This is a genomic window from Alteromonas sp. 4NH20-0104, assembly GCF_057547795.1.
Genome location: NZ_BAAJLP010000018.1, coordinates 57,672 through 115,342, shown reverse-complemented (window position 1 = coordinate 115,342; position 57,671 = coordinate 57,672). Strand labels below are relative to the sequence as shown.

The following is a 57,671-nucleotide window of genomic DNA, read 5'->3' as shown; positions in this document are numbered from 1 at the left end:
GCCCTATGATCTCAATACATCTATTAGTGAATTTATCCGCTCTGCGCCCTATTTTGATGTACTAAGTTTTCAATGGGCGAATAGAGTGTTTGACCATGAGCCTTTTTCCTCAGCAATTAGTGAGCAGGTTAGTGTGCAGCCAGCGCGGCAGTTAAAATCCGTCTATAAGTCGTTCATTACTCCCGGTCTGCTCAACCCACATAATATATTGGATAATGCTCTCGTCAGGCTGGAATCCTCTTTGAGACCCTTCGTCCCCTCCAATCGTTTCCATTCGCTGGCGGCAGAAGAAAAGTTAGCGCCTAACGCATTTATTATGCACAGAAAATATCGCAGTCAGTTAGAGTATATTGTCAGTTTGGACAGAGGTGTAGTCGGGCGTGGCAAGAGCCAGATATCTCAGTTTAAGAGTAATCGCGCTGGCTTCGAGAATAAGAAAACGTTTGAGTATATTGAGTTTCCTTCACAAGCCCTGGCTAGCTACCAGAAGTCAGTAGCAGACAGGCTACGGCCATTGGAAACTGAAGGTATACTGCTCCGCGCCAGAGATGGCGTGATGCAGCGTTTCTTTGATGTGCTGAATAATATCCGCAGTGCGCCATCCAGTGAATCAGTTGTAATAAACAAAATATTGCGCAATGTCACCCTTGATGAAGTGACCGAGGCCGTTGAAGAGTATCAGCAGCGCACCCATAGCAGACAGGCCTGAAGCTGCTATCAAAAAGCCAGATAATTGCCGGTATTAACCGGCAACTGATACCAATTCCTACAGTGGTGTTGCTCTGAACCAACCGGTCACTGATAGTCTCGGCGTTAACGAAAATGGCGTGATGTAAGTAACACTATGAATGTGTTCCACATCGAAAATACTTAAGCTGTTGAAACCAGGCGCCCAGGCATCTCTTGGTGTACCGTTTTTTTCGTAAAACTGTAATAGCCCGCCCCAGTCAGGATGCCAGTTTGGCGAGAAGCTCAACACATAAGCAAGCCGGCGTTGCTCGGTGCTGTGGGTATCCATATGACGAGTTAAGAACTGGCCCGGCGTGTAACGGGTAGCCTGGGCACTGGCGGCAACAATATCCTGATGGCCACTCATTTTACGCGCCCAATCCAACACGTCTTCGCTGTTTAACCACTGATGCAGTGCTGCCAGGTTAGGAATGGACTCACGCTGATTAGACAGCTGATACCTGCCATAAATAAAACCGACCCCCTTAGCCGCATTTTGCATAGTTTCAGTATGAATACTTTGTTTTTGATCTGCGGGTAATTGCTTCCACTCGTTATCAGCCAGTGTTGTTGGCCGGCCATTGCGGAGCAGCGCCAGGCTGTAAGGCGTTTCTTTGCTAAGACTAGTGTAGATCTGCTCAGCCTGAACCATGGGAATTAAACTTTGTACTCTTACGCGCTTATCGTGCTGGTATTCTGCATTTATTGCTGCAACGTTGATGTCGGGATGAAAAGTAATCTGCAAGGTGCTTCCTGTAATTGGTAATTATCGCTATCAGCCAGGATCTCAGCTTCAATTTTTACTAACTGGCTGGTTAAAACTATATAAAAATCTGTCTGAGCTGCCAAGTTATCTCACAATATCGTCATTTATCCTAAAGTCTAATTTCCGAACTGCAATTTCCGGGTAATCAGAATATAGTGCCGGTGGGTAGCTGTGATCTTAATAATAAAACACAGCTTCTACACGCGCTTGTTGCCTTAGCCGTGTATATAACAGGGATTCTTTCGGAGTTTTTTCAATGACAAAAAACAATAATTCGCTAATTCGGCGCAAGCCATTAGCGTTAATAATTGGTGCGTTATTAGCACCTCAAATGGCTTTTGCACAAGAAGCCGATTTAACGACAGCAGACGAAGCAGAAGAAGTAACAGAAAAAATTACCGTTACCGGTTCTCGTATCCGCTCAGGTGGATTCGATGAAGCGCGACCGGTCGACATCATTGATGCTGATATGGCAATCGATCAGGGGGTAACCTCTATCGGTTCATTACTGCAAGCATCTACGGTTGCCGCGGGTTCGCCCCAGGTAACTGCTGCATCATCCATTGCGTTTAACACCAATGGTGGTGCTGGCTCACAAACACTTTCATTACGTGGCCTTGGTGCTAACCGCACATTGGTATTATTAAACGGTCGTCGTGCCGGACCTGCGGGTACCCGTGGTGGTGTAAGTTCTTTCGACTTTAACACACTGCCTATTTCTACCATTCAGCGTGTTGAAATCCTTAAAGATGGTGCATCGTCAGTTTACGGTTCAGACGCTGTAGCTGGTGTTGTAAATATCATCACTAAAAAAGATACTGGCGGTCAGTTTGACGTCTTTGCATCACAGCCCACAGAGAGCGGTGGTGAGCAATATCGTATCAGCGGTACTTATGGCAAGGCGCTCGATAAAGGCTTCTTTAGTCTGACAGCCGATTATCAGTTAGACCGCGAATTAGCCAAAGGCGATCGCGACTACTTTAACTGTGGCGAGCGCTACGTTTTTGATCCAGCTACCGGACAGCGAGCCGACAATATCGATCCTCGTACCGGCAAGTACCACTGTAATGATTTGTTATGGGGCCACGTTTGGCTTTATGACTACCAGGATGGCGGCGCTACCGACAACGTGCCTAGTGGTGCCAAAGCCCAGTACGACTACGATGGTGATCTTGGTCAGTATATCCCTGGATTCAATCCAATCCCGGGTAACCCAAACAACATGAGAACGCCTCCAGGATGGTTCCCGGTAAACTACGACGATGCATCTGATGCCGTGTCTAACGCCGACCACCCGTTCCAGGATACCTCTTCACTTATTCCTGAAACAGAAAAAATTACCCTGTTTGGTCAGGCTGAGTATGAACTGAATGACCACACTCAACTGTATGCCGAAGCATTATTAAATCGTCGTACTACCGAGTCTAATGGTTATCGTCAGTACTGGAGCTACATTTACAATGAAAACTTCTTTGCCGGCAATCCACTAAGCGAAGGCTGGAGAGGTTCTCAGTGGTTAAGCCCTACGGCGATTACCGATCACGCAGACGACAAGATTACCGTTGAATATCAGCGCTATGTTGCCGGTATTACTGGTGATATTGCCGGTACCGATTGGTACTACGATGTCAGCTATCAATACAGTAACAGTGATGGCGACTACGGCGGCGACATCATTTATGATGACGCGATCAGCGATCAGAACTTCCTGTCTGGCTCTTGTGCCGGTACTACCACATCAGTTCGTGGCGTGGATTGTGTTGATATTCCATGGTTGGATCCGCAACTGCTGGCAGGTAATATCTCTCAGCAAGTCCGCGACTTTATGTTTGGTTACGAAGTGGGTAACACCAAGTATACCCAACAAACCTTTGAAGGTTTTGTATCCGGTCCGGTATTTGAATTACCGGCAGGTGAAGTCGGTGCAGTATTCGGTGCGAGCTTCCAGAAAGACCGCATTAAGGATACACCGGGAGAAGCAACCCTGGCACAAAATACCTGGGGCTCTTCAGCGGCTGGCATTACCTCTGGTAGTGACGAGACCAAAGCGGTCTTTACCGAGCTGAATATTCCGGTTATCAGTGATGTATTCCTGGCTCAGTTTATCGACTTGGAGTTATCAGCCCGTTATACCGATGTGAAATCGTCAGGCGACGATACCACGTTCAAAATTGGTGTTAACTGGCAGATTGATGATCAGTTCCGTATTCGTGCGTCACGGGGTACGTCTTTCCGTTCACCTGCGTTGTTTGAACTGTATCTGGCCGATCAAACCGGCTTCCTTGGGCAGCGCTCAGTCGATCCTTGTGTTAACTGGGGTAATAACCTGACCGACGGCAGTATTTCACAGGCTCTTGCCGATAACTGTGCGGCAGATGGCATTCCTTCCGACTTTACCGGTGGCGCGATCTCGGCAACCACGGTAACTGGCGGTGGCTTTGGTGTACTTGAACCTGAAACGTCCGTGGCTAAAACCCTGGGTTTGGTGTGGACGCCAGAATTTGCTGACTTAAGCGTGTCGATCGATTACTTTGACTTCTTAATTGAAGGGGAAGTTACTCAAATCGGTGCGGCCAACATCGTTAGCCGCTGTTATAACTCAGACTTCTTCCCAACCGATCCTATCTGTAGTCAGTTCGATCGTGATCCGGTAGATAACCGCATCACCGAAATCCGCGATAGCTTTATCAACGTTGCTGAACAAAGCAACCGTGGTTATGACATCGCGTTAAACTACAACGTGGATGTGGGTTACGGTGAAGTGACCTTTGATATGCAGCACACCTTCCAGAAAGAAGCCAGACAAGGCTTGTTCGAAGATACTGTTATCGACACCAACGGTGAGTTTGGTGATCCTAAACACGTAGCTAACTATAACTTGCGCTTCGACCGTAACAACTGGTCAGTAAACTGGCGGGTTAACTACATTGGCGCCGTGTCGAATGTCGACAGCTACTTCCAGCGCTCGGGCGACTACACTGCCACGGTTCGTGGTGATGAGGTTGACGTAGTACTGGCTTCAGACAGTGTTATGTATCACGCTTTCTCATTCACTTATGACTTTGCAGAAGATGGCCTGAAAACCACTCTGGGTGTGTCTAATGCATTCGATAAGAAGCCACCTCGGGTGACTACATTGAATCTGGGTGAGCTAAACACCGAAGGTAATTCTGCGTTCTACAGTCAGTATGACTGGTACGGACGCCGTATCTTCCTGAACGCTACATACCAGTTCTAAGCATTACTTAACGCAGAAAGCCGGCTGACAGTGTTAGCCGGCTTTCTTTTATGTTATGTATAACCGCATAGTTCGCTACAAAAGATAATAATGAATCCTCGAATTTACGCGAAAAGCGATAACCTCAATGAATTAAATGCCGATTACGAACAAACCCCATTGCAACAAGGGGTGTTTTTAAATTCGGTGCCTAAATGTGGCACTCATCTGTTACGCAATATATTCCGTATGTTTGTGCCGGTTGAGCAGCAATACCACAACGATTTTATTCAATTTCCTACGTTGCCAAAAAACATGGCGGCGTTTGATCCGGCCAGCCCAAAGTTAAGCTGGGGGCACCTGCTATTTTCCGATCAGTCTGCGTTGGCGCTCAGTACGGTTAAACAGGTATTAATTGTCCGCGACCCCTACGACTGGGTACTGGCCCGCGCCCGGTTCTTTTTGTCGGATACCTTTCAGGCGCAGCTGGATCACCTCAAATCGGGCAAGCTGAATATTGAGGAAATACTCAATATGATGATTTTTGGTATTCATCAGCGGGTGCCGGACTTAAAAGATATCTTTACCCACAACGGTGTAGCCTGGCTGGGTACCGGGATAAAACTGGTGCGCTATGAAGACTTGATCAGCCACCTCAACGATCTGAACAGTAAACGGGCACAAGCCTACTTTACCGATTTACTGTCGGTGCTGGGCATTAACGAGTTGCCTGATGACTGGCAACAACGTGTGGCAACCGGCGCCGACCGCAAACAAAGCGGCACCGCCAGAGAAAACCTTAAAGAGGTCAGTTACGAGATCCCGGCAATATTGCCGCCGGCTCAGCGTCAGCTGGTTGACTTTGCCGCACCGGGTTTACGTCAGATTCTGGGGTATAACTAAGCAATGACTAAACGACTTGCGATAATCGGAGGCGGCTCGGCAGGCTGGATGGCTGCGGCCTACCTACACAGTATACTTAACGCCCGGGGCCAGCAGCAAAATGTCAGCATTGAGCTGGTCGAGTCGCCGGATATCCCGCGCATTTCAGTGGGCGAAGCAACGGTGCCATCCATCCGGCATTTGCTGAGTGTTATCGGTATCGACGAAATTGAGTTTATGCGTGCTACCGATGCTTCCTTCAAGCAGTCTATAAAATACGTAAACTGGGTGCACAATAACAACACCTTTTATCATCACCCTTTTACCAGTATGCGCGTCCAACCGGTCGACTTTGCGGGAATAAACTGGCTCAAAAGCGATCGTTCCATTCCCTTTATGGACACCTGCTCTACGCAGCCGCTAATTTGCGAGTGGGGGCTGGCCCCTAAAGTCATAAAGCCCGGCGTCAGTACCCCTCTGAAATATGCGTATCATATGAATGCGCAAAAATTTGCCGATTACCTGCGCGATATTTCGGTTGCCAGAGGAGTAACGCATACCCGGGCCAATATAGGTGAGGTAAAAACAGCTGCCAATGGTCACATTCAGTCGGTGGCACTGGATAATGGTCAGTCGGTGCAGGCGGATTTATACGTTGATTGCACCGGCTTTAAAGCCTTACTGATGGAAAAGACCCTGGCTGAGCCCTTTGTGTCGTTGTCACAATATCTCTTGTGCGACAGGGCAGTGACCATGCATGTCCCTTACGACACGCATTACCCGGGGATGGTGCGACCCTATACCACGGCTACAGCCGTGTCGAATGGCTGGATATGGGACATCCCTATGGCCAATCAGCGCTCAGTGGGCTATGTCCATGCCAGTCAGTTTATTTCTAAAGAAGCGGCCGAACGAGAGTTAAGGGCTTATCAGGGCCCCAATACTGAAAACCTGTCGCCACGCTTTGTCGATTTTAAAGTGGGTCATCGCAAACGGCACTGGGTAAACAATTGCATTGCCATTGGCTTAAGTGGTGGTTTTATTGAACCGCTGGAATCTACCGGGCTGTTTCTGGCTGATATGGGGGCGGTCATGCTGGCCGAACATTTCCCACACAGTGCCGACGATATGACCGTGTTAGCCGATCGCTACAATCGCCTGATGAGCAATCGCTACTATGAGATCCTCGATTTCATCAATATGCATTATTGCTTAACTCAGCGTACCGACACGGCTTTTTGGCAGGCTGTTCAACAACCTGAACACATTAATCCGCGTTTACAGGCCAAGCTGGATTACTGGAAACATAAACCGCCTTCGCCATCTGATTTTGAAGATCAGATGCTGCCAGGAATGGATCATGCTGCCCGTTTCAACGGCAGAGTTATTACTGATACGGCGGGACTATGGAATCACGAAAGTTACGAGTGCATTTTATACGGCATGCACTTCGCCGCTGACCATTACCGGCAAAAGTTTGGCAATACGGGTAAACCTGTCAGTATGAATCAGGAGATCCTGATGCGCCTGAAAGCGGCCCGCCAGGGCTTACCGCCTCACGCGATTTGGCTGGAACAAAGGGTGGGTAAAGCGATGTATCAAACGGCCAATACACCTCATGGTTGGGTGGCTTAAATCGCCGCCCAACAGTGAGTATATGTTATTTCTAATAGTGATAAGCCTTAAAATCAAACGCTTAAAGAATGGTTTTGCCAATTTTTCACAATATACATCCGCCTTGTTTTTGCCTTTAACCAAATTGCTACAACTCCCGTGATATCTACCACCTAGGTCTTATATATACTTTTGGTTAAGTCTATAAAGTGTCAGTTTTTGCGGCTGTCCTGCCGCACTTAAACGCACCTTTTTCACACTCTGGTGCGTTCTTTTCCTTTTCTGCTCAGTATGGAGCTTTCATGTTTTCTCATTCCAGAATTCTGTGCCCTGAATTACAACAAAAAATCATGACCGCCGAACAGGCTGCCGATTTTATCCAGGACGGTGATACCGTCGGTATGAGTGGTTTTACCGGAGCGGGTTACCCCAAAGCTCTGCCCGGAGCATTGGTGAATAAAGCTCAGATTCAACGCGATCTGAAAAAAACGTTCAAAATTAATTTATGGACCGGCGCCTCCACGGCCCCGGAGCTGGATGGTGTGCTGGCCGATGCCGAGGGAATTAATCTGCGCTTACCGTATCAGTCGGATCCCATTTGCCGTCAACAGATTAACAGCGGTCAGATGCACTATATCGATTTGCATCTGTCTGAAGTGTCTCAGTATGCCTGGTCTGGCTTTTTGGGCGATCTGAATGTGGCTGTTATCGAAGTCGCAGGCATTCACGAAGATGGCCGTATTATTCCGTCTTCATCGGTAGGAAATAACAAAACCTGGGTAGAGCAGGCCGATAAAATTATCCTGGAGGTGAATAGTCAGCAGAGCCTCAAGCTTGAAGGCATGCACGATATTTATTATGGCACGGCTTTACTGCCACATCGCAAACCCATTTTGCTTAATGAGCCTGCCGATCGCATTGGCAGCCAGTATCTGGATATTCCTAAAGACAAAATTGTCGCTGTGGTTGAAACTTCAGCGCCGGATCGCAACAGTCCGTTCTCGCCGCCTGATGCAGTATCAGAGCAAATTGCCGCCAATATTCTGGAGTTCTTTGAGCACGAGATTAACAAGGGCCGTTTACCGGCTAACCTGTTACCGCTGCAGTCCGGGGTAGGCAATATACCCAACGCGGTACTCAGCGGTCTGGATAATGGCGGCTATAAAAACCTATCGGCTTACACCGAAGTGATTCAGGATGGTATGTTGCAAATGCTCAAAAGCGGCACCTTATCGGTGGCTTCAGCAACCGCATTCTCATTGAGCCCGGATGCGTTGGTTGAGTTGAATGAGAATATCGACTTTTACCGTGAAAAAATCATTCTGCGCCAGCAGGACATCAGTAATCACCCGGAGATCGCTCGGCGCCTGGGGATTATTGCTATGAATGGTCTGATTGAGGCTGACATCTACGGTAACGTGAACTCCACCCATGTAATGGGCACGCGTATGATGAACGGCATTGGTGGCTCGGGCGACTTTGCCCGCAATGGCTATCTGTCAATTTTCATGACGCCATCCACCGCTAAAAATGGCGCTATCTCGGCCATAGTGCCTATGGTTTCCCATGTGGATCACACCGAGCATGACGTAAAAGTGGTAGTGACTGAACAAGGGTTGGCGGACTTAAGAGGGCTATCGCCCCGTCAGCGGGCGCGAGTCATCATTAATCATTGCGCCCATCCTGACTTTAGAGATCAGTTACTCGATTATTATGAGCGCGCCTGTGCCAGTGGCCGGGGTATGCATACCCCGCATTTACTTAACGAAGCGTTGAGTTGGCATGAGCGGTTTGAACAAACCGGCTCTGTGCACCCAGCCTAAAAAAGCCCGAGTTGCTGGCCGGCCAGTGACTCAAAATCCCCGCCAATGGCTGGCAGTATACTGTCGGCGATTGGCCTGATTTGCTTTTCTATGTAGTGGTCGTAATCCAGCGGCTGGCGGCAATATTCAACCACCTGCGGGCCTGTGGTGGTCATTACGTAACGAATTTTAGTGCGTTTCTGGTAGCGCAACGGTTTACCTGAACGGGCATTTTCTTCATCGGCATGGCGCGCGGCTTTAACATGAGGCGGTGCCGTTTTGGTGTATTCCTTTAAGGGTTTGCGTAACTGCTTGGTGTATATGAGCCCCTCGTCAAATTCACCCTGTTTGATGCCGCTAATGATTCGCATCACATAATCGTCGACCGGCTGATCGTTGAATATGCGGGTATATAGCTCCATCTGAAAGTCTTTAGCCAGTTGGGTCCAGTCTGAACGCACATTTTCCAGCCCCTTAAACACCAGTTCAGTTTTACCCTCACGGCGAATTAAACCGGCGTAGCGTTTTTTGCTACCCGCTTCAGAGCCGCGAATCGTGGGCATAAAAAAACGCTCGTAGTGGGTTTCAAACTCAATTTCCAGCTCGCAGGTTAGATCAAACTCCTCGCGAATGCGTTGCTGCCAGCGTTGGTTAATGTCCTGTTCTAATTGTTTACCAATGTCCCACGCTTGCTCTGCGGATACGTCATCAGCAATGTGTACAAAAGTGGAGTCGGTATCGCCGTAGATCACGTCATAACCCGATGCTTTGATCCACTCGGCGGTCAGCTGCATAATTTCATGGCCACGCATGGTAATGGAGCTGGCAAGGCGCGGATCGTAAAAAGGGCAGCCACCACTGCCAAGCACCCCGTAAAAGGAATTCATAAGAATTTTGATGGCCTGGGAGCGGGGTTTATCCTGTTGGCGCTTGGCTTCGTCGCGCTGCTGCCAGAGGTTGGTAATTATGTCGGGCAGAAAGTGCTGGCTACGGTGAAAGCTGGCACCTTTAAAGCCGGGAATGGCGGTTTCGGGTGACTTAAGCCCTTCTACCAGACCCAGCGGATCGATTTTAAACGTCCGGATAATCGAGGGATACAGGCTCTTAAAGTCCAGTACCAGTACATTCTGATAGAGTCCGGGCTTGGAGCTCATCACATAACCACCGGGGCTGGCCAGGCCGCCGTCGGCCGGACGATTCGGCGATATGTAGCCCGCCCGGTGTAACTTCGGCAGGTATAAATTGACAAATGAGGCAACCGAACCACCGGGGCGACCCAGGCGCAGGCCGGTTAGTTCACTGCGCAAAATCAGAAAATCAATCAGCCGTACCTGTTCAGCAATGTCATTCACCAGCACGCAGTCTTCAAAGTTATATTTGGCTAAAGCGAGCTTATCATGCTTAAACAGGTGCTTAATTGCCCCGAGTTTGTCGGGATCTTCGATGAGCTTGCGCTTCCCCAGTAATTCGCTGGCAACGTTATCCAGGGCAAAAGAGTCGAACTGAAAGGTCATGGTTTTCAGTCCTTCAATGCCATCAATTATGGCCCGTCCCGGGACATCCACCAAAGCCCGGTTATCCTCGAATACTTTAATATCCACCTTGCTGCGATGACGCCCGAGCGCAAGCTTAACGCCGCAGCGGGTCGCTGCATCATGTAAAACCGGCAGGTCGAATTGTTTAATATTCCAGCCAATCAGTAAGTCGGGATCGTGGTGCTGAATGAGCCCGATAAAATGCGTTAACAACGCCGTTTCGTCAGCGCACCAGACTATTTCGAAAGGCACCTTAGCGTCTTCAGGCTCGCCGATCATCAGCACAACATTTAATGCAGGGGAGGCGATGCCGATGGAATATAAATGGCCATGTTCGTCGCATTCTATATCAAAGGAAAAGGCGCTCAGATCGCAGCGATAGGCCGATGGCTTTAAGCGGGCCTCGGTCACTGTGTTGTCGTGCTGCTGAGCAACGCCCTGATAGTGCACACCGCTGGTTATGAACCGCTCCATAAAAAAGCGATCCGGGGTTTTGATATCCGCCTCGAAGAGCGTCGCGCCTTGTTCTTCACAGTGGCGCCGAAGGATATGCAGTTGCCGGTCCTGGGGGCATTTAACCACACTCACCGGCTCGTGCTCGAAGGTGCTAAGAGGCAGGGCTTTAAGGCTCGCCCTTAATTGCTGAGCCTGGCTAATAGCGGTGATAGTGCCGACCGCAGTTTGTTCTGTAAAACAGGTTGCCGGTTGCACCGGCGTGATCAATTTAACCGGCCCGTTTTCGGTGGCCAGCCAAATTTCGAGGGTTTGCTGTGAACCGGTTGGCACTACCCGGGCGGTCAGCACCATGCCCTGACCGGTTAACGTGGTCGTCATTTTATAGTACAGCCCGGTAAATTTAACGCACAGTGGCAGAAGTCATGAAATGGCAATGGTATAGTAAACGCAGATTTGTTTAATGTTGTAGTCCTAATGATAACGCCAAGTACCCATTCGATACCAGCCTCGGGCAGTTTTTGCAAGGTCGCCGCCGGCGTTTACTGGCTTCGCATGCCGCTACCGTTTGCTCTCGACCATATCAACCTGTACCTGCTGGAAGCCGATGAAGGCCTTTATATCGTGGATACCGGTGTGCAAAGCGAGCATAGCAAGACAATCTGGCAACAGGTGTTAAACGCCCTGAATAAACCGGTTGCCGGCGTTATAGCTACCCATATGCACCCGGATCATTGCGGGCTGGCAGGGTGGTTGTGTCAGCAGTTCAAAGTGCCGCTCTATATGAGTGCGCTGGAATATTACGGGGCAATTGCTTATTTCTCACCTAATCCTGGCGCGGATACGTCGGTAGAAGTAGATTATTTTGTCAGGGCGGGTCTAAGTCAGGCCGAGGCAGAGAGCTATGTGAGCGATCACAGTCGCTATGCAGAGTCTGTTGCCCCAATTCCCCTGGCTTACCAGCGCCTGCAAGCGGGTAAGTCACTGACCATTGGCAACCGGCAATGGCAGATTCTTACTTATGGTGGTCACTCGCCGGAGCACGTTTGTTTGTTCGACGCCGAGGCCAGATTGCTAATCGGCGGCGACCAGATATTGCCTTATATATCGCCTAATATCGGCGTCTATAGCCGCGAGCCGGAGGCCGAGCCGTTAACGGATTATCTGTATAGCCTGCAGCAACTCAAACAGTTGCCCGCAGATACTCTGGTGCTACCTGCTCACAACCAGCCGTATACCGGGCTCCCTACTCGCTGTGATGAACTCACCAGCCATCATCTTAAATTGCTGGACCGCCTGTTAAAGCATTGTGCAACACCGCAATCCTTACAGAGTTGTTTACCAAAGCTTTATCGACGAACCTTAACCGGCCAGATGTTATTTTTTGCCCTGGCAGAAGGTCTCGCTCACCTCAACCATCTGGTAAAAGCAGGCCGGGTAACACGCTCGCTCGATGAGCAGGGCGTATATCGTTACCAGGCCTGTGAAACCAATTAACCGTCTATTGCACTACCGGTTAGCCGACGAATTTTGCTAAGCAACTGTTCGTCATTAAATGACTTGGCCTGTTGCCAGTTAATGTTGGCCCAGTGCAGCGCTTGTTGAGGCTCAGCGGCAAGGTGCAGGTAATAAAGCGCCACTTCGGCGGCATGAGTAGTGTCGCCGCGCTGTTCGCGAACCAACACCCGCTCGGCCATCTCTGTAGTCCACTTTTCCCCGGCGCCGGTTTGCTGTTCGGCAAGAGCCAGATACAGTAAAGCGCTGTCGTTCGGGGCCGGATTGTTGGCTATTTTGGGTGACAGCCGGGCCAGAATATCTTCGCCTTGCTGCAATGCCAGTTTGGCTTTCGACCACGCCACCCAACTGCTGATGGGCCATTCGCTGTCGGGTTGTTGTTCAATATGGCTAATGGCAATGGCGGGCTCACCGGCAAATAATGCCAGGTCAGCCAGTACCTCATTAACCCACAGCGCTACGTCTTTGGAAGCGGCAGGAAACTTCTCACTGATATTGAGCAACTGCGAGTAATACTGAGTCGACGGCGATAGTTGCATGGTCGCCTCCAGTAAACAGGTGGCCATGACCAACTCCGATGTTGTGCCCATGAGTTGTAAGCAGGTTTGCCTTGCCAGGGCAGGCTCGCCCTGATTGAGCTGGACATTCGCTCGTAGTAACAACGCAGCAGGCTGGTTAGGGCGTTCTGTTAGCAGCGTATCGAGTTCTTTTAAGGCGGCGGCGAAGTTGTGCTGATGCTGCAGGAGCCGGGCGTAAACCAGCCGCTCCTGATGAGTAATCCGCTCAGCTTCAGCCAGCGTCTTAAGCGTTGCCATGACCGGTGCCAGCTCCTGTTCATTAAAGTCAGGGTGAGTGCTCTGGTTTACCAGCTCGCTCATCTGTGCGGCGGTCATGGTCACCGGTTTGACCGGCTTATGGCTATGATAAGTGTGGGCAACCGCTTGCTTTACACCAATCAGGGCCAGCGCGATAAAGGTAACTACCGAGGCGGTAAGTAAACCGGTAAGTGTCAGACTGATGGGGAAAATACGTTTCATATCACTGCTCCTTAAAGGTCGCCATCCCTGGCTTGCGGTTTAATTGTTAAGTAAATCGTCAAACTCAGCAGGATTGGTTGTATCCTGAATATAGAGCCGACCATTTACCGCCAGCGGTGTATCACCAGCGTTTTGGTTAAACGCAGAACGCACTGCTGTGGAGACCCCTACTTCAAGGGCTTCAATGGCAATCGTTACGTTACCGGTTACAGCAAAAGCGGTGCCATCGGAAACCGTAAACGAAAAGCTATCGGTGCCGGTGACTTCCGCATTGGGCGTGTAAGTAAACTCGCCGTTACCCGCCACGCTAACCGTGCCCAGTGACGGCTCGGCAGAAAGTGCGTAAGTCAGTCCGTCACCGTCGGCATCGGTGGCACTTAACATGTCGGTGACCGGTGTTTCGGTCTGGGTGATAATATCCAGATCGTTGGCCACGGGTGCCTGGTTGATATCGTCATAGCGGTCTTTGTTGTCGTTACTGTCAAAACAACCTGTCATCACGATACTCAGGGCACATACTGGTATGAACTTATTCATTACGACCTCCTTTATTCTGAGCCAGGCAGAGGGGTTGCCAGATACGGAAAGCTGCTGTCCATCATGCTGGCATCAAGCGGTGCGCCGTCAGTAAAAGGCACATTGCCAACACTGGCATCGCTGCTGTCGCATAATCCTAAATCAGTGTCTTCACCGTTAACGGGGATGGGGTAACACAGACGGCCCATTACCACCCGCAGAGCGATATCAACCACGTCATCGCCGGGGCGACGGCCGTTCGGGAAGCCCGCCAGATCATCACCAGCCACTCCAGCCCAGGATTGATCAGCCGCCGGGGTTGCCGGTATAGCCGTATTTAAACGCAGCATCTCAGATGGCGTTACGGTCGCCAGTTGGTTAACCCCCGGGAAGCCGGTTAAAAACGCGGTTACCAGGTCGGTACGCGGGAAGTTGGTAGGGGCCAGGGTCGCTATGTCTGTACCCAATGTGGAGTTGACCGCGTCGCGAAACAGAATGTTCAGCAGTTCAGGCAGTGCCGGGTGCGTGACGTAATCAGCGAATTGACCATCATCCGCTGGATGTGATGACGAAAATTTATCTTTATCACCAATACCAATCACCAGTTCGTTGACCAGCGGATTGCCCAGGCGTGATACCTGCGTCATCGCGCCGCCCTGTACCTCGGGTTTGCTAAAGGAGGCATTTGGATTCAGTATTCTGGCCTGTGGCAGGCTGGCGGTGGTCCAGGCACCAATAGTGCCGTTCCCGTCACCGGTTACACAGCTCGCGGGTACTTCAATAGCAATACTGGTGACGTTCTTGTCAGCCAGATCATCATTACCGTCTGACTGCGTTATGCCGCCCGGAAAACCGTTACCATCGCCTGCGCCCGGCATGCTGTCACCCTCAACCGGTACATAGTTGACCAAATCAAACGTTTTGCCCAAATTAACCACGAAAGGGTCTTTACGCTGGCCAACAAATACCCTGGCCGGCATCTCGCAGCCAGGCAGCATCACATCATAGACATACTGGTCGGCATAACGCTGATATTCGGTGGTGCTGGTGAAGGTTTTATTGCCGATGTAATCGAGCGGTTTAGCAAAGTACATGGCATCCATCGGCATTATTTCGGTTCGGGTGCCGGAGCGCATATTGCCCTCAACCATCTCGAGCGAGTAGTGCTCAGAAAAGTTAACCGCACTCATGTCTTCGGCACTGACCGGACCAACATTCTTAAGCGGCACTTTTACGCTGCGCTGATTGCCTTCCGGTCCGACGGTCAGGGCAACGCCCTGGTTATCCGCAGCCAGCATGGGCGTGAATTTTAAGGCAAAACTGATGTCTTCCATGGCGTCGCCATCGTTATCAATGTGGATGGCATATTCAGCAGCCGGATCCATAGCAAAGTAATTCGGTCCGCCGTAAGCATCCTGTAACGGGATGTAGTTAGCAATTAGTGTTACGTAGCCTTCGCGGCCGCTTTCATAGCTGTTAAACGCATAGAAATCGGTACTGTCCAGAGCCGGTGCGCGCGCAATGCTGGGCGCTTCACGGTGGCTGGATGCCTGTGCAGTTGTTGCAGCCAGTGCGCTGCCGATCATTACTGAGAGTATTAATTTTTGCATGGTGTTACCCCTTTTTGTTGGTGTATTAAGCCAAACGATTAACCCGGGGCAGTGGATGCAAAATAATTTAAAAATAAATAAAAGTTAGATTTTATTTTATTTGAGCTGGTTTCAGGACAGGAGAAAAAATAATGGCCTCCGGTTGGAGGCCATTGTGCAGGCAGGTTAGACTGCGCTGATTGGTGCGATATAAAGGACTTCGGTTGGTGAGCCGGTTGGCGAACCGCCATTCGGTTCAAGGCTAACCGCCAGGGCGGCGATGTCGCCTAAATCAAACCAGTCCGGACGGCTGATAGCCAACTGGCCGCCTTCTGGTAGCAGGCCCAGTGAAATCGGTGCGCCGCCATCGGCAGGTACCATCCACAGCTCGAAGTCTTTGTCGGTTCTGGCGGTAAGATTTGCGGTACTTCTGACCGCCAGAGTAGAAGTACTGATTTCTATTAACCACAGCGGCTTGGCTTCTGCATCAGTGACAACCGCAATATCGGTAACCGGCGCTTTGACCGGCGGCGTAGCCGGCATGAGTACAACGGCCAGTATAATGGCTGCTGCCGTAGCCAGCCCGGCAATCGCTTGCCAGATAACGGGTTTTGATGATTTCGCCACAGGCAGATTCACCACATTACTGGTGGCGGTGTCGCCAGCGAACCCCAACTGACGCTCGATGGTCTGCCAAACGGTTGCTGGTGGCTCTACCGGTTGTACGTTCTGGCCCAGTCCGTTAAGGTACTGCTCCCACATCCAGGTTGTCTCGGTAATTAACTGGCTTTCCATCATCAATTGTTGGTAGCGCCGGCGGGCGCCACCACGCAACGTGCCCAATACGTATTCTGCAGCCAGCGCGTTGCGTAACGTTTCGTTTTTATAATTCATACCGACAAACACCTTTGTAAACTTTGCAGGCCCCGGCGGATCCAGCTCTTAATAGTGCCTAATGGCGACGCCAGGTGATCAACAACTTCCTGATGCGACAGACCGTTAAAGTAGGCCAGATGAATTGCCTGACGTTGCTGATTATCCAGCTCATCCATGCATTCACTTAACTTCGGATGATCCAGCTCACTGGCAGCAATATGCGTGCTTTCATAAGGGTGGGTGTCATCGTCGTCCAGTGAGGTTTCTTTTCTGACCTTATGGTGGCGCATCAGATCCAGCGCCCGATAGCGGGCAATGCTGATGATCCAGGTGAGTACGGTTCCCTTACCGCGCTGATAACTGGCTGCATTGTGCCAGACTTTTATATAGGCATCCTGCGTGGCTTCCTCGGCAAGAGCGCTGTTCTGCAACATCTTCAGTACCACGGCATAGACCTGCCCGCTGGTGATTTTATAGAGCTTTGCAAAGTCTTGTTTTTGTCCCTGAGCTGTTCCACACAACAAAGGTAATAAGGTTTCCTGTTCCATTGTTTCCTCAATATTTGTGAGCCTGTTTGGCTTATAACGATTCAGTACTCGGATCGGATGCAGTTTTATCCTCTTCTTTTGCTTCTTTAAGTAATGGCAGGCGTACCTCGATAACCGTGCCTTTTCCTTCTCGGCTATTAATCACCAGTTTGCCTTTGTGTTTTTCGATGGCGGAATAGGCCACCGAGAGGCCAAGACCCTGGCCTTTTCCTTCCGGGCGGGTGGTGAAAAAGGGTTCAAAGACCCGCTTCAGGTGGCCTTCTTTGATACCGCAGCCGGTATCCACTATTTTGATGGCTATACCGCTGGTGGTTTGTCGGATATCGAGCATAACCAGACCGGTATCGTTGATCGACTGGGCCGCATTCATCATCAGATTGGTGAGTGCCTGTTTCAGGCTGGCAGACTCACAGTACCATTTTAGCTGTTCAGGCTCACAGGTTACTTTGTATTTAGGCCGTTTGAATTGCGTGCTGATAAGTTGTACCAGCTGGTTCGCCGTTTCCTGTAAGTTCAGGTAGCCCCAGGAGTGCTGGGGTTCCTCGGCAAAAGAGCGCAGCGTAGACACAATTTCACTGACCCGCTTCAGGCCATCCTTAGACTCCTTGATCAGCGGGCCCATATCTTCTTCGATAAGCTCTACATGGGAAGCATCAAACAGATCTTCCAGTGCTTCAATATGCTCTGGTGCATGACTGGCAACCAGCTTTTTGGTCGCCTGACAGGTTTCCAGCAAATTTTGTGCGTACTGTTCCAGCGTATTTAAATTGGCCGTTACAAAACCCATGGGGTTGTTAATTTCGTGCGCAATGCCAGCGGCAAGCTGACCGGTGGAGGCCATTTTTTCTGCCTGAATAAGCTGTGACTGGGCTCTGTCGAGCTTGCGAATGAGTTTACGCTGGGCTTCATGTTCTGTTTTTAATGCTTCGGCGAGCTGGGCCTGGGCTTTAAAATAACTGGCCTGAGCGGTGACATCCTGAATCAGAATGCAGGCGTACTGCTGGCCGGTTTCGGCATCTTTATGGGGTACAATTTCCATATTTTGTACCATCTGGGTTTCTTCGCCGGTAATCGGGCGACTGCTCTTGAAAGGAAAGATGTGCGGACGCTGTTCCCAATAGCTAAAACTGGGATGTTTAAGAATAAAAACCGATTTTATGCGCCGCTTAAGAAACTTAATTTGCTCGGGAAACACATCGGCCAAGGGTTTGCCTAAGGCATCCCCCCGGAGTTCAACCGGCATGCGGTCGAGAAAAAATGCGTTCAAAGAGACAATTTCATACGCTTCATTTACCAGACAAATTCCAACTGGCAGTTTATCCAGCAACGGGTTATTCATAAAGGACTAGCCCAGTAACTCGTCGAGCGTCGATTTTAGCCGCGTCAATGAAGCATCGTCCAGACAAAACACCACGCGCATGGTGAACGATGAAATTTGAATGTCGAACTTTACTTCCATTATCAGGCTGTGTTGCCAGTCGTATTGTGAAAAGTCACTTTTTTGCGGTGCGAATAAGGTTGGCATCTGCAGGTTGGTGGCTAATTCTAACTGTTCAGACAGCCCGGCCAGACAAGCCCCGGCAAGAATGTTGGAAAGCTCCAGAATCGTCTCGTTTATGTCGTTCTCTGAAAGAGGCTGTTCATATTCGAGCAATTCAGCCACTTCTGCCAATCCATGGCGGGTAAGAATGGACATCACCTCACCATGAATATCGCCCATAAAAGACTGACGGGTGTAGTAAGCCTGTTGATTGTGACTGACTAAATCATATAGCCCTGCGGGGGTAACGGCGGTAATGTTTGGAATCGAAATTCCTATCTTGGTTTCGATTAAATGAGCCAGACTATTGGCCGCCTGACCCATGGAAATGTTCATCAGTTCCTGTAAGGCATCCCGCTGGTCTTCAGACAGGGCAATGGCATCGTTCATAGATAACCCAACTCAAATAAGGTCATTGCCAACTCTTCCTTATCCAGTGGTTTACGTAAAAACCGTTTGGCGCCCAGCGACATCACTATGCGCTGTTTCTCCGGCTGGAAATCGGCACTGATAACAATTACATCCGGTGATGAAGGCTGCTCAGAAAGGTATTCAAGCACGCCAACACCATCAATTTCTGGCATGGTCAAATCAAGCAAAACCAATTGCACCGATGTACCGGACAAGATCTCGATGGCTTCTTTTCCATTGGCGGCTTCAATGACCGTGGTTTCAAGCTCGGGTGGCAACGCCCGCACGACGCTGCGTCTGGAGAGCTTTGAATCATCTGCCACCAATACTGTTAAACTCATAAAGGACTCCGACTTCCGGTTTCATATAAGTATTTGCCATTTTTACAATCCTGCAAGTCTGAAGTTGTCATTTATATATCGCTTAAAATGCCATTTTCGAACGTTAAATAAGTGACAAATGTGACTATTAGTTATTTTGCGGGGTGAAATGACGGGGTGTTTATCTAATCTGATACTTAAGTATTCAGGATAATAAGTGAAGTGGGCGTGAAAGAACCAAAGGATCCGGCTCATGAAGAGCCGGATTGGCGGGGTTAGCGCTGCTGGCGAATAAACGCGGCCAGTTTGCTGCCATTGATCAGCTTAAAATTTTGCGGTGCGCCTGGCATAACGTTACGGCCATCCTGTACCACCATGAGGCCGTCAGGAAACTGCGGGCCAAGCGCCAGTGATGTCACTTCGAGGCCATCCGTTTCTGATACACCATCAATCTGTTGGGCACTGTTGATACCCACCCGGAAGGTTCCGAGCAGACGGTTTCCGTCGTCCAGAGCATAAACGGCAAACCGGTTGTTACCCTGACTGGAGGCCACCAGGAAGCGTTCACCGTCGAGGCGGTAAATCCCCATACCTTCAATGTCGGCTTCAACACCTTGTCCAATCGACGTAATTTGACGTGGCGTGCTGAGTGGTTGAGACAGTGATTTCTGCCAGATGCCAGCCGCTTCTTCACCCATAAAGAGTATTTGGTTTACATCATCAACCACACACCCCTCGGGCTGACTGGGCAGACTAAATTCGCTGATAAGTGCTGCGGAAGGGCCATCTTCAGTGAAAGTGAAAGCATATTGCTGGTAGCGACCGTCGGTGTCGTTAATAAAGGTATGTAACTGACCGTCGACTACACCGTTACATAAACCGTACACATCCGACAGGCTGGTCGGTAATTCAGCTTGGTGAGTCACCGTGCCGGTTGCCGAGATGTAATACACCGATAACGTTTGTGATGAGCGATTGCTGGCAACGGCAATATCCTGTTTGCCGTCGGGCGTGTCTATCTGATAGCGCACATCCACATTGTTTACCCGCCCGGCAGGCAATGATTGCAACTGCTCACCGCTGAGCGAATAAACATTCAGCCCGTATTTTTTATCGGTGCCCAATACCAGGCTGGCCGCAGGATTAAGCCGGTTTACCCAGATGGCCGGATCGTCAGCGGCATCGCCATAACGGTTGACCGGTGTGGTTTGCACGTCGGCGTTCAGCGTGTATACCTTATCTGCGGTGCTGATTGAAGGCGCTTCATTGCTGAGTGCAGCGGCGAGCAATTCGCCGCTGGCTTCATCGAAAGCACCAATGTAAAGCGTATCGCCTGCCACCGCAGCACTGACCGATTTAAGCTCGCGCTCGGCCGCCAATGGCCATTGGCGATGGCGCTGACCACGTTGATACAACAGTGGCTCGTCGGTTGCCACCACAAAATAGCGGCCATCGTCCAGCGCTGCCACGGATTCGATTTCCGGGCCGCTGGGGAAATAGTCGAGGGTGCGGGTATTTTCACCCTCCGCATTGCCACTGTAGTGCCAGATGCCGGTGGTCTCTTCAGCAATCAGCAGCGTATTGCTCTGGTCCGTCACCGCGCAGGAGGACAGGTTTGGGCCTACCAGCATTTGCCGGATTGGACTGAGTTGCCAGTTTGTCTCAGTCATCACCAGGTAATGAGACATCAGCCCGCGGGCATCTGAACTGAATAAATGCAGAGCGTCATCCTGGAGGCTCAGGCACAGAGTTTCGCGGTCGGCAATCTCAGAAGCCTCAGACGCCTGCAAGTGGAATTCACCGGTGGTGGTATTGAGCGTAACCAGGTGCAGGGCTGAAGAATTCTGGTCGATGGCGGCAATGGCAATTAAGTTGTCTGAACCGGGCAGTACACGCCAGTCTGCCTGAGCGATATGGCCGCTAAACTGATTGATTGGCTGACCTTCAGGTGAAACCCAGATTAGGCCTTCTGCTTCGCTGGTTACCAGATAACCCTGGAATGTACCGATGACCACAGGCTTCAGGCTTTCCCCTGCTACAGGCATTGCACGCAGAGTCAGTGATGTTGCTGGCTCTGATGTTTGCGTGCCTCTCGGTTCGCTGGCAGTGCAGCCGCACAGCGTCAGGCTGGCAATCAGTCCCAAAGTAAATTTAAGGGTTTTCATTGGGCTGACTCCCTGCTTTTATCCAGTACATACTGGTAAATGACTTCGCCCTTATCATTAATGAATTCAAGGGTGAACTGTTGTTGATTAACCCGCACTACGGCAAAGCCGGCGGATGATTGGGCAAACGCGGTAAATTCGCGCTGTGCTACCGGGCGGATCTCAGAGCCGCCGCCAGACACAAAGTGTTCCACACGGCTGCCGGCTGGTTTGTTATGTTGCAGATCATGCTCGTGACCGGCGATGTAGGCATCCACCTCATACTCTTCCAGCAGTGGCTCTATCACCCCGCGCACCGCGCTGGTTTTACCATAACGCTTGCCGCTGGAATACAGTGGGTGGTGGCCAATCACTATGGTCCAGTCAGCGTCGGTATTGCGCTGCAGAGTTTGCTCAAACCACGCCAGTTGCGCTTTGCTATCCTGACGCTGGGTTTCCTGATATTTGGCTTCGTGCTGATAGTCCGGATTCAGCGGGCTGGTATCCAAAAAGACCAGATGCACCGTACCGCCTTCTTCCAGTGTGATGAGCTTGTCAAAATACTGGGCAGGCATATGCCAGCGACGGCTAACGGCAGAGTAATCGATTTGCGCCTGCCAGTTGCCGCGGTAATCGTGATTGCCTAATACCACATACCAGTCGATAAACAGGTGCGGGCCGTGATAAATGGTTTCATAGGAAGACTGCCAGTACGGATCATTAACCGAAGCTACGCCGTTGTCGTAAAAATTATCCCCGGTGGAAATGATCATCTCAGCATCGAACTGATAAGCCGCAATATCCATCCATTTTGCTACGCTGCGCTGAGCAAAGTGGCCGTTGCGGCCCCAGTCGCCGACCACCAGAAACGAATAATCATCACCGCTCTCGGTGAGTGAAGACTGGATCTGATGGGTCTGGTAATAGTGCTCACCAAAGACTTCCTGCTGAGCAGACTGAGCTAGTGTCAGTGGCGCGCAAAGCAATGTGGTGAGCGTGAGTAATTGTATGAGTTTCATTGAAAACCTTAAGATTCAGGCGGGCATCAGCCCGCCTTATTGCCGATAGCGCTTAGAGCTGCCAGTTAAAACCAATTTCGAAAGTACGGCCGTACTCTTCGTACTGGGCATTCTGGCTCCGACGGTCGAAGTAGTGATAATAAGGCTCATCGTTAATATTGATGGCGTTGAAATACACGGTCAGATCCTGGTTGATATAGTATTTACCCATAAAATCGAACTGCTGGTGGGCGTCTTCCATACGCAGCATGTCACCGTCGATTTCTTCCAGGTTCTTGCTCTTGTAGGTCATCGCCAGGCGCAGGCTCCAGTCGTTGTCTTCGTAACCTACGGTCAGGTTACCAACGGTGTCAGACTGGTTAGGCAAGCTGGTTTTGTATTCTTCACCGTCCAGCAGCGTGGTGGCATCAGAAGACGAGAACGTCCCGTTAGCAGAAAGCAGCAGGCCGTTATCAAAGGCTTTAACCCAGGAAAGCTCTAAACCGGTGAGGTCGGCGGTTTCACCATTACGTGGCTGAATAACCTCATCGTAGCCTTCCCAGCCCTGCATGCCTGCTACATCGGCGTATATGACGAAGTTGTCGATTTGCTTGTAGAACAAGCCGGCCGACAATACGCCAATCTGGCCAGGATAGTATTCCACCGACAGGTCGAAGTTATCTGACTCATAAGGCAGCAGTTGCGGGTTGCCGACTTCGGCTTCACGCTCGGTTACGAACACGCCATCGTCTTCTTCGGTTTTGCTTTCAATAATCTGGAAAGCGGCCGATTCTTCAAAACCCGGGCGGGAAATGGTTTGAGTGAAAGCGCCACGCACAATCAGTTTTTCCGAGATATTGTACTTAACGTTTATGCTCGGCAGGAAGTGGTCGTAACTACGCTCAGACTGCCACGGCGTGTTAACCACATCTTCCACGTCATTTTGCTCATCTTCAATCAGCTCAACGCGCATGCCGGCGGTATCGAAATCGGTTTTCTCATAACGCACACCAGCCACAATGTGCACATCGTTAATATCGAAGGTGCCCATAAAGTAGGCGGCAAAAATGTCTTCGTTAGTTTCGTAGGACGCACCGTTTGACTCTAATTCTGAGTCAAGATCGGCCAGCTCCAGTGAGCTGCGGTTCTGATTGAAATAGGTGCGCATTGCGCTGCGGTTTAGGCCTGGTCCAAAGTCACCGAGTCCCCAGTCTGCGTCGCTGGTGGCGAATTGCGAGGCATCCATACCGTCAAAGTCACCGTCGTAAATGTAGATGTTGCTGTCGACCGTTTTGGTTCGGGTGCGGTACTTAACACCGGCTTTAATTTCGCTGAGGTAGGGGTCCTGGGCAAAGGTTTTGCTCAGGTTCGCTTTAATACTGTTTTCAGTATCTTTGGTGTAGTTATCTTCAAAGCTGATCTCATCCACTTCATAATTATTGAAGTCGTTGACTGAATCTGCATAAGTAATGCTGGGGATCACGCGCTGCATATCACCGTCGATGCTGTCATCTTCGGTGATAAAAGTGTAGTAAAGTGCATCCGGCTCACTTTCATCAGACTTGGCGTAACCGAGTTGATAATCGAAAGTCCACTCGCCTCGCACATGTTCACCGCCGGCAGCGATGGTGAGGATGGATTGCTCCTCATAACGGTCTTTGGACTCCCGCTCAACTTCTGAGTCTTCGCCATCAAACACGAAAGTATTGCGCTGACGGTACTCTTGGTCAGAAAACTCGCTGTACAGGGAGCGCAGGAAATAGGCGTTGTTAAAATCCGGGCGGTAGTCGAGGTTAAGCGCTGCGCCCAAACGTTCACGGGTAATGGTGTAATGACGCTGTTCAATTTCGTCATCGGCGTTTGACTCGATATTGTCAGAGCCAAAGTCTCGTTTTAGGTAAGACAGTGCCGCAGCCACACCAAACGTATCGTTCCACAGGTTAGTATAGGTACCTGACAGTTTAGGGCTCATCTCATCACGTAATTCGTTCTGGCTTAACTGACCAGACAGGCTGGCGGTTTGCCCCTTACGGTCGAAGGCACTCACTGATTTTACTTCTACCGAACCACCAATGGCGTCACCGTCCATATCTGACGTTACAGACTTGGAGACTTCCAGAGTCTGAATCAGCTCAGAAGGAATAACATCAAGAGCTACCGAACGAACGCCACCTTCTGGTGACGGCACGTTCAAACCGTTAATGGTAACGTTATTGAGGTTAGGATCGATACCACGAATGCCCACAAAGCGACCTTCCCCCTGGTCGCGTTCGATAGACAGACCCGGCAAGCGTTGCAGTGATTCAGCCGCGTTTTGATCCGGGAACTGACCAATGGCATCGGCGGAAACGATAGATTTGATATTGTCGGCCATGCGCTGTTGATTGATGGCGCTGGCCTGGCCGCCGCGCTGTCCGCGAACCATGACTTCTTCCAGTGACTCGCTGGCACCTTCCAGGGTAATTACCGGTGTGATGTTTTCGCCTTCGGTCAGTGTAATCTTGCGACTCACTGGCTCCGCGCCCAGGTAGGTTACCAGCAGAGTGTATTGACCGGCTGGCAGATTGCTGAAGCGAAACGTACCGTCACGACGGGAAACAGTTTCTTTGCCTAACTCGGTGATCTCAATTTTTGCCCCGGCAAAAACGCGGTCCTGGGCGTCATTCGTCAGTTGGCCAATTAAGCCGGCATTATCTGCGGCGACCGAAGCAAACGAGCAACAAACGGTACTCACCGCCAACGCCAGGCTGGAAAAACGATTCTTCATGTGTGTTCTCTTAAGTTGTGTGTATGTTGGCGGCTACGGTAAAAAGCAAAAATGACAAATCGATGACGACCCAAGGCCGTGTCGTTGGAATAACAGTCAGAACTGCCTGAAAAAGCACTTTTTTATAACTCGCTGAGCTCAAATGACCCCCACGCAAGCCTTTGTTTAATGGTGAAAAAATTGAGTGAAAGGCGGAGAAGAGGAAAATGCATCACACCAGTGTCATATTCCTGAGCCAGAATGACCCCTAAGATTACCGGCGTCTCCAATAACAATAGGCGCAGGTAAATATGTTTTACATGCGGAAAAGATAATGGATTTTAGTTTGTTAACACGTCACCGCGGCTTACTGGCATTTGTGTTGCTGGTATCAGGCCTGGCTGTGACATTATGCGTAACCAATGGTCAGCTAAAAGAGCTTGGAGAAGTCGAATGGCTGGATGTGGTAGGGGAGGGCAGTATTTGTTTGCTCACGCTGTGCTGGATGACGGCGGTGATGATCAGTCGCCCACCGGGCCAGGTTACCGGATTGCTGGTTGCCGGACTGTCTTTTTTTAACTTCTCCGCCATGCTCGACCTGTTCGATGAATTTACCTTTTACAGTGATGCTGCCCATTGGCTGAGCGTTGTAGAGTCTATCCCGGCCGCGTTGGGAATGATTGTAATGACGATTGCATTGTACTTGTGGCATCAGGAGCAACTGGCGCTCAACAAGCAACTCCAACGCCGGGAAATGTGGTATCGCGCTCACGATCAAATCGATGTGATCACTCAGTTGTACCGGGCTGATTACTGGCGAGCCAGAGCCATGGAACTGCAGGAGCAGGGCATACAGGCTGCTGTAGTAGTACTGGACATCAATGACTTCTCTCAATTTAACTTACGTTACGGCCATGCCGAAGGCGATCGCTTTTTACGGGAAATATCGCAGTTAATCGTAATGAACCTCAGAGCGGTAGACCTGGCATGTCGCTATGCCGGGGATCGCTTCGTTATTTTAATGCCAGAAATCGCGATTGCCGAAGCAAATGAATTTGCCTGTCAGCTAGAGTGTAGTATTCGCAATGTAGCGTTTAAAAGTGGCGGCCAGACAACGGCCATTTTTCATTCGGTGCGTAGCGTTTGCTCCCAGTTACAACAGCAGGTCACACTAGCCGAAATGATGGCGGGTTTAAATCGCCAGTTAGATGAGACATCTCAGCAGGTTGCCTGATGACGCATAACGCTCTGCTTACCCGTACTGACAAAGCACTGCCTGCCAGGCAGCTTGCTCAAAGCCTGGTGCAGGTTGCTGTAGCCCGGGGCGCTCCAGAGCATAAGTTACTGCGCGGAACGGGTATTTTTAGTGAAGACTTACTTACGGCAAAACCTTTAAGTTGTAATCAGCTGCAACGCCTGTGCAGCAACGCAACTCAACATTACAAAGGCTTCGATCTGGCCTTTCGGTTTGGCCAACATTTAGTCTCGGCGTTTGTAAGTGACGCCCTGCCGTACTTTACCCATGCGCGGGATTTTGGGGAGTGTTTGCGGGCATTGCCGTCTTTTCAGACCCGTCTTTATCCGTTTGTATCAGCCTTTCGCTATGACGAAGGCGACACACAGCTGCTGGTGTTACAGGATGCCATGGGGAGCGGCAAGCAATTTCGGTTTATGGCCGAAGCCTATTGTGCGGCGCTGGTGGCGCTGGCCAGGCATTGCACCGGTAAGCGGCTGGCGCTGCATTTTTCTTTCCCGTTTGCCCGCCCGCGGCAGATTCAGGAATATGAAGAAGGACTGGGATTCAGATTATCGTTTAACCAACCCTTTTTTACCATTAAGGTGGCCAGACAGGCATTGGCAACGCCCTGTTTGCAAGCTAACCGCACGTTTAAGCAATTTGCGTTAAGACGATTTTTGGAGCAGCGGGAATACCGCTTAACCCTGCTCGATGCGGTACGCTATCACTTGCGTGGCTGTTCAAACTCTACCTTACCGGACATTGCCGGTGAGCTGGGATTAAGCCCGGCATCTCTGAAGCGCAAGCTGGCGGATCACGACACTACCTTTAGTTTGCTGCACGATGATATTCGCCGCCAGCAGGCCATTTACTACCTGCAGGTGCAAAAACTGAATAATGAGCAGAGTGCGTTGAAAATGGCTTTTACCGATATTACCAATTTTCGTCGCGCAGTGAAGCGCTGGACCGGTTTAACGCCCAGTCAGCTGCGCGAAGTCTAGAAACAACAAAGCCATCGATAACGATGGCTTTGTTAAAGTGTTATTGATAGTCCGGTATATCTTCCAGCCGGGCCACACCTGAGTCAATAGCAGCCTGAGCTACAGCTCTCGCTATGCGGCCACATAAGCGCGGATCCATGGGTTTAGGAATAATATAATCCTTGCCAAAGGTCAGGCTATCCACATTGCTGGCTTTCAACACCGATTCAGGTACCGGTTCTTTTGAAACGGAGCGAAGCGCTTCAACCGCTGCCACTTTCATTTCATCGTTGATGGCCGTTGCCCGAACATCCAGTGCACCGCGGAAAATAAACGGGAAGCACAGCACGTTGTTTACCTGATTAGGATAATCTGAGCGGCCGGTAGCCATGATCAAATCGGAACGGGTGGCCAGCGCCACTTCCGGTTTAATTTCCGGATCGGGGTTAGAACAAGCGAACACAATCGGATTCGGCGCCATGAGTTCAAGGGCTTCAGGGTGCAGTAAGTCGGGGCCGGATACGCCAACGAAAATATCCGCACCTTCCATGACATCTTCCAGGGTGCGTTTATCGGTATTGTTAGCAAACAACATTTTGTGCGGCGTGAGATCGTCACGACGGGTATGAATTACCCCTTTGCGGTCGAGCATATAAATGCGCTCACGCTGGGCACCACACTTTATTAATAATTCCATACAGGCCACGGCGGCAGCGCCGGCGCCCATACAAACAATTTTAGCATCGCCAATTTCTTTGCCCTGAATTTCCAGCGCGTTGAGCATACCTGCGGCCGTTACAATAGCGGTACCGTGTTGGTCATCATGAAACACCGGGATCTTACAGCGTTTAATGAGCTCCTGTTCAATCTCAAAGCACTCCGGCGCTTTAATATCTTCCAGGTTAATGCCGCCGAAGGTATCGGCGATGTTGGCAACGGTATTAATAAACTCTTCAGTAGTACGGTGTTTTACTTCGATATCAATCGAATCGAGACCGGCGAAGCGCTTAAATAATAAAGCCTTACCTTCCATAACCGGTTTAGAGGCCAGCGGGCCGAGATTACCGAGGCCAAGGATAGCGGTACCGTTACTGATAACGGCGACCATGTTGCCTTTACCGGTATAGGTATAAGCGGCGTTAGGATCTTCGGCGATTTCGCGGCAGGGTTCTGCCACTCCCGGGCTATAAGCCAGGGCGAGGTCATCAACACTTTCTGCCGGTTTGGAGAGTTCTACGCGGATCTTGCCCGGCGTAGGTTTAGCGTGGTAGTCGAGGGCACGTTGGCGAAAATCTGACATTTTGTAAGTCCTGTAATTTTTATCTTGTAAGCCAGTCGCTAGGTTATTGTTATTATAGGCGAACTGTATCACAGCGCATGTCTTATGGCATGGTATCTATCAACCGAAAAATCGATAGCACCTTACAAACTTGTGAATTATTCCTAACATAACGCGAACCGGCGCTGAACGCCACGTTGCCGTATAAATAATCGTAATTTGTTTTAATGATGGAAAATGGTTTTACCATTAGCTGAATCAATTAACATGATGATAAAATACAGGCATAAAAAAAGCGCCGTAAAGGCGCTTTTTCTTCAAGGTTGTTTCTTCAAGATGGGGCTTATTTTTTGCCCAGTGCGCCAAAACGCTTCTTGAAGCGATCAACACGGCCACCAGTGTCAACGTTACGTTGCTTACCAGTGTAGAAAGGGTGACAAGCTGAACATACGTCCAGGCTGATGTCTTTGCCCAGTGTTGAACGAACTTTGATTTCGTTACCGCAAGAACAGCTGGCAGTAATTTCTTCGTATTTAGGATGGATATCTTGTTTCATGGGATTACCTCAAAATAAGGCCGTATCGCTAACCAACCCGAAGTTGGCCACCATACGTGACTAATTTTCACTACAAGCGACACAGCGCCTGCTTTTTAGAGCGGCGCATATTAATGGATGTCGAATAATCAATCAAGGTTTTTCGTGCAATACTTTGCTATCTGCATGTTAGGATAACCACTATTCAACTTCTGCCAAATAGGTCCGTTGGTCAAAATTCACTATGCCAATCATTGATGTAGCCGTACCGGTACCACTTCGACAAACCTTTAGTTACACCTGCGAGCAAAAGCCAGAGCCGGGTGTGCGGGTGAGTGTGCCCTTTGGTCGTCGCCAGTTAATGGGGGTGGTAACGGCAAGTTACGACGATCCGGCCGATGAGACGAAATCAGAGGTTAAACTAAAAGCGGTAACGGAAGTCCTCGATGAGCAACCGCTGTTTGATGCAACTTTACAAACGTTAACTCAGTGGCTGTCGACCTATTATCACCATCCTATTGGTGAAGTGTGGGCAACCATCATGCCGTCGAGACTGCGTAAAGGCGGCGCGCTGAGTGATAGTGTTCCGGCATTAATGCTGACCGATGCTGGCCAGGCTGAGGCAGCAACGCCTACCCTAAGGGGGAAAAAGCAACTGGAATGCATTGCAATGCTGGCGCAAGGGCCGCTGGCAAGAGAAGAAATCAAAACCCGGTTTTCTAACGTGGTATTAAAAGCACTGGCAGATAAAGCGCTGACCACGGATACCAGCATTCGCCTCACCGAAAAGCAGGACTGGGCGTCATTTAGTTTACAGCAAACACCGCCTACCGCATCAACCGAGCAGGGCGTTGCGATTGCGGCCATCAACCAGCAAGCCAGCCATTTTGTACCGTTTTTATTAGACGGTGTCACCGGCAGTGGTAAAACCGAGGTGTACCTGCAGGTGATTGAGCCGGTGCTCAAACAAGGAAAGCAGGTGCTTATTCTGGTTCCTGAAATAGGGCTTACGCCGCAAACAGTAGGACGTTTTGAGCGTCGCTTTGGCATAAGCGTTGGTGTGCTGCATTCCCAAATGACAGACCTCGCTCGCCTCAAGGTATGGCAACAGGCCCGACGCGGCGAGTTGGGGATCATCATTGGTACCCGGTCAGCGATTTTTACGCCGCTCAAACGGCCGGGCATGATCATTGTGGATGAAGAGCATGATGAGTCTTTTAAACAACAGGATGGTTTGCGTTATCACGCCAGGGATCTGGCCGTAAAACGGGCGCATACCGAAAATGTACCCTTGATTCTGGGCAGTGCCACGCCGTCGCTGGAAAGCCTTAATAATGCGCTGAATAAGCGTTATACCCATTTAACCTTAAGTCAGCGGGCGGGTGGGGCAAGCCACACCCAGTTAAAGGTGCTCGACTCCCGTGATCAGCCGCTTCATGCCGGGATTGCTCAGGGCCTGATAAGTATTATGCGTAGTCATTTACAGCAGGGCAATCAGGTGCTGGTATTTTTAAACCGTCGTGGTTTTGCGCCTGCGGTGTTATGCCATCATTGTGGCCAGACGGTTGACTGCAAAAGTTGCGAACGTCCTTTTACCTACCATAAATCTCAGGGCCGACTACAGTGTCATCACTGTGGTGCGAGCCGGCGAATGCCCGAGCAGTGCAGTGAATGCCACAGTCACGACCTGCAAACCTCTGGGATTGGCACCGAGCAGCTTGAACAGGGGCTGGGCCAGCTCTTTGAGGATGTTGCGCAGGTCAGAATCGACAGTGATGCAGTAAAAGGTAAAGACAAGCTCATCACCCGGCTGGATGAAATCAATGCGCGCAAATATCAGTTGCTGGTGGGTACGCAGATTCTTTCGAAGGGGCATCATTTCCCCCATGTTACCCTGGTGGTAGTGCTCGACTGCGACGGCGCGTTATTCTCTGCCGATTTTCGTGCGGCTGAAAAGCTCGCGCAGTTAATCACGCAGTTGGCTGGTCGTGCCGGGCGCGCCAGTAAACCCGGCGAAATGTGGCTGCAAACCGATAACCCCGGCCATCCGTTGTTGCAGGATCTCATCAATAACGGTTTTGCGCACTTTGCCCGTCAGGCATTACAAGAGCGCCAACTCGGTGAGCTGCCGCCCTACAGCAGTCAGGCGATTTTTCGCGCCGAAGGCAATGAGGCCGGGCTGGTTGCTCACTTTTTGCAACAGGTCAGAGATTGTTATCGGCCCAGTGTGCATGCCGCAAAAGGCAACTTTATCGGGCCCTTGCCTTGTTTAATAGAAAAGCGTCAGGGCCGCTTTAGGTATATGTTGGTGCTGCAATGTCAGCAGCGTGCCGCCCTGCACAGTTGGCTTAAGCATCACTTGTCTGAAGTGGAATCGTTGCCGCTTACCAGCAAAGTGCGCTGGAGTCTGGACATTGATCCGGTGGATTTCAGTTAGCCTTTTTAAGTCGCTTGTAAACTTTCATATTTAACCACATATTATGGCAGCAATTTTGAGTCAGAGCAGGTACACTGCCTGCTGATAATAATAATCATCCACACAGGGAAATCGATACAGCATTATGTCTCAACGCGATTACGTTTCTCGTGGACGTGCGCCACAAAAGAAAAATACCAAAAAAACAAAAAGCAAAACCAGCGCCAAACGAGGCAGCCATCAGCAGGAACCTCAGGTAACCGTGCCATGGGTAACGGTTGCGGTAGTTGTTGCATTGTTACTGGGTTTTGCCTGGTTCCTGTGGTCAATTAAAGATAATGCCGATCCGGATACTGCACAGCCGCTCACGGTAGAGCCCGCGCCTATTGAAGATGAGTTGCCGGAGCTGCCAGAGGAAGAGTGGGAGTATATTAAGACCCTGCCCGGTTATGAGGTAGAAGTCGAAGTTGCCGAGCAGGAAAAATCTGACAAGCGTTACTTAATGCAGTGTGCCTCATTCAGAACCCGGGCTCAGGCCGACGAAATGCGCGCCAAGATTGCGTTTCAGGGGCTGGAAGCGCAAATCAGGCACAGCGACGGCGCTAATGGCGAATGGTTCCGTGTGATCCTTGGCCCTTTTGACGCCAAGCGCGACGCTGAGCGTGCCAAACACGCACTACGCAAAGTGAATATCACCACCTGTCAGATTTGGTTCTGGAATTTGTAGAATAACGAAAGCCGGCCATCGCCGGCTTTTTTAATTGCCCTGCAACCGCCGGCGGATATTCACTTTTTAAGTCTTGAAAAAACGCCAAGTTCCCCCACCTACTATTCATTGTCAACGCACAGACCGCGAACCGGTATGCTGTGCCAAACCACTACAGTGGAGTAAACGTGACTACAATAGTATCAGTCAGACGAGATAATCAGGTTGTTATGGCCGGCGATGGCCAGGTGTCATTGGGCAATACAGTGATGAAAGGTAATGCCCGTAAAGTACGCCGCCTTTACCAAAACAAGGTACTGGCCGGTTTTGCCGGTGGCACCGCCGATGCGTTTACCTTATTTGAACGCTTCGAAGCGAAACTGGAACTGCATCAGGGCCACTTAACCAAGGCGGCAGTAGAACTGGCCAAAGACTGGCGGACCGATCGCATGTTGCGTCGCCTTGAAGCCTTACTGGCCGTGGCCGATGAAACGGCTTCGTTTATTATCACCGGTAATGGTGATGTGGTGCAGCCGGAGCAGGATTTAATCGCTATCGGCTCGGGTGGCAACTATGCTCAGGCAGCGGCTACGGCGTTGCTCAACAATACGCAGTTAACGGCACACGAAATTGCCACGCAAAGTTTATCTATTGCCGGCGATATTTGCGTGTTCACCAACCATAATCAAACGGTTGAAGTACTCGATTATTAAATGAATTGTGATGGCAGTGGCTAAAAAGCGGCTGCCATACTGACCTTCGTCAGTTTTACATAAGGGTTAATTATGTCTGAAATGACACCAAGAGAAATTGTCCATGAACTGGACCGCCATATCATTGGTCAGCAAAGCGCTAAGCGCGCTGTCGCCATTGCACTTCGTAACCGCTGGCGCCGAATGCAGTTAAAGCCAGAGCTGCGTCAGGAAGTGACCCCTAAAAACATCTTAATGATTGGTCCAACAGGGGTCGGTAAAACCGAAATTGCCCGTCGTCTGGCCAAGCTGGCGAATGCGCCGTTTATTAAGGTTGAAGCGACAAAGTTCACTGAAGTGGGCTACGTTGGCAAGGAAGTAGAAACGATTATCCGTGACCTTGCAGACATCGCCGTTAAAATGACCAAAGAGCAGGAAATGGAAAAAGTGCGCTATCGCGCCGAGGAAGCCGCCGAAGAGCGAATTCTGGATATCCTTATCCCGCCGGCGGAAAATGCCTGGGGTGAAAAAGAGCGCTCGGAAGATCGCGGCACCCGTCAGTCTTTCCGTAAAAAGCTGCGTGAAGGTAGCCTCGACGACAAAGAAATTGAAATCGATGTGTCCCAGCAGCAAATTGGTGTAGAGATTATGGCACCGCCGGGCATGGAAGAAATGACTAACCAGTTGCAGGGAATGTTTGAAAACCTGTCTTCTTCCGGCTCGCAGAAAAAGAAAAAGAAAATGCGCATCCGGGATGCCATGAAAGTGCTGATTGAAGAAGAAGCCGCACGACTGGTAAACAAAGAAGATCTTAAAGAAAAAGCCCTTGAAGCGGTGGAACAACACGGCATCGTATTTGTGGATGAAATCGATAAGATCTGTAAGCGTGAAGGCGCCAACTCAGCAGATGTTTCCCGTGAAGGCGTACAACGCGACTTGCTACCGCTGGTAGAAGGTTCAACGGTGTCTACCAAGCACGGTATGATCAAAACCGACCATATTTTGTTTGTTGCATCGGGTGCCTTCCAGATGAGCAAACCGTCGGACCTGATCCCTGAATTACAGGGGCGTCTGCCTATCCGCGTTGAATTGTCGGCCCTCAAAGTGGAAGACTTCAAACGTATTCTTACTGAGCCTAATGCCTCGCTTACCGAGCAGTACATAGAGCTGATGAAAACCGAGGGGGTAACCGTGGAGTTTGCCGAAAGCGGAATTCAGCGTATCGCCGAGGCCGCCTGGCAGGTGAATGAGAAAACCGAAAATATCGGTGCTCGTCGTTTGCACACGGTATTAGAGCGTTTAATGGAAGATATTTCATACGATGCTTCCGAAAAGCAGGGCGAAACCTACACCATTGATGCAGATTATGTAAACCTGCATCTGGAAACCTTAGTGGATAACGAAGACTTAAGCCGCTTCATCCTCTAACGCAAACAGACAAACCGGCCGGTACCTCTGTACCGGCCAGGCTTCACTTGCCACATTCCCCATTACACCGTAGGAATTTGCGTGTACAGCGTTCTGAAATAACGGGCCATTAATGCAGCCCGGTTACGGATTTCCAGTTTGCGGTAAATATTGGCGCAATGAAACTTTACCGTTCGCTCACTGATAAACAATTGCGAGGCAATGGTTTTATTCGGTAAGCCTTCGATAATTTTATGCGCCACCTGAAGTTCACGTTTAGACAACTGTTCCAAATGTTCAGGGCTTAATAACTCTTGATCAAACATGATGATCTCCTTGTTGAGTGGGGGTTGGTAAATCAGGCGTGTAATTGATGGCTACTTCCGTCAGCTGGCCGCCTGCCAGGTGATACCGCTGATGGGCCATTTGAATGGTTTCCCGCCGGTGGGCGATAACCACCCGGGTCATGGGTAACCGGGAAAGGTGTGTATTGATGAGCTTTTCACTGTTGGCGTCCAGATGACTGCTCGCCTCATCGAGTAACAGCAGTGCCGGTTGCTGATACAGCGCCCGGGCCAGAAACAGGCGTTGGAGTTGGCCGCCACTAAAGTTGCTGCCACCTTCCTGCAGTAGGGTGTAATACTGCATGGGCAGGCTGGTTATAGTGTTATGCAGGTTTGCCAGTTGGCAGCACTCTATCAGGCGCGGCATATCAAGGTGCTGTTGAAAGCCGCTGACATTGTCGATAATGGTCCCGGACAGGCACATATCATCCTGCATGACAGCGCTAATTCGCTGGCTCGGGTCGCGGCTGTTCAGCGGTTTATTGTCAATCAGAACCTGGCCTGCGGTGACTGGAAGTAAACCGGTCAGGCATTTTGCCAGGCTGGATTTGCCGCTGCCGCTCACCCCGGTTATCACCACCATTTCTCCCGGGGGGACTGTCAGGTTCAAATGTTCGAAAAGCAGTGGCTGACCCTGGTAGCCAAAGCTTACATCATGCAGAGACAGTTTGTGCGCTACCGGTAAGCTGGCCACCGGACTCGTCGATGCGGCAGCCAGTGAGTCAAAAGCCACCGGTGTTTGAACAATATCTGCCAGTCTGTCGAGATGGAGTCGCAATAAACGCCACTGAAGCAATTGCTCTAACAGGCCGTGGATTGCCGTGTTAAAGCGGTTTTTATAACTGGTAAATGCGTAAAGCATACCCACGGTAAATGCCTGCTCCATTACCAGCGACGCGGCAAGATAAACCACCAGCAGGTTTTCAAGACCAAACAACAACAGGTGAACAATACTGAATCCCATTTCCCAGCGGCGTAAGCGAATATCCCGGTTCAATGTATCGGTCAGTAAATGCTGCCAGCCGTGCAGACGAAAGGACTCCAGCTTGAGCATTCTGATTGACTGAATGCCACGCAGTGTTTCAATAAAGTGGCTGTTTTCCTTCGCAGCACAGGTAATTTTTTCTTGCTGCAAGCGCTGCACGGGGCCAAGCAAAATTAACCGTAAAGCCAGAAAAATCAGCGCGACGCCTACTACAACAAGCATTAGCTTAATGCTGTACAGTGCCATCAAAACCAGTGTACATAGTAAGATGAGCGTATCTAAAATAAGCGCGACTATGCCCTGACTGATAAACCGCCTGACTTCCTGCAAGCTGCCAAAGCGCGCCACCATATCGCCAATATGACGTTGTGAAAAATAACTGAAGGGCAGCCGGATTAAATGAGTAAAGACATTCACCGACAACTGCTGAGCAAGGTGTCCGGACATCGAGATGCCGGTAGTCTGGCGGGTGAGGTTGGTAATCGCCTCTACCACCATCAGCAGAAAGAAACCCAGAAACAGTACATTGAGTAGCGAGGCATCGTTATTGACGATGACGGAGTCGATCACCAGTTGCATGTAGTAGGGCGAAGCCAAAGCGAAACATTGCAACAGCAGAGACAACATAAACAGCACCAGTAAGGAACGCTTAATACCAATAATTCGCTGCCATAACTGGCTGAGCTTAAGCGGCTGACGCAGATTTTGTGGGGTAAAGTTACTGCCTGGCTGCAACTCAAGGGCTATGCCGGTAAATGCATCACTCACCTGTGGCCAGGTAAGGCGACGTTTGCCGCAGGCCGGGTCCTGGATTTCAACGCCGTTGGTTGTTACTTTTGTCAATACTACGAAGTGCTGCATATTCCAGTGCAGAATACAGGGCAGTTGCAGGTCGGCCATATCTTCGGGTTCCAGCTTCAGTGCCCGGCTGTTGAGATTCAGTGAATGGGCAAAATCAATCAGCTGTTTAAGGTTAGCGCCTTGCTGGCTGAAAGCGCGCATGCTACGCAGTTTTGCCAGGTCTATATTTAGTCCGTGATACCCCGCCACCATGGCTATACAGGCCAGTCCGCATTCCGCGTTTTCTGCTTGCAGAACCTGTGGGGTGGCGCGTCGCCAGTTGAGTTGCAATGGCAATTTGAACAGCGTTGCGGTGCTCATAGCAGGCCTCCGCGTAATTTATAAAGTGGTTCGAATAGCCATTGCATCAGATTGCGTTCACGTATCGCTATTTCAGCCGCAAAGGTCATCCCGGCGCGCAGCGCAATGCGTTGGTTAAAATGCTCAATGCTGGTGGCTTGCAGAGTGGCCCTGGCCAGATAAACGGGGGTATTTACGGTTAAGGGTTTTTGCGCTACCTCCTGAGGCAGCAACAGATGTGCAGAGACTGAATCGACGGTTGCCTTATAGGTTCCAAACTGCGTATGGGGAAACGCATCGTAGCGTAAACTGATGGATTGCCCTGCTGATATCTGGCCCGCCGCCGCCACCGGAATTAACAGTTGGGCAGTTACTTCGGCATTCAGTGGCATGAGTGACAGAAGCGGCACACTAGTTTGCGTGCGTTGTCCTGGTTTCGCATTCAGGTTGGTTACCCTGCCGTCAGCGGCTGCAACAATAATAACCTCGCGCTGACTGTACTGCTGATCGAGGCTTTTCTGAAGTTCACTGATTTGGTTTTCAATGTTCAGTAGCTGCAGTTGATGGGAGTGTTCCGCTTCGCTAAGTGCAAACTGGTTGTCTTCGATGGCTTGTAATGTGCCAATCCATTCACGCTCCAGGCGCTGGCGCTGATAGGTTTCGTCGATACGCTGAGTGTTTAGCGACTGTAGCTGTTGCTGGCTCGAAAACCCCTGCTGGGTTAATGCTGCGACAGACTCAATTTGCTTGTTCAGCAATGTCATTTTTTCATCCAGCAATTGGCGCATTGCCCCAAGACGGGCATGATCTTCCGTCAGTCGGGATCCGGTTTTGTTTAAACGTTGTTGCTGAGTAACGAAACCTTTCTCGGTAAGTGAGTACTGACTTTTAAGGCGCGCTATCTGGCTGGCCAGTTCCTCAATAAGGGCATCACTGATACTCTGGCCGTTATGAAAAATGGCGTCACGGGTGAGTCTGATTAGGGGCGTGCCTTTTTTTACCCGGGCGTTTTCGCTAACTAACACGTTACTGACAATAGCGCCGGAAGCCGGTCCGTATACGGGGGTAATGCCATTTGCCGGTTCCAGCCAGCCGGTGACCGTTTGGGTGTAGGTATAGCGCCCGGTCAGTAACCAACTCATTACGCCTATTAACCAGCTGCACAGCAGCACGGTAATAACAAGCGTAGGAAGCCTGGGTTTAAGTAATATCGAGCCATCGATTTTTTGCTGCTGTGAAACGACGGCCTGTTGGCGAAATAATGTTTGGCTTTGCATGGCGTCCATTCCGGCTGTGGGTGATGATTCAACCTTATGACCGAAGACGCTGAACCACGGTGAAAGCCAGGCCGGGTGGGCTTTTTGAGGGGACGATGGATAGCAGGTGTCCCAAATAGTGAGGGCCTGGCTCATTTGTGCAGGACTGGTCTGCCTGTTGTGGCAGGTCAAAGGCAGGCTGACGTTGGCTTTCCTAAACCGGATTGTTAATATATTGTGGTTGGCAAAGAAAGCTCTACACTTGATGTATGTTTTGCCAAGGAAGCCGTAGTTATGTTTATTCCCAGTATTTTACTCCGCCAGTTGTACACCCATGGAAGCCTTACTCAAACCGAAGACGGCTTGCAGTTTATGCTTAAAAACCGGCTGAAAGATGCCGTGCTCAAGCAGGTCGACAGTATTGCCATTGACGGAGAAGTCATCGCGCCTGAAAACGTTACGCTGCAGGTTGGCCCCGAGCAAATCATGTCGATGGCAGAGCTTAACGAAAGCGGTGAAGTGCCTTTTGCACTCAAGCAGGCCATTACGGTTTATCTAAATAAAACCCTGCCGGTGAGCCCGGAAAAGCATATTATCGAGCTGGTGTTCAGGGCCTCACCTTTCGGCAAACTTAAATTCAGTGTGGAAGATAATGTGTCGGCGCCGAATCTGGCCGAGGGCCATATTCCCCGCGATCCTCACGATGACTACGCACCGGGTATTATTGAAAAGCGCCAGAAGTTTTTTGAGCACTTCTCCGGCGCCAACATCCACCATGTTGGTCAGTATTCGATTGATCCAAACACTTTACGAGGTAATGTCGAGCATTTCATCGGAGTTGCTCAGGTGCCAATTGGTATGGCTGGCCCGGTTACTATTGATGGCGAACATGCCAAGGGCGACTTTGTGATCCCGCTGGCCACTACTGAGGGCACTCTGGTTGCCTCTTATAACCGCGGTATGAAGCTGCTCAATATGAGCGGGGGGATTAAATCCACCGTGGTGGACGATGCCATGCAACGCGCCCCGGTGTTTGTGTTTTCCGATGCACGCGGCGCACGGGACTTCGTTGCCTGGGTAAACGAGAACATCGACAAAATTCGTGAGGAAGCTGAAGCCACCTCATCCATTGCCAAGCTCACTTATATTGATAGTTTCCTGTCTACCAAGTTTGCCTTTTTGCGCTTCAATTACCGTACCGGTGATGCGGCCGGACAAAACATGGTGGGGCGCGCTACGTTTGCCGCCTGTGGCTGGATCCTCGATCATTACGAGGGTATCGAGAACTTCTATCTGGAGTCGAACTTCGCTACCGATAAAAAAGCCTCGCAAATTAATATTATGCGTACCCGGGGTAAACGGGTCATTGCCGAGGCCACTATTAAGCGTGAGCATTTGCTGTCGGTTATGCGGGTGGACCCTAAACAGATTGATTACCATAGCCGCGTGGCGGGGGTAGGATCGTTTTTATCCGGGGTCAATAATACCGGATTGCATTCGCCCAATGGCATCACCGCGATGTTTATTGCCACCGGGCAGGATGTTGCCAATGTCTCTGAGTCATCAGCCGGTATTATGTACTCGGAGCTGACGGATGAAGGTGATCTGTATATCTCACTGACCATTCCATCGCTGATTGTGGCGACCTACGGTGGTGGCACCGGTATAGGCACTCAGCGTGAGTGTCTGGAATTACTGGGCTGTTATGGCCGGGACAGAGTGTACAAGTTTGCCGAAATTGTTGGCGCGGTGGCTCTGGCCGGGGAGATCTCACTGGCCTCGGCGATCTCTAGTTCCGACTGGGTATCCTCCCACGAGCAGTATGGCCGTAACCGGTAATTTGTCTGGTGCTGATCAGGAGGGCTTGCCTTCCTGGTTGGCCTTATTTTCCCGCGAAAACGATCCGAACACCCCGTCTTCGGCGTTAAAAAGGTAACTAAACTCAATGGTTATCACGATGAATGACAATAAGGCTCGCTGGTCTTTCCCTTTCCGGGTAGTGCTGGTGTTTTTATTTTGCGCCTGGCTAGCCGGCTGTGCCAGCAACAAACCACAAATCAAAATGCGCGAAGAAACTCACTTCGCCGCGCTGAAAACCTTTTATGTTCAGCCACCGCTTAACTCATTTAACCCCACCCTGGAGCAGCATATGGCGTCGACCATCACTACCGTGTTGCAAGGCAAGGGGCTGACCGCAGCAGGCGAAGACGATGCCGATATTAAAGTGGGCTTTTTTCCCTCCAGCCGGGTGGAAGAAGGGGGCTCATCGGTCAGTATCGGGCTTGGCACTGGCGTGTTTGGCCGTTCTGGTGGAATATCACTGGGCAGCATCTTTAGCGTGCCGGTGGGTGAACAGGTCACTGAGTATCAGAATCTGCAGATTGAAGTGGTGCAGGACGGTGAGTTTATCTATAGCGCTGCCGGTAGCGCCGAGCTGGAAGCTAACGACAGCATTAGTGTGCAGCAGGCATTATCGGAACTGGTCGTCACATTGCTGCAGCCTTTCCCCGCCAACCGGTCAAACTAGCTGCGAAGTGTCAGAATCGCACGGCCAGTGGGATTGTGAAAGTGTGTTTAGTCCCCAGTTTTATACATCGATTCATAATTAGATGAGGGCACCTTATGACACGTCATTTTGAACAGGCCGAAGGCTTGTGCGAACAAAAAGATCCGGCCACCGACGGTTTTGTATTTAATCAGACTATGTTACGTATAGCGGATCCGGTACGTTCGCTGGATTTTTACACCCGGGTTATGGGCATGACCTTGCTGAGAAAACTGGATTTTCCGGAAATGAAATTCAGTTTGTATTTTCTCACCACTGGCGAGGATTTCTCTGATATCAGCGAAGATCAGGCACAGCGCACGGCACAAACCTTTGGCCGTCCGGCAATGCTCGAATTAACCCACAACTGGGGGGATACCGCCGAGTCTACCCGTTATCACAACGGTAACAGCGATCCCCGTGGTTTTGGTCATATTGGTTTTCATGTACCGGATCTGCAAGGGGCGTGTCAGCGCTTTGAGGAGCTGGGCGTTGAATTTCAGAAGCGTCTTGAAGACGGCAGTATGAATAATCTCGCGTTCATTAAAGATCCCGACGGTTACTGGATTGAGATCTTTGATGCTAACGGCATGGCCGGCAAATAGCGGTTTAAGTCCGGCTCATGGGAGGGAAACCTCATCCTCCTGTGGGCTGGTGAATGACTAGTTTTCCTGAAATGCTGCATAGATGGCCTCTGTCACACCGGTATATCTGGCGGGCAGGGCGCGGTAACGGGAACGCAGCAGGTAAAGTGGTTCCGAAACGGTTGTAGCAGAGGGGTAAACCGCAATGCTGCCTCCGTGGCCGGCAAACTTCTCCACACTGGCTGGTAATACAGTAAAGCCGACTCCCGCACTCACCGGCAATAGTATTTGCGATAGCTGGTTAACATAACCGGTGCGGTTTAGTTTGGGTACCTCAAGGCTAGCCAGCTCCTGTTCGCCACAATGATCGCAATAAAGCTGCAAGTAATGGGCGGCATCCGGGTGATCAATCAGCCCGAGTTGACGAAGCGTTGCACTAATATCGGTGAAATCATTAATCGCAGCGGGTAAGAACAAGCTTAATGCTTCTTCTGCCAGATAGTCTGCACTGAGGGATTCGTCCGCCGGTGTATGGGTCACAATGCCAATATCATTAGTCCCCTGTTTCAAACTGTCCACGATGCGATGCCGGGGAGCGACTTCCAGGTGAATTGCCAGAGCAGGGTGTTGGGCCTGCAAGGCGGTGAGCTTTGGATATATTCGCAGGGCCACTGCGCCTGAGCAGGCAATGGTGCAGCGCCCCGAATGGGGCTCATCAAATTTTAACTGTTCGAGAAACTGCTGTTGTCTGGCTTCCTCTTGTTTGGCATAGCGGTAAACCTGCCGCCCCTGTTCGGTAAGTTCAATGCCCTTTCCTAACCGAACCAGTAATTCGCACTCGCAGCTTTGCTCCAGCTTTTTCACATGCTGGCTAACACCGGGTTGAGTCATAAACAACCGCTCTGCGGTGTTGGTGAAGCTGCCAGTTTCCGCCAGGGTTATAAAGGTTTTAAGGTATTTGGGATTCAGCATGCTATAAATTTAAATTATCAATTTAAGAAAATATGATAATTTTATGTTTTGGTTCTGTCCAGTTACTCTGACGCCATCGTCATCACTCAGGAGTTAACCATGACAGACAATAGTCAAAAACCTTACCCTCGCACTTTTTCGCATCTCGGTATTTCAGTACCAGACCTGGACGCTGCCGTTAAATTCTACACCGAGGTACTCGGCTGGTATCTCATTATGAAACCCACCGAAATTGTGGAAGATACCTCAGCCATAGGTGAGATGTGCACCGATGTATTTGGTGCGGGATGGGAGAAGTTTCGCATTGCGCATTTATCCACGGGTGACCGGGTTGGTGTGGAAATTTTTGAATTTAAGGATCAGCAAAATCCGGAGAATAATTTTGAGTACTGGAAAACCGGCATTTTCCACTTCTGTGTACAGGACCCGGATGTCGAAGGACTGGCTGAAAGAATTGTCGCGGCCGGTGGTAAAAAGCGCATGAAAGCGCCGCGGTATTATTATCCGGGTGAGAAGCCCTACCGCATGATTTATATGGAAGATCCGTTTGGCAATATTCTGGAGATCTACAGCCATAGCTACGAGCTGCACTATGCCAGTGGTGCTTATCAATAGGTTGTTAAAGGCATAAAGGAAAAAGCCGGAACGCAGGTTCCGGCTTTTGGGTTTTTAGTGGTTGGTATGCTTCCAGTGATACTGGTGCGCCTTGGCATCCACTTCGGCCGCTGTTTGCTGCGGCATAAAGGCTTTATTGTTACCTTCAAAGAAGAACGGCTGGCGCTTTTGCTTGCTACCCATTTCGTTCATGGTGGCAACGTCATACACGCGGCCGTTAATCACGGTGTAGGTTACATATTCACTGCGGCGAATATCGTTAAGCACGTCGCCATCGGTGATCATCAGGTCGGCCAGTTTACCCGGCTCAATGCTGCCGAGGTCCTTGCCCATGCCCAGATGCGTTGCGCCATCAATGGTAGCACCGCGCAGGGCTTCCCAGGGCGTAAAGCCACCCTGATTCATCAGCCACATTTCCCAGTGAGCGGCTAACCCTTCGCGCTGACCGTGCGCACCAATGTGCACACTTACGCCATTATCGCGCAGTTCTTTCGCGTAAGACGCCACATTTACGTGGTTGTACTGATCATCCGGCGCGGTAGGGCGGCGAATAGCACGGGCATCCAGAATGGTAGAAGGCACATAACGCAGCAGGCGCTCGTTGTTCCACACTTCGGTGCGATCGTACCAGTATTCTTCACCCATCAGGCCACCGTAAGACACCACAAAGGTTGGCGTGTAACCAAAATCAGTGGCTTTCCATAGCTGTGTGAGGTCGTCGTAGCCACGGGCAATGGGCAATGAATGCTCAAGGCCGGTATGGCCGTCAACCAGCATGGTCAGGTTTTGCTGAAACTTACCGCCGCCTTCCGGTACCACCATCATTTGCTGATTATTAGCCGCCCATAACACTTGCTGGCGTTGATCCCGGCGTGGCTGGTTATAGCTTTTCACCGAGATAGCGCCGCTGTCTTTCAGGCGCTGAACATGGAAGTAAGCATCGTCATAGTTGTTAATTTGTGCCTTATAGCCAATACCTTCTGCACCGTACAAAATAGTCCCGGTAGAGTAGATGCGCGGTGCTACGCGTTCACCTGCACGTTGAAGCTCCGACGCGGCAAAAATCTCAGTGGTATCGTTAGACGGATCGTGAATGGTGGTCACACCGAACGACAGGTTGGAATACTGCATCCAGTTTTGTTGCGGAATGATCTCACTGCGGCCTTGTCCGCCGTGGGCATGAGTATCCACTAATCCGGGCAGAACGGTTTTACCTGAGGCATCAATCAACATAGCGTCGCCGGGGATATCCACTTCGCCGCGCTTACCTACGGCGGCAATGCGGTTATCCAGGATCAGTACCACACCATCCTCGATAACTTCCCGGGTATTATCAGCATCACGCATGGTGACTACCGTACCCCCTACCAGTGCCTTATAACCGCCGGGCTTGTCGCTGGTGGCGGTGAAGCTCAAATCGAGGCCCTCAGCCAGCGGGTCGGGCAACTCATCGGCCGCTTTATCACCGGCAAAGGCAAATGCGTCTTCCAGCTTACGTTCAAAATAGTAGGGGCCATGGAACCAGCCCACACTGCTGCTGTCTGGTGCCCAGGTGAGGTACTCACCGGCGCGATCAGATAGCTGAGTAACCGGCAGAGACGTCATATTCGGGCCGATAGTGACTTTTTTACCATTGTCTACGTATGGCGTTACATAGGTATTAAACTGATGAACAAAGGCGACCCATTTGCGATCCGGCGACAGGCGGTATTCCGCTACTTTGTCGGCGCCGTACAGGTGTACCCGGTGATCGTCGCCATGCAGGTTTACACTCGACAACTGTGTTGCACCGTAGGGCGAGTCATAACTGCGTTCAGTAAAGAATAAACGCTCGTTATCACCGGCGAAATGCGGTTGCATGCCTGAACTGCTGACCTTTTTCGGCTCGCCTTTATCCAGGTCCATCACGTATAAGCCTGGCTCTACCGAATACTTGGGATCAAGCAGGTAGCCGCCGGTAAATTTACGGTAGGTAACTAATTCGCCGTCTGGTGAAAACGCCGGCTCTACGTAGTGCCCCGGCTCAGGGGTTATTACTTTACCCTTACCACCACGGGCGGAGACGACGCGTACATCGCCTAACTTCTGGTCGTTCCAGGTGGTGTAGATAATCCGCTTACCGTCGGCAGAATAGCGCGGGTAGTATTCATCATGCTCATCCTGACGGGTAAGGCGTTTTGATTTACCGCTTTTTAAATCTTTGACGTACAGTTTGCCCAGCGCCTGAAACAGCACCGATTTGCCGTCCGGCGATTTCTGCGACCAGCGGATCATTTTTACGTTAAAGGTATCCGGCGCTACGTCTACATCAAAACGCAATGCATCGGCATATTGCAGCTTGGCTTCAACGGCGATATCGATGGTGTCTACCGATTGGTCTTTTATATTGAGCTTATGAAACTTTCCGCCGGCCCAGTAAACAATGGCTTTGCTGTCTGGCGTCCAGTCAAAATAGGCATAATAGCCTTCTATGCCAAAACCTTCCTGCATGTCGCGCTCCATTTCACGGCTTAGCAGGCTTTCTTCACCGGTGGCCAGATCTTTGATAAACAGCGCGGTGTCGTACTTCACCCGACGTAAAAAAGCGATGTACTTACCGTCTGGCGAAGGGGTTGGTACTACGGCGCCGCCAGTGCCGGAGATAACGCGGTCTTCTTCACCGGTACTGCGATCAAAGCGGGTAATGGCAAAAATGCCTTCCAGCGGGTCGCGATTGTAGTCAAAGCGGTAGCCGCCAGAGGTACTCTGGGTGTAGTAGATATACTTGCCGTCGTGGGAGAACACCGGATCGGTAATGTTGTTTTGTTCACGTTTGCCGGATACCCGTTCTTTAATGGGCAGACCGCTACCGCCGGAATGATGATAAATCCAGATTTCGCCGGCCGGAATACTGCGGGTAGACGTTATGCCTTTGGTGACCACAATATATTCGCCATCCGGACTCCATTTAGGCGAGTGGATAGTGTTATTTTTCTCTTTAGTTACCTGGCGCAGGTTGTCACCGTTGGCATCCATCACCCACACGTTGGATACGCCGCCACGGTCAGAGATAAACGCAATTTTGCTGCCGTCGGGTGAAATAGCCGGGTGAATATTCCAGGCGAAGTCCTGAGTTAACGGCTGAGCGTTGCCGCCGTCGAGGTCAGCTTTATAAATATCACCAAGCATGTCGAACAGGAAGTATTCGCCATCAGGTGCTACGTCGAGGCTCGACCAGGTGGTTTCGGAAGTGTTGATGGTGACATCGTGCAAAGGATAGGGTGGGTTAGTCACTTCCCACTTGTCCTCGGCATCACTTTCTTGTGCGGCCAGCGGGGCGCTGAGCAGACAAAGTGAGGTGAATACCGAAGCACTCAATAAGGTTAATTTTTGCTTAGGGGTGTGCAGATTTGTCGTTAGCTTCATTGTTATTCTCTACGTCTTTTTTGTTGTAATGTTCGGGCCTGAGCCCGCAGCAAAGTCAATCTTCCCTGGATTGTTAATAGTCAGTATAAAGTATGTTTAGGGTGAGATGTTGCAGTTCATCGGATAAGTTTGGAAGGTAAACTGCGGGGCTTATTGCGGGTCGGGGAATTGGCCACGAATGGCGGTAACGGACGCAAAATTAGCCAGCAACAAATCGACCAGACGGGGATCAAACTGCTTGCTTCGTTGTTCAGTGAAGTAGTCCCGTATTTGCTCTTCAGACCAGGGGCCCTTATAGCACCGTTTACTGCCCAGGGCGTCAAACACATCTGCTACGGCTACAATGCGCCCGGCAACAGAAATGGCATTTTCGCTCAGGCCGTTAGGGTAGCCAGTGCCGTCCCAGCATTCATGATGTTCGCAGGCAATGGTGGCGCCAAGCTGTAAAATGGGGTTATCACTTTTACACAGCATGTCGTACCCGGCTTTGGCATGAGTCTGCATGATCTGCCGTTCTTCATCGGTGTGAGGACCTGGTTTGTTCAGGATCACATCCGGAATGGCTACCTTGCCCACATCGTGGAGCGGCGACGCCAGTTTGATCATTTCTGCCTCATTGTCGGGTAAGCCATAATACCTGGCCAGTAAAGCACTGATATGCGCTACCCGCCTGACATGGGAGCCGGTCTCTTTCGAGCGAATCTCTACCGCCTCACCGATGATGTAAGATAGTTCCCGTTGTGAGTCGCGGATCACCTCGCGCAGTTTCAGGTTCTCGTGGGATACTGCGATATTGTTGGCAAAGAACGATAACAAATGGTGCTGTACCGGCTCCAGCGGTTCGTTTTTCGCCACGTACAGCACATTTTCCATCCCTCTGCGGGTGGTAAAATAACTCACAAAGTAATCGCTGCCCTGAATGTTACTGTGTTGGTTCAGCGCTTCTTCAATGCGCGTTTGCACAGTAGCAGGGATTATCGATATCGATTGGCCCTGTAAGCTGGTAGCCAGAATTTTGTATCGGTTACCGGAATTAATGTCCCGGGAAATGGCGCAGCAGATAATTTCCGAACTTTCGATACCGAGAAGTACGGATATTTGATTGAGTATGGCGGAAGCAAACTGCGGCAGGGTGTCGCACTCGATAAACTGGGTGGTGGCGCTGATGATTTTTTCCAGGCCCTGGCGGTGGCGCTCAATCAGGCGAATATCGCGATAAGCCCGCAGCGCAGCATAGATACTGGTTTTCAGTCTTAATGCCGTCAGCTCAGTTTTGTTTTTATAATCGTTGATATCGTAATCACGGATAACCCGTTCTTCCGGCGCTTCGCCGGGTTGACCGGTGCGCAAAATGAGCCGGATAACGTGGTTATTCAACGTTTCACGCACCCAGTGCACCAGTTCCAGGCCCGCCTGTGTGGTTTCCATCACCACATCGATAATGGCTACAGCAATGGTGTTATGTTTATCGGCTATTAAGATATCGCGGGCTTCAGCAGCACTGCTGGCGGTAATGATATTCAGTGGGCGTTGTTCAAAAACAAAATCACCCAGTACCATACGGGTAACGGCGTGGATTTCCGGCTCATCATCAACCACCAGTATCGTCCAGGCCGTTAACAGCTCTTCTTCGAGATCGGTTTCGTCATCGTTGGTAAAAAGTAATTCGTCACCGAGCATTATACGGTTACCTCGTCGCCACTGTGACAACCCCTTAGGAATTTAAGGGGCTGCAAATTAACTATAGTACGAGGTTGATGAATCCGCCTGGCCGTTTATGCCAGTAACAACAGCAAATGCAGAGGTCATCATAGTGCCTCTGAATTCGCTGCCGTTTAGTGCTTATGCCATTGTGACGTATTCTTCGGCGCTGGTGGGGTGAATGGCAATACAGGCATCAAAGTCAGCTTTGGTTGCGCCCATCTTAATCGCCACGCCGAAGCCTTGCAGGATTTCATCCATGGCGTAGCCAATGCCATGTAAACCCACCACTTTCTGTTCTTCACCGGCACAAATCAGCTTCATACTGGTAAGTTGGCGATGATGGGTGACAGCGGTATACATGGCCGCAAAGTTAGAGCGGTAAATGGTCAGGTTATCTTTACCGTACTTTGCTTCAGCCTCACTTTCAGTCATGCCTATGGTGCCAATGGGCGGATGGCTGAACACTACGGTGGGAATCAAATCATAATCCAGATGAGCATTGGTTTGACCGTTAAACAGACGCTCGCTTAGCATTCGACCGGCTTTAACCGCGACCGGCGTTAATTCTGGCTGGCCGGTAATATCACCTACGGCATAAACGCCCTCAACGTTGGTGTTCTGAAATTTATCCACCACAATCTGACCATTGTGACGCAGTTCTACGTCGGTGTTGTCCAGCCCAATGGATGCGGTATTTGGCTTACGGCCGGTGGCCCAGATCAGACAATCAACGGTAAGCGTATTGCCATCGGTTAACGCCAGTTCCAGGTCGCCGTTGTCCAGCTTAGTGACCTGTTTGATTTCGGTTTTTTCGTGAATATCGATGCCTTCTTCCAGCATCAGGGTTTTCAGCGTTTCCTGTAACATGGCGTCAAAGCCGCGCAAAGGTAACTCCTGACGTAAAATGGAATGGGTTTCACTGCCCAGTGCATGCAGGACACCCGCCAGTTCCACACCGATGTAACCACCGCCTACAACCGCTACGCGTCTTGGTTGCTCGTTGAGTTCGAAAAAGCCGTCGGAATCGATGCCGTGCTCTGCTCCGGGAATATCCGGGCGGAAAGGCTTACCGCCAGTAGCGATTAAAATATGCGGGGCAGTGTACTGCTCACCGTCCACTTCTACGGTGGTGTTATTGACAAACCGGGCAAACCCTTTAAGCAGGGTCACCTGATTGTTGCCCAGCACCCGGTCATAGGAGGCATGGATGCGAGAAATGTACGCCTGACGATTTTTAATGAGCGTGGACCAGTCAAATTTATTGACCGTTACATCAAAGCCATAGTCCGGCCCGTACTTATGTATGGCCTCTGCCACCTGGGCACCGTACCACATGGCTTTTTTGGGCACGCAGCCCACATTCACGCAGGTGCCGCCCACGGCTTTTGCTTCAATAAGCAGGACTTTCTTGCCGTGTTTTGCTGCCCGGTTAGCAGAAGCAATACCGCCGCTGCCGCCGCCAATACAGATATAGTCAAACTCTTGCATCGCAAATTCTCTCGTCTTAGTTGTGCTGCTATTGTGCATGATTTCGTATAACCGGACAAACTTACTCGCCGGTTCTTTGCAGGCATGCCTCTGCCCGGAGTTATCTTAAGGACCCGTTAGCCGGCTGTTTACTTTCAGTGGCTGCCCGACGCTCTGAACAATTTACAGGAGCATGCATAATTTACTTTGCGTCACGCTCATTTGTGACAGTTGGAAAACACGCCTGACGGCGCTGGAGGTTAGTCGTGACAAGGGGTTTAAGCATTTTGTGTCATTTCGGCACAGGCTATGCAACTTCCTAATCGTACAAATTTAAAAGGTTGAAACATTTCAGCCTTTACGCATTTTCAACGAGCAGGAGGAATTATGAGCAACGTAAAAATTGCAGAATTTACCGCACCAGGCATTAAAGACAATGCAGCAAAAGATGTTATCTCTGTGCTTGATGACCGAATGGTCGCCCTGATTGATTTACAGCTTACGCTGAAACACATTCACTGGAATGTGGTAGGTCCGAATTTTATTGGCGTGCACGAAATGCTCGACCCTCAGGTTGAGGCCGTTCGTGAGATGACCGACACCATTGCAGAGCGTATTGCCACCCTGGGCGGTGTGCCGGTGGGCACGCCAAAGGCTATTGTAGATCGTCGCCGCTGGGACGATTACTCAGTGGGTAAAGGTCTGGTCACCGACCATCTCACTGCGCTGGACAAAGTGTATAACGGTGTCAACGAAGATCACCGTAAAGCGATTGATTCACTGGGTGAACTGGACCCGGTATCTGAAGACATGGTCACCGGACAGCTGGCACAACTGGAACAATTCCAATGGTTTGTCCGAGCCCATATCGAATCGGCCACCGGTGAACTGAAAAGCTAGCCGTAAACAGTAACCTTTCTTTCTTCATGTGTGAAACTTCCCGTTTTGCCCGTAGCCATTTGGTTACGGGCTTTTTTTTGGCTAAACAAACCTAACACCTGTATAGTGTAGTGCATTGCTATAATATGTAGCGAATTGAATGGTGAGGCTTGTATGGGAATCGTAAAAATTTCAGACCAACTGCACGAGGAAGTGCGCAAGAACAGCCTGGTGATGGAACGCTCAATGAATTCTCAGGCTGAGTTCTGGATGAAAATAGGCCGGTTAGCAGAGCAAAATCCTTCGCTGACTTACGAACAAATTCTGGAGCAGGAGATGCGCCAGCAGAAAGTACAAAAGGTCCGTCTCATTAATGAGTAACGTGAAAATTAAAACACCACAGGAAGTGGCTTTAATGCGTGAGGCCGGCCAGTTACTGGCCCGCGTATTTGGTGCGCTGGACGACTTCGTTGCCGCGGGAGTAACCACCATGGCAATCAACGACTTTGTGGAGCGCTACATTGTGGATACGCTGCAAAGTCGCCCTGCCAGCAAAGGGCAGTATGGCTACGAATACGCGCTAAATACCTCGGTGAATGAGGTGATTTGTCATGGCGTACCGTCGGTAAGTAAAGCCCTTCGTAAGGGGGATATTGTTAATCTGGACATCACCCTGGAGAAAAACGGCTACATTGCAGATAGCAGTAAAATGTACTGTGTGGGGGAGGTTTCACCGCTCGCCCATAAGCTCGTAAAAGTGACCTACGAGGCCTTGTGGAAAGGGATTGAAGTCGTCAGGCCGGGGGCCAGAGTCGGTGATATCGGCGATGCAGTACAACGTCATGCTGAACAGTACGGTTATAGTGTAGTAAGAGAGTATTGTGGCCATGGTATTGGCCGGGAAATGCATGAAGAGCCGCAAATTCTGCATATAGGCACACCCAACACCGGCCTGATTTTGCGTGAAGGGATGGTCTTTACCATTGAACCCATGATTAATCAGGGAACCCATAAAACCAAGCTGAAAAAAGACGGCTGGACAGTGATCACCCGGGATCGCAAGTTATCGGCACAATGGGAACACACCATTGCCGTCACAGCAGACGGATACGAAGTACTGACACTGCGTCCTGAAGAGGCGTTAACAAAAAACGTAAACTGAGCGGTGTGCGACAGCCAGATTTAAAGGCTGTCGCACACCGGGCTAAACCGTTTCCTCATTATTTTCATTTTCAATGACTATCTCAAACTGACGTTTGTGCTCGCGCTCATATTGCTTCAACTTGCCAATGGTCGCCGCGGAAAAAACATGGCCTGCGGGCAATAGCAGAATATGATTATCATTATACAGGTTATTGCCTAATACCATGCCTGCTGTCAGCTCGTCACTGGAGAGGTGATTCTCGATAAAGCTGGGCTTATCGATGTTATTATCGGTGAGCAATAAATCCAGAATTTCGCCGTCGTAGCGGGTATTGCGGTGTTTTTTGAGCTCAGCTTTAGCGTCTCTGGGTTCCATGCGCTGCGCACTCAAACGGCCGCTCACCAAACGCCAGTAGTCGCGCGCAATCGCATGAATGCGGGCACCCAGAGGGATTTCCTTGGCCACTTTGTGGTATAAACCGCTGCCATTGTAGTGTTCGAACTGAAATTCGATGATCTCACTAATGGGCTGCATATGTTCGGCCGGAGCCAGGATCATCTTCGCCAGATGCGTCTGTGACATATAATCTTTCTGCTGCTGATAAGTGAGCTTGGCAAAAGGCGGACGGAAATTCTCCGGTTGTAATCCTAGCAGTCCCAGTTCGCCTATCAGGCTGGCATAGGTATAAAGGTTTCTCTCGTCTGTGCTACAGCCCAGTTTCGCGGCCAGTTTTTTACTGAGCTCGCTAACCTCAATGGCAAATTTGCCATCGATATCAGGGTTAATGGAAATAACATTAAACAGCACCTGCTCCAGAGCACGGTTGCGGGTTTCAATACGATTAAGCGCCGCCTTGATTTGCCGGGTACGTTTCTGGACCGTTTTTTCGAGGTCATTATTGACTTCTTTTAACTTGGCATTCTGCAGGCGGGTAAGCTTTTGCAGGCGAGTATTCTCGTCCTTAAGCTTGATCCGTTCCAGCCCTTCTTCAATGGTATTAATCAACTCCTGATTATCCCAGGGTTTTTGCAGGTAACGATGTATACGGCCCCGGTTGACGGCTTTGATAGTGGCGTCGATATCCGCAAAGCCGGTCAGTACCACTCGAAACGTGTCAGGGTATTTGGCCGCGACCTTTTCGAGCAGCTCGGCACCGGTCATGTTGGGCATTTTCATGTCAGAAATCACGACATGCACGGTTTTCTGCTCCATGATAGCAAGGGCTTGTTCACCGCTCTCTGCCAGTGTCAGATCTATTTTTAACGAAAACAGCGCCCGCTTAATAGAGCGTAAAATGTTCTGTTCGTCATCAACACAGAGTACGGAGTATCTGGGTGATTCGGTATTCGGCATAATAACTCCTCGATGAACCTGACCGCTAATTTTGCGTGACGGTTGGGTGTTGGTCATCCAGACCGTTAATAGGTAAAGCCAGTTCAAATACACTTCCTTCACCTGGCGTACTGGAGACATTAATCTGGCCACCATGCTCCTGAATAATGCCATAGGTAATAGACAAGCCCAGACCCGTGCCTTGTCCTTCGGGTTTGGTGGTAAAAAACGGATTAAACAGCTTGTCGATATTTTCCTGGCTTATTCCACACCCGGTGTCCTGAATCCGGACTTTTACGCTGTTGCCTTCCTGCTGTGTGCTGATACTGATAACGCCCTGTTTACCCGTGGCCTCAATTGCCTGGCCTGCATTAATCAGCAGGTTGGTAAAGACTTGCGTTAACTTGCCCAAATTAAAGTACACTTTCGGTAAATCTGCGAATTGCTTTTCAACCTTACAGATATACTTCAATTTGTTATTAACCATTGTCAGTGTGGTGTTGAGGCAATGATTAAGGTCATAGTATTGCGACTCATCTGAGTCGATCCGGGAAAATATCTTAAGGCCTTTAACAATTTCACTGACCCGCTGAAGACCTTCTGTAGATTCTTCAATAAGGGGCCCGACATCTTCGCCGATAAAGTCCAGATCGTGCTGTGCATAAAAAGCCTGAAGTTCGTCAACTCTGGCTTTCAATGCCTCAGTGGATTCATCGGCGTTGAGCTTTTTAGCCATATCCAGCAGGATCTGAAACAAAGACAAGTAATCTTTTAACGTGCTTAAATTACTGCTGACAAAGCCAATGGGGTTATTGATTTCATGGGCAACGCCCGCGGCCAACTGACCCACAGAAGCCATTTTTTCGGCCTGTAACAATTGTTGCTGGGTTTCTTTAAGGTGTTTGTTGGCATTTTCCAGCTCAGTATTTTTGTCACTTAATGCCTGGGTTCGTTCTTCAACGATGTGTTCCAGTGAGCGGTTAAGTTCCCTGAGCTCATTCTGCGCCACACTTCGGTTCTCATATTCGACCGCCAGTGTATCGACCAGGGTATTAAATGACTGGGCCAGTTCTGATAGTTCATCTCGCCCTTTAATCTCAATGGAAACGCTTTTGTAGTGCTGCGTAGGGATAGCTTGCAGCATGTCCCTGGCACCCTGACGCAAGGATTTCAACTGGGATGTCAGATAAGTCCCCAGACCAAAGGAAAAGAGTGCCACTAACATCATTTCCAGCAGGGCCAGAGAAATGATCCAGTTACGAATTTGGATCAGCGACGACTGAACGGATGTCACGTCGATACCAATCTGCACTTCACCGAAATACTCACCGGCTACGGTAATGGGTTCCCGGGTGTCATAAATCGAATCGTCAATCCCCTTAACCGACGTATCCAGATTAAAGGGTCGCTCAGTAAGTCCTGCACGGTGACGTTGAGCGAGCATCCGTTGCTGGCTGTCGATGACCCTGACATAAGCGATATCCGGGTTAGTCATGAGTTCTTCTACCGATGCTTCAAGGGATGCGAGATCGAGTGATAATAATGGATCCCGGGTTATAGAGGAGAACAGATTGGCCGTTGTTTGAGCTCGTTTCACCACGTTTTCTTCGATCAAATCATTAATAAAAGTGAGGCTGGTTATGATCAGCACAAGCAGCAGCGTCGCTTCAATGATTGCGGTACCGGCGATAGTTTTGGTGCGTAGTGAAAGGCGCATGACGTCGACTTAGTAGTCCGGTCTCGACAGTGAATTAATACCTAACGCGCGGATATCATTCCAGTCTTTATCTGCTGCGGCATCGAGTCGATTGAAATTGAGTTGTTTAAGTAAGGCCCTGCCATGTTCGGTGGTAACCAGCTTTTCAAACGCAGCGGTCAGTAATTGCTGGTGGGCAAGGGGGACCCTGCTGTGCGCAGCAATCGCATGGCTGGTATATGCTTTACTTTGCCATAATATCTTAAGTTGTGAGCGTTGCGATTCTGGCAAATGTTCCAGTGATCGGATAATGCCCCCTCCCGCCACAAAGAGTTCTTTTATTACATTAAGATAGACCGAATCGTGAGAATTTACATAACGGGGGTTAATACTAATGCCGGCACGATTCAGTTCGGCGCGGGGGATAATGCTCGCTGCAAAAGCTGCCGGGGCCGGAAAAGCCAGCGTTGACCCCTGCAATTGCTCAATATTCGTTATGTTGCTGTCTTTGCGTGTAACGATAATGCCCCGCAAGCCTTTTTCTGAATCCCGTACCAGCGGCTGATAGTCAGCGCGGCTATGGAAAACGACATAGTGATAGGGGTTCATGTAGGCCAGGTCATAGCTGGCACGCGTTAACTCATCCTCAAAACTGGGGATGTCTTTTGCAGTAATAAAGCTTAATGACAGACCGGTTTCTGCAGACAGGTGAGCCAGCAGAGGGGTCCACATCTGAGCCAGTCGGAAAGCGGATTGTTGCGGTACAACGCCGAAGGTATATTGTGCTGGCTGTTCTTCGGCGGCTTGTTTGCCGTTGTCTGAGTTAGCAAAAGCTTTTGTTATTCCCAGTGTTATCAGAATAAGAAGCACTAATTTCATTTCGCTCTCCGCTACTGCTGGCAGGTTTACGCCTGCATAAACTCTTCAAACAACTGGGTCAGGTCGTGGTTTGAAAAAGGTTTGGTAAGCGTTGCATCGGCCCCCAGGTCTTTGGCTTTTGCCAGACTGGCGTCGTCGAGCGCCGAAATAACAATAATTTTCAGACCGCGCTGGGACTCTTGTTCACGGGTGTATTGCAACACACTATAGCCGTCCATCCCGGGCATACTCAGATCGAGTGTCATGACTCTTGGTGAGTGCTGACTCAACATCATGCCTGCCTGGAAGCCACCCGTAGCAATAAGGGTGTCATAACCTGCTCGGCGTGCTACCCGCTGAATTGACTTAGCGACTGGCATTTCATCATCAACTATCAGAATGAGAGGCGATGCTTCAGGCTTCAGGCTATCCGGAATTGGCATATTGTGGCGTTCCAGAAAATCGATGAAATCGTTAATCAGAACCCGGTTATTCCCACGACCAGGCAATTTAAAGCCTTTTAGTTTTCCGCTTTCCAGCCATCGGATAACCGTTCGGAGGTTAACGTCGCAGTATTCTGCGATTTCGCCGGATGTCAGTGTTTTCACAGTTTATCCTCGTTGCTTAAGGTTTAGACGAGCCACATTTATAGCACTATTAATCAAATATGGCAATTAAGCATTATGTATAATTTGCGACATTAGTGACATTGTGTTAATTTGTGACGGTCGAAAAATGAATATCTGTCTGCAAGGAGTCGCACGTCGGATTATTGTTATCATAAATGAGGTAGATAGCATGGCTTGTGATACCCAGGGCGCTAAAAAAGAAGCAGCGCTGAACTTACTGTTGGTTGATGACGAAAAAAACGTGGTAAACGCGCTGAAGCGTGAGCTAAAAGACCTTAACTGCAGCATAACCACAACGACCTCCGGTCGCAAAGCCATGTCAGTATTGCGCGAGCAAGAGGTCGCCCTAATGATAACCGACCATAAAATGCCAGAAGTGAATGGCGTTGATCTGGTGCGCTTTGCCAGACAGTATTCGCCGGACACTCACGTATTTATGCTAAGCGGTGAAGGCGATTTACAGGCTGCTGTGGAGCTGCTGAATCAGCGTATGTTAACCAAATACCTGACCAAACCCTGGAACCGACAGGATTTACGGCATGAAGTGGTTAAAGTGCTTAACCAGTGTTGTGAGGTGGGGCAGAAGAGCGCCGCTCAGCAGCTTGCCGTGTTTACCCAGGAGACGGCGAAGCCTAATCTTCGTGACTACCAGTCCGTGGTGCTGATTAAATTGATGAATGTCTCGGATATCAGCCTGGCCCACGGCGAGGCCGCATCGCTGGATACCGAAGCCTATATCGGTCAGCGTCTGGAAAACATGGTTACGCAGCCTCATCTGCTACAACGCGCCCAACCCGGTGTGTTTGCCCTGTATTTGAAAGAGTCTACTGCCGAGATTACCCGGTCGCTATGTTGTCAAATTCGCCAGCAGTTGCAGCGCACTTTCGCCATTAAGGGCTTATCGATATTTTGCCACGTGGGCGTGGGTTTTCGAAATCTCAGAGACTCCCAGCTCGAACACGATCTTCTGATCAGCACGCTCATCGACACTATCGTTCGCGACAGTCACCGCATCAGTATTTCACAACTGGATAATTCCACCATTAGTCAGTACCGCCGGCAGCAACAACTGAGTGCCGAGGTACAAAACGGACTAAGAAATCAGGAGTTTAAGCTGGCTTATCAGCCGAAAGTACAGCTCAGCTCGGGGATGATAAACAGTGCCGAAGTGTTGCTGCGCTGGCAGCACCATAGTCTGGGATGGGTTCCGCCGTCGGAATTTGTGCGGCTTGCTGAACTGGATGGTCAGATTGAAGCCATTGGCGAATGGGTGCTGGATCAGGGGTTTAAGGTTGCCAGTGAACTCAGACGTTTCAGCGCCGAGTTAAGTAGTATTGCGATTAATATCTCTGCCAAACAATTACAGTCCTCGCATATTGTTGAGTTTATTGGCGAACGTTTGCAGCACTATTATCTGCCGCCTTCTTTTATTGAATTAGAGCTAACGGAAACCGCACTGGCTGAGAATTCACAGTATCTTGAAGAGCTGTTATGGCAGTTAAAATTACTCGGTGTGAGGCTGGCTGTGGACGATTTCGGCGCCGGCTTTACGTCGTTTTCGTATTTATCGAAGTTACCCATCGATACGCTCAAACTCGATAAGGTGTTAATCGATAATCTGCATAC

General features: G+C 50.2%; 46 protein-coding genes (2 of these 46 cut by a window edge). 20 read left to right on the top strand and 26 right to left on the bottom strand.

Annotation, left to right across the window (positions count from 1 at the left end; translation table 11 throughout):
* On the top strand, nt 1-709 hold the 3' portion of the coding sequence (locus AC27IB_RS14040; protein ID WP_487121652.1) for a glycosyltransferase family 2 protein. It extends 302 nt beyond the left edge of the window; 709 of the gene's 1,011 nt are visible here — the last part of the coding sequence; the start codon falls outside the window, past its left edge; the stop codon is at nt 707-709.
* Nucleotides 710-766: 57 nt separating this feature from the next.
* On the opposite strand, the gene AC27IB_RS14035 is transcribed toward AC27IB_RS14040, so the two are convergent.
* Nucleotides 767-1,474 carry a 2OG-Fe(II) oxygenase gene (locus AC27IB_RS14035; RefSeq protein WP_487121650.1) on the bottom strand — a complete coding sequence of 236 codons (708 nt, stop codon included), beginning with the start codon at nt 1,472-1,474 and terminating at the stop codon, nt 767-769.
* A gap of 277 nt (nt 1,475-1,751) precedes the next feature.
* Between AC27IB_RS14035 and AC27IB_RS14030 the strand changes: the two genes are divergently transcribed.
* The 4 genes from AC27IB_RS14030 (at nt 1,752) to scpC (ending at nt 9,031) form a co-directional block, all read left to right on the top strand.
* Nucleotides 1,752-4,733, top strand: coding sequence for a TonB-dependent receptor domain-containing protein (locus AC27IB_RS14030; protein WP_487121648.1), 2,982 nt, complete (start codon nt 1,752-1,754; stop codon nt 4,731-4,733).
* Between the two features lie 90 nt (nt 4,734-4,823).
* Entirely contained in the window at nt 4,824-5,615 is a 792-nt protein-coding gene (locus AC27IB_RS14025) for a hypothetical protein (protein ID WP_487121646.1), read from the top strand.
* Nucleotides 5,616-5,618: 3 nt separating this feature from the next.
* A complete protein-coding gene (locus AC27IB_RS14020) occupies nt 5,619-7,229 on the top strand; it encodes a tryptophan halogenase family protein (RefSeq protein ID WP_487121644.1) in 1,611 nt (536 codons plus the stop codon).
* Nucleotides 7,230-7,510: 281 nt separating this feature from the next.
* Complete coding sequence (gene scpC, locus AC27IB_RS14015) at nt 7,511-9,031, top strand: succinyl-CoA:acetate CoA-transferase ScpC (protein WP_487121642.1); 1,521 nt, start codon at nt 7,511-7,513, stop codon at nt 9,029-9,031.
* On the opposite strand, the gene AC27IB_RS14010 is transcribed toward scpC, so the two are convergent.
* Nucleotides 9,028-11,379 carry a DNA polymerase II gene (locus AC27IB_RS14010; RefSeq protein WP_487121640.1) on the bottom strand — a complete coding sequence of 784 codons (2,352 nt, stop codon included), beginning with the start codon at nt 11,377-11,379 and terminating at the stop codon, nt 9,028-9,030. The two genes, scpC and AC27IB_RS14010, sit on opposite strands and share 4 nt — an antisense overlap.
* Nucleotides 11,380-11,475: 96 nt before the next feature.
* Between AC27IB_RS14010 and AC27IB_RS14005 the strand changes: the two genes are divergently transcribed.
* A complete protein-coding gene (locus tag AC27IB_RS14005) occupies nt 11,476-12,495 on the top strand; it encodes an MBL fold metallo-hydrolase (protein WP_296043336.1) in 1,020 nt (339 codons plus the stop codon).
* On the opposite strand, the gene AC27IB_RS14000 is transcribed toward AC27IB_RS14005, so the two are convergent.
* The 11 genes from AC27IB_RS14000 to AC27IB_RS13950 form a co-directional block, all read right to left on the bottom strand.
* Entirely contained in the window at nt 12,492-13,550 is a 1,059-nt protein-coding gene (locus AC27IB_RS14000; RefSeq protein WP_487121638.1) for a tetratricopeptide repeat protein, read from the bottom strand. The genes AC27IB_RS14005 and AC27IB_RS14000 overlap by 4 nt on opposite strands.
* A 39-nt stretch (nt 13,551-13,589) precedes the next feature.
* Nucleotides 13,590-14,087 (bottom strand): Ig-like domain-containing protein, encoded by a 498-nt coding sequence (locus tag AC27IB_RS13995; RefSeq protein ID WP_296043338.1) that lies wholly within the window; start codon nt 14,085-14,087, stop codon nt 13,590-13,592.
* Between the two features lie 11 nt (nt 14,088-14,098).
* Nucleotides 14,099-15,676: a DUF4331 domain-containing protein gene (locus tag AC27IB_RS13990; protein WP_296043339.1), complete on the bottom strand. Its 1,578-nt coding sequence runs from the start codon at nt 15,674-15,676 to the stop codon at nt 14,099-14,101.
* 165 nt (nt 15,677-15,841) lie between these two features.
* Nucleotides 15,842-16,549 (bottom strand): anti-sigma factor, encoded by a 708-nt coding sequence (locus AC27IB_RS13985; RefSeq protein WP_296043341.1) that lies wholly within the window; start codon nt 16,547-16,549, stop codon nt 15,842-15,844.
* Nucleotides 16,546-17,079, bottom strand: a complete 534-nt coding sequence (locus AC27IB_RS13980; RefSeq protein WP_296043342.1) for a sigma-70 family RNA polymerase sigma factor — start codon at nt 17,077-17,079, stop codon at nt 16,546-16,548. Before AC27IB_RS13980 ends, AC27IB_RS13985 begins: the two co-directional genes overlap by 4 nt.
* Before the next feature lie 31 nt (nt 17,080-17,110).
* Nucleotides 17,111-18,418, bottom strand: a complete 1,308-nt coding sequence (locus AC27IB_RS13975; RefSeq protein WP_296043345.1) for a sensor histidine kinase — start codon at nt 18,416-18,418, stop codon at nt 17,111-17,113.
* Between the two features lie 6 nt (nt 18,419-18,424).
* Entirely contained in the window at nt 18,425-19,009 is a 585-nt protein-coding gene (locus AC27IB_RS13970) for a chemotaxis protein CheC (RefSeq protein ID WP_296043347.1), read from the bottom strand.
* A complete protein-coding gene (locus tag AC27IB_RS13965; protein ID WP_296043349.1) occupies nt 19,006-19,371 on the bottom strand; it encodes a response regulator in 366 nt (121 codons plus the stop codon). Before AC27IB_RS13965 ends, AC27IB_RS13970 begins: the two co-directional genes overlap by 4 nt.
* A gap of 254 nt (nt 19,372-19,625) precedes the next feature.
* A complete protein-coding gene (locus AC27IB_RS13960; RefSeq protein WP_296043351.1) occupies nt 19,626-21,515 on the bottom strand; it encodes a phytase in 1,890 nt (629 codons plus the stop codon).
* Nucleotides 21,512-22,513 (bottom strand): purple acid phosphatase family protein, encoded by a 1,002-nt coding sequence (locus tag AC27IB_RS13955; RefSeq protein WP_487121634.1) that lies wholly within the window; start codon nt 22,511-22,513, stop codon nt 21,512-21,514. The genes AC27IB_RS13960 and AC27IB_RS13955 overlap by 4 nt, the downstream gene beginning before the upstream one ends.
* Nucleotides 22,514-22,565: 52 nt before the next feature.
* Entirely contained in the window at nt 22,566-25,259 is a 2,694-nt protein-coding gene (locus AC27IB_RS13950; protein WP_296043355.1) for a TonB-dependent receptor, read from the bottom strand.
* 313 nt (nt 25,260-25,572) lie between these two features.
* Here AC27IB_RS13950 and AC27IB_RS13945 point away from each other — a divergent pair, with 313 nt between their 5' ends.
* Complete coding sequence (locus tag AC27IB_RS13945) at nt 25,573-26,472, top strand: GGDEF domain-containing protein (protein WP_296043357.1); 900 nt, start codon at nt 25,573-25,575, stop codon at nt 26,470-26,472.
* A complete protein-coding gene (locus tag AC27IB_RS13940; protein WP_296043359.1) occupies nt 26,472-27,476 on the top strand; it encodes an AraC family transcriptional regulator in 1,005 nt (334 codons plus the stop codon). The genes AC27IB_RS13945 and AC27IB_RS13940 overlap by 1 nt, the downstream gene beginning before the upstream one ends.
* Before the next feature lie 40 nt (nt 27,477-27,516).
* Here AC27IB_RS13940 and AC27IB_RS13935 read toward each other — a convergent pair whose 3' ends face one another.
* The gene (locus tag AC27IB_RS13935; RefSeq protein WP_296043361.1) at nt 27,517-28,755 is read right to left on the bottom strand and encodes a malic enzyme-like NAD(P)-binding protein; all 1,239 of its coding nucleotides are present in this window, start codon (nt 28,753-28,755) and stop codon (nt 27,517-27,519) included.
* Between the two features lie 322 nt (nt 28,756-29,077).
* Nucleotides 29,078-29,290, bottom strand: a complete 213-nt coding sequence (gene rpmE, locus AC27IB_RS13930; protein ID WP_296043363.1) for a 50S ribosomal protein L31 — start codon at nt 29,288-29,290, stop codon at nt 29,078-29,080.
* A gap of 223 nt (nt 29,291-29,513) precedes the next feature.
* Between rpmE and priA the strand changes: the two genes are divergently transcribed.
* The 4 genes from priA (at nt 29,514) to hslU (ending at nt 34,511) form a co-directional block, all read left to right on the top strand.
* Nucleotides 29,514-31,706: a primosomal protein N' gene (gene priA / locus AC27IB_RS13925; RefSeq protein WP_296043365.1), complete on the top strand. Its 2,193-nt coding sequence runs from the start codon at nt 29,514-29,516 to the stop codon at nt 31,704-31,706.
* Nucleotides 31,707-31,830: 124 nt separating this feature from the next.
* On the top strand, nt 31,831-32,412 hold the full coding sequence (locus AC27IB_RS13920) for an SPOR domain-containing protein (protein ID WP_296043367.1): 582 nt from the start codon (nt 31,831-31,833) through the stop codon (nt 32,410-32,412).
* 167 nt (nt 32,413-32,579) lie between these two features.
* Nucleotides 32,580-33,104 (top strand): ATP-dependent protease subunit HslV, encoded by a 525-nt coding sequence (hslV, locus tag AC27IB_RS13915; protein ID WP_123323762.1) that lies wholly within the window; start codon nt 32,580-32,582, stop codon nt 33,102-33,104.
* Between the two features lie 72 nt (nt 33,105-33,176).
* Nucleotides 33,177-34,511, top strand: a complete 1,335-nt coding sequence (gene hslU / locus AC27IB_RS13910) for an ATP-dependent protease ATPase subunit HslU (protein WP_487121630.1) — start codon at nt 33,177-33,179, stop codon at nt 34,509-34,511.
* Between the two features lie 62 nt (nt 34,512-34,573).
* Here hslU and AC27IB_RS13905 read toward each other — a convergent pair whose 3' ends face one another.
* Genes AC27IB_RS13905 through AC27IB_RS13895 form a run of 3 tightly spaced genes read right to left on the bottom strand, consistent with a single transcriptional unit; the run spans nt 34,574 to nt 38,236 of the window.
* Nucleotides 34,574-34,816, bottom strand: coding sequence for a helix-turn-helix domain-containing protein (locus AC27IB_RS13905; RefSeq protein WP_123323764.1), 243 nt, complete (start codon nt 34,814-34,816; stop codon nt 34,574-34,576).
* Nucleotides 34,809-36,980, bottom strand: coding sequence for a peptidase domain-containing ABC transporter (locus tag AC27IB_RS13900; protein ID WP_296043384.1), 2,172 nt, complete (start codon nt 36,978-36,980; stop codon nt 34,809-34,811). The genes AC27IB_RS13905 and AC27IB_RS13900 overlap by 8 nt, the downstream gene beginning before the upstream one ends.
* Nucleotides 36,977-38,236, bottom strand: coding sequence for an HlyD family secretion protein (locus AC27IB_RS13895; protein WP_487121627.1), 1,260 nt, complete (start codon nt 38,234-38,236; stop codon nt 36,977-36,979). The genes AC27IB_RS13900 and AC27IB_RS13895 overlap by 4 nt, the downstream gene beginning before the upstream one ends.
* 273 nt (nt 38,237-38,509) lie before the next feature.
* On the opposite strand from AC27IB_RS13895, the gene AC27IB_RS13890 reads away from it, so the two are divergent.
* The 3 genes from AC27IB_RS13890 (at nt 38,510) to gloA (ending at nt 41,365) form a co-directional block, all read left to right on the top strand.
* Nucleotides 38,510-40,054 carry a hydroxymethylglutaryl-CoA reductase gene (locus AC27IB_RS13890; protein ID WP_487121625.1) on the top strand — a complete coding sequence of 515 codons (1,545 nt, stop codon included), beginning with the start codon at nt 38,510-38,512 and terminating at the stop codon, nt 40,052-40,054.
* A 118-nt stretch (nt 40,055-40,172) separates the two neighbouring features.
* Nucleotides 40,173-40,742 (top strand): DUF4136 domain-containing protein, encoded by a 570-nt coding sequence (locus tag AC27IB_RS13885; RefSeq protein WP_487121623.1) that lies wholly within the window; start codon nt 40,173-40,175, stop codon nt 40,740-40,742.
* 95 nt (nt 40,743-40,837) lie between these two features.
* Nucleotides 40,838-41,365, top strand: coding sequence for a lactoylglutathione lyase (gene gloA, locus AC27IB_RS13880; protein WP_487121621.1), 528 nt, complete (start codon nt 40,838-40,840; stop codon nt 41,363-41,365).
* A 57-nt stretch (nt 41,366-41,422) separates the two neighbouring features.
* On the opposite strand, the gene AC27IB_RS13875 is transcribed toward gloA, so the two are convergent.
* Nucleotides 41,423-42,316, bottom strand: coding sequence for a LysR family transcriptional regulator (locus AC27IB_RS13875; RefSeq protein WP_487121619.1), 894 nt, complete (start codon nt 42,314-42,316; stop codon nt 41,423-41,425).
* A 99-nt stretch (nt 42,317-42,415) separates the two neighbouring features.
* Between AC27IB_RS13875 and AC27IB_RS13870 the strand changes: the two genes are divergently transcribed.
* Entirely contained in the window at nt 42,416-42,931 is a 516-nt protein-coding gene (locus tag AC27IB_RS13870; RefSeq protein ID WP_296043403.1) for a lactoylglutathione lyase family protein, read from the top strand.
* A gap of 54 nt (nt 42,932-42,985) precedes the next feature.
* Here the strand turns inward: AC27IB_RS13870 and AC27IB_RS13865 are convergent, their stop codons facing one another.
* The 3 genes from AC27IB_RS13865 to gorA form a co-directional block, all read right to left on the bottom strand.
* On the bottom strand, nt 42,986-46,336 hold the full coding sequence (locus tag AC27IB_RS13865) for an amidohydrolase family protein (RefSeq protein ID WP_487121617.1): 3,351 nt from the start codon (nt 46,334-46,336) through the stop codon (nt 42,986-42,988).
* 150 nt (nt 46,337-46,486) lie between these two features.
* Nucleotides 46,487-48,016: a DUF3369 domain-containing protein gene (locus tag AC27IB_RS13860; RefSeq protein ID WP_487121615.1), complete on the bottom strand. Its 1,530-nt coding sequence runs from the start codon at nt 48,014-48,016 to the stop codon at nt 46,487-46,489.
* A 162-nt stretch (nt 48,017-48,178) separates the two neighbouring features.
* Nucleotides 48,179-49,528 (bottom strand): glutathione-disulfide reductase, encoded by a 1,350-nt coding sequence (gene gorA / locus AC27IB_RS13855; protein WP_296043413.1) that lies wholly within the window; start codon nt 49,526-49,528, stop codon nt 48,179-48,181.
* Between the two features lie 366 nt (nt 49,529-49,894).
* Between gorA and dps the strand changes: the two genes are divergently transcribed.
* From dps to map, 3 genes are all read left to right on the top strand, one after another.
* Nucleotides 49,895-50,407 carry a DNA starvation/stationary phase protection protein Dps gene (gene dps, locus AC27IB_RS13850; protein WP_296043415.1) on the top strand — a complete coding sequence of 171 codons (513 nt, stop codon included), beginning with the start codon at nt 49,895-49,897 and terminating at the stop codon, nt 50,405-50,407.
* A gap of 153 nt (nt 50,408-50,560) precedes the next feature.
* The gene (locus tag AC27IB_RS13845; protein ID WP_296043418.1) at nt 50,561-50,767 is read left to right on the top strand and encodes a ParD-like family protein; all 207 of its coding nucleotides are present in this window, start codon (nt 50,561-50,563) and stop codon (nt 50,765-50,767) included.
* Entirely contained in the window at nt 50,760-51,548 is a 789-nt protein-coding gene (map, locus tag AC27IB_RS13840) for a type I methionyl aminopeptidase (protein ID WP_487121612.1), read from the top strand. Before AC27IB_RS13845 ends, map begins: the two co-directional genes overlap by 8 nt.
* A gap of 42 nt (nt 51,549-51,590) precedes the next feature.
* On the opposite strand, the gene nosR is transcribed toward map, so the two are convergent.
* From nosR to AC27IB_RS13820, 4 genes are read right to left on the bottom strand one after another with little or no spacing between them, the layout of a single operon-like run.
* Nucleotides 51,591-52,883: a response regulator c-di-GMP phosphodiesterase, NosR family gene (gene nosR / locus AC27IB_RS13835; protein WP_487121610.1), complete on the bottom strand. Its 1,293-nt coding sequence runs from the start codon at nt 52,881-52,883 to the stop codon at nt 51,591-51,593.
* Nucleotides 52,884-52,908: 25 nt separating this feature from the next.
* Nucleotides 52,909-54,579, bottom strand: a complete 1,671-nt coding sequence (locus AC27IB_RS13830) for a sensor histidine kinase (RefSeq protein ID WP_296043426.1) — start codon at nt 54,577-54,579, stop codon at nt 52,909-52,911.
* A gap of 9 nt (nt 54,580-54,588) precedes the next feature.
* Entirely contained in the window at nt 54,589-55,437 is an 849-nt protein-coding gene (locus AC27IB_RS13825; RefSeq protein ID WP_487121608.1) for a phosphate/phosphite/phosphonate ABC transporter substrate-binding protein, read from the bottom strand.
* A 26-nt stretch (nt 55,438-55,463) separates the two neighbouring features.
* A complete protein-coding gene (locus tag AC27IB_RS13820) occupies nt 55,464-56,024 on the bottom strand; it encodes a response regulator (RefSeq protein ID WP_296043432.1) in 561 nt (186 codons plus the stop codon).
* Between the two features lie 190 nt (nt 56,025-56,214).
* Between AC27IB_RS13820 and AC27IB_RS13815 the strand changes: the two genes are divergently transcribed.
* Nucleotides 56,215-57,671 carry the 5' portion of an EAL domain-containing protein gene (locus AC27IB_RS13815; protein WP_487121605.1) on the top strand. The gene runs 235 nt beyond the window's last position, so the window shows 1,457 of its 1,692 coding nt (coding positions 1-1,457); it begins with the start codon at nt 56,215-56,217; its stop codon lies off the right edge, out of view.

What these genes read in the sequence shown, in the direction of transcription:
- AC27IB_RS14030 (WP_487121648.1), top strand. Translation starts at nt 1,752, where the DNA reads ATGACAAAAAACAATAATTCGCTAATTCGGCGCAAGCCATTAGCGTTA.
- AC27IB_RS14025 (WP_487121646.1), top strand. Translation starts at nt 4,824, where the DNA reads ATGAATCCTCGAATTTACGCGAAAAGCGATAACCTCAATGAATTAAAT.
- AC27IB_RS14020 (WP_487121644.1), top strand. Translation starts at nt 5,619, where the DNA reads ATGACTAAACGACTTGCGATAATCGGAGGCGGCTCGGCAGGCTGGATG.
- scpC (WP_487121642.1), top strand. Translation starts at nt 7,511, where the DNA reads ATGTTTTCTCATTCCAGAATTCTGTGCCCTGAATTACAACAAAAAATC.
- AC27IB_RS14010 (WP_487121640.1), bottom strand. Translation starts at nt 11,379, where the DNA reads ATGACGACCACGTTAACCGGTCAGGGCATGGTGCTGACCGCCCGGGTA.
- AC27IB_RS14005 (WP_296043336.1), top strand. Translation starts at nt 11,476, where the DNA reads ATGATAACGCCAAGTACCCATTCGATACCAGCCTCGGGCAGTTTTTGC.
- AC27IB_RS14000 (WP_487121638.1), bottom strand. Translation starts at nt 13,550, where the DNA reads ATGAAACGTATTTTCCCCATCAGTCTGACACTTACCGGTTTACTTACC.
- AC27IB_RS13995 (WP_296043338.1), bottom strand. Translation starts at nt 14,087, where the DNA reads ATGAATAAGTTCATACCAGTATGTGCCCTGAGTATCGTGATGACAGGT.
- AC27IB_RS13990 (WP_296043339.1), bottom strand. Translation starts at nt 15,676, where the DNA reads ATGCAAAAATTAATACTCTCAGTAATGATCGGCAGCGCACTGGCTGCA.
- AC27IB_RS13985 (WP_296043341.1), bottom strand. Translation starts at nt 16,549, where the DNA reads ATGAATTATAAAAACGAAACGTTACGCAACGCGCTGGCTGCAGAATAC.
- AC27IB_RS13980 (WP_296043342.1), bottom strand. Translation starts at nt 17,079, where the DNA reads ATGGAACAGGAAACCTTATTACCTTTGTTGTGTGGAACAGCTCAGGGA.
- AC27IB_RS13975 (WP_296043345.1), bottom strand. Translation starts at nt 18,418, where the DNA reads ATGAATAACCCGTTGCTGGATAAACTGCCAGTTGGAATTTGTCTGGTA.
- AC27IB_RS13970 (WP_296043347.1), bottom strand. Translation starts at nt 19,009, where the DNA reads ATGAACGATGCCATTGCCCTGTCTGAAGACCAGCGGGATGCCTTACAG.
- AC27IB_RS13965 (WP_296043349.1), bottom strand. Translation starts at nt 19,371, where the DNA reads ATGAGTTTAACAGTATTGGTGGCAGATGATTCAAAGCTCTCCAGACGC.
- AC27IB_RS13960 (WP_296043351.1), bottom strand. Translation starts at nt 21,515, where the DNA reads ATGAAAACCCTTAAATTTACTTTGGGACTGATTGCCAGCCTGACGCTG.
- AC27IB_RS13955 (WP_487121634.1), bottom strand. Translation starts at nt 22,513, where the DNA reads ATGAAACTCATACAATTACTCACGCTCACCACATTGCTTTGCGCGCCA.
- AC27IB_RS13950 (WP_296043355.1), bottom strand. Translation starts at nt 25,259, where the DNA reads ATGAAGAATCGTTTTTCCAGCCTGGCGTTGGCGGTGAGTACCGTTTGT.
- AC27IB_RS13945 (WP_296043357.1), top strand. Translation starts at nt 25,573, where the DNA reads ATGGATTTTAGTTTGTTAACACGTCACCGCGGCTTACTGGCATTTGTG.
- AC27IB_RS13940 (WP_296043359.1), top strand. Translation starts at nt 26,472, where the DNA reads ATGACGCATAACGCTCTGCTTACCCGTACTGACAAAGCACTGCCTGCC.
- AC27IB_RS13935 (WP_296043361.1), bottom strand. Translation starts at nt 28,755, where the DNA reads ATGTCAGATTTTCGCCAACGTGCCCTCGACTACCACGCTAAACCTACG.
- rpmE (WP_296043363.1), bottom strand. Translation starts at nt 29,290, where the DNA reads ATGAAACAAGATATCCATCCTAAATACGAAGAAATTACTGCCAGCTGT.
- priA (WP_296043365.1), top strand. Translation starts at nt 29,514, where the DNA reads ATGCCAATCATTGATGTAGCCGTACCGGTACCACTTCGACAAACCTTT.
- AC27IB_RS13920 (WP_296043367.1), top strand. Translation starts at nt 31,831, where the DNA reads ATGTCTCAACGCGATTACGTTTCTCGTGGACGTGCGCCACAAAAGAAA.
- hslU (WP_487121630.1), top strand. Translation starts at nt 33,177, where the DNA reads ATGTCTGAAATGACACCAAGAGAAATTGTCCATGAACTGGACCGCCAT.
- AC27IB_RS13905 (WP_123323764.1), bottom strand. Translation starts at nt 34,816, where the DNA reads ATGTTTGATCAAGAGTTATTAAGCCCTGAACATTTGGAACAGTTGTCT.
- AC27IB_RS13900 (WP_296043384.1), bottom strand. Translation starts at nt 36,980, where the DNA reads ATGAGCACCGCAACGCTGTTCAAATTGCCATTGCAACTCAACTGGCGA.
- AC27IB_RS13895 (WP_487121627.1), bottom strand. Translation starts at nt 38,236, where the DNA reads ATGCAAAGCCAAACATTATTTCGCCAACAGGCCGTCGTTTCACAGCAG.
- AC27IB_RS13890 (WP_487121625.1), top strand. Translation starts at nt 38,510, where the DNA reads ATGTTTATTCCCAGTATTTTACTCCGCCAGTTGTACACCCATGGAAGC.
- AC27IB_RS13885 (WP_487121623.1), top strand. Translation starts at nt 40,173, where the DNA reads ATGAATGACAATAAGGCTCGCTGGTCTTTCCCTTTCCGGGTAGTGCTG.
- gloA (WP_487121621.1), top strand. Translation starts at nt 40,838, where the DNA reads ATGACACGTCATTTTGAACAGGCCGAAGGCTTGTGCGAACAAAAAGAT.
- AC27IB_RS13875 (WP_487121619.1), bottom strand. Translation starts at nt 42,316, where the DNA reads ATGCTGAATCCCAAATACCTTAAAACCTTTATAACCCTGGCGGAAACT.
- AC27IB_RS13870 (WP_296043403.1), top strand. Translation starts at nt 42,416, where the DNA reads ATGACAGACAATAGTCAAAAACCTTACCCTCGCACTTTTTCGCATCTC.
- AC27IB_RS13865 (WP_487121617.1), bottom strand. Translation starts at nt 46,336, where the DNA reads ATGAAGCTAACGACAAATCTGCACACCCCTAAGCAAAAATTAACCTTA.
- AC27IB_RS13860 (WP_487121615.1), bottom strand. Translation starts at nt 48,016, where the DNA reads ATGCTCGGTGACGAATTACTTTTTACCAACGATGACGAAACCGATCTC.
- gorA (WP_296043413.1), bottom strand. Translation starts at nt 49,528, where the DNA reads ATGCAAGAGTTTGACTATATCTGTATTGGCGGCGGCAGCGGCGGTATT.
- dps (WP_296043415.1), top strand. Translation starts at nt 49,895, where the DNA reads ATGAGCAACGTAAAAATTGCAGAATTTACCGCACCAGGCATTAAAGAC.
- AC27IB_RS13845 (WP_296043418.1), top strand. Translation starts at nt 50,561, where the DNA reads ATGGGAATCGTAAAAATTTCAGACCAACTGCACGAGGAAGTGCGCAAG.
- map (WP_487121612.1), top strand. Translation starts at nt 50,760, where the DNA reads ATGAGTAACGTGAAAATTAAAACACCACAGGAAGTGGCTTTAATGCGT.
- nosR (WP_487121610.1), bottom strand. Translation starts at nt 52,883, where the DNA reads ATGCCGAATACCGAATCACCCAGATACTCCGTACTCTGTGTTGATGAC.
- AC27IB_RS13830 (WP_296043426.1), bottom strand. Translation starts at nt 54,579, where the DNA reads ATGCGCCTTTCACTACGCACCAAAACTATCGCCGGTACCGCAATCATT.
- AC27IB_RS13825 (WP_487121608.1), bottom strand. Translation starts at nt 55,437, where the DNA reads ATGAAATTAGTGCTTCTTATTCTGATAACACTGGGAATAACAAAAGCT.